We start from the raw sequence: 56,388 nt of genomic DNA, 5'->3' as shown, positions 1-56,388 counted from the left end.
TGCAATTTGGTATGCACTCTTTTTTTAACTTATGAGCATTTTTACCAGCAATTTTCTCAACACAGATTACAGCTTCATGACTTGCTTTATGCGCTAAACATGGGGGACCAGCTACATCACCTATTGCATACACACTTGATTCACTTGTTTCATACCACTCATTCGTTTCAATGAAACCAGAAGGACTCAACTTAATTTTTGTATTTTCTAAACCTATATTTTCAGTGTTTGCTTGAACGCCAACTGCAACAATTACTCTATCAAATTCTTTGTTATCACCACTACTTAGCTGCACTTGAACAGAGTCTTTATTTTTAGTGAAAGTTTTTATACTATTACTCGTATATATTTTTATTCCTTGTTTTGTAAATATCTCTTGTACTAAATTTGAAATGTCTTTATCTTCCAGCGGTAAAATAGTGTCTTTTACTTCTATAATTGTTACATCAACCCCTAAAGTACTATAAAAACTTGCAAATTCTATTCCTATCGCACCAGAACCTATGATTAGTAGCGATTTTGGTAACTTCTTTGGAGTCATAGCGTGCTGCGCATTCCATATTAAATCTCCATCCGCCTCTACTCCAGGTAGATTTCGCGCTCTAACACCTGTTGCTAAAATGATATGATTGGAAGAAATTTCCTCCTCCTTTTTGTCATTAAGAATTTTTACAGTACGATTACCTGCAAGTTTACCAAAGCCTTGATGAACTTTGATGTTATTTTTTTTCATCAAATATGCAACACCGCTTGACAATTTATCAACAACGTTTCTTGAGTATTTCACTATTGATTGTATATCAAAACTTGCATCCTTTACTTTTATGCCAAATTCTTCTGATCTTGTTATTAACCTATAAATTTCAGATGCTCTAAGTAGCGATTTTGTTGGTATACACCCCCAATTTAAGCATATACCACCCAAATTTTCTTCCTTTTCAACAATTGCAGTTTTAAATCCAAACTGCGCCGCTCTAATTGCTGCTATATAACCACCAGGACCGCTGCCTATAACTGTAATATCATACTCATTCATCAGCTTTCTTCGTGTTCAAAAAGATTATATATAACAGATGGAACCCGTATAATCAATGCTCAGGTGCATAGAAGCGGCTTGACAAACCTTCCCACTTTTCTTCTTATATCAATAAGAGTATTTATCCTTATTTTTAATCTCCGCGGGTTTAACAACAAAACTCAGATATTTATTGGCAGATTACATAAAAATTATAGCGGCTGCATGTTTTTTAAATTTTTTCTACTTCAGCCAAAACACGCTTGTTATCACATTATCAATTTACATTATTAAAACTCGCTATATAGGGATTCTTTTGCCTTTTTTTTACTTAGTAAATTTATTAATATCTATAGCTAAAGCTTCAGGCCAGCACTTGATGCTGGAATCCAGAAACCTTTACTACAAATAAGCATATTGAGCACAAAATTATTCTAAAACACAACGTTTTTGGTGAGATTATGGACAAACTTAATCCCAGTATCTGGGCACTAGGATGACAAGAAATAGGTTGCTTGAATAACAACGAAAGGTTATTTGGGTGATAGCCGCACTTCCAGTTTCAGCTACTCGGATGACAAGAAAGAGGGCACTGGCATGCTGAACCATAATGTTCGTACAGCTGTGCAAGAATCAGTGGGTATGACTTGCTAAATTTTTAAATTACGGACAGCACCAAGTAACGCACAAGTACAGCGTCTATACCAGTTACTGTTGTACCTTATTTCTTTCTCCACAATACATTTTACCTGATAAGAATAGAGCTACTATAAGATAAATAAGATTCCATGTTGCTAACGAAACACCAAAAATATAATGAGGTCTGTCACAAGACGGAGAGTAGTTAGGGTTTAATAGATTATTTCTTAGCTCTTCTATGCTAACGTTACCACTTGCTTGCTCTGTACAGCCTAAAACATCATGAAATAAGTGGAGTTCAAGACCTACATGATAAAAAGATATTATTGCACCAATGAGATAGCTGCAAAACATCGCATAGATTAGGATTTTGTTGTCTTTGAACATATACGCAACTACAAGTAGCCCTGTAACATAGTAAACTACTCGCTCGTATATACATAACTTACACGGTATCATATTGAAAAAATACTCTAGCACATATGCAAAAATTAAAGCGACAGCGCTTGATAAGAGAAAAATTATAGAACTGTTATTTACATCTGACATAGTTAATGAATTACTACAATATCTGTGAAGAGTCAACTCTTGTTTGACAACGTTTCATGTAACGATAGAACACTAAGTACTATGTTACTACTTTTACACCTCTATACATATGCTCGCCGTTGTATATTGGTTCAGTAATCAGCCCTTTCATATCAGTTGCAACTCTAGTATCACTATCTATTTTTGCAATTTCTTCTTTGGTATACAATTCATCCTTGTTTTTCGTCCAGCTATTGTCATATTGAACATCAACTTCTCCTCCATTGGTTTTAAACCCAAATGTTTCTTGCATAAGCAATCTTGCTTCTTCCAAACGTCTATTGTAACGTTTGTTAGAATCTTGATAGCTAGATATAAGAAGAAGAACGTCATTAGAAAGAGTGAAATATACTATCTCTTCCATAATTTTGTAAATCTCATGTTCTGATAACTTAAACAAAGGATAATCTTTTTGAAACTTATTCTTTACTTCATTGTAAATTTCCATAATTTTTACTCTACCAGCATCGCTTAGAGCAATGATAGCATTTTCAATACTTGCTATACCATCATAGTCATAACCTTTTCTGTCATTTTCAGCAACCAAAAAGCCATGCACAGCCTGAAACTCACCAACTTTCTTATCTTCTTTAGGTAAGATATCAAAATCAAAATAGATCATAGGAGACTTCAGTGCTAACAACATAAATATACGCATACTGTCTATCTCAACACCAAAAGATAATCTTTTACTTTCTGGAATAGAGTATAGATCTTTGAAATATTGAGATACATTGTATAAAGGACATTTAGATAGTTCTGTTTTCTTATTTGGTTGTAAGTGAAAGCTGAATTCATACTCTCCTAAATCCAGCTCATTAAAATCTATAAGTTCTATATTTTTGTTTGGGTTAAATTTTCTGTTTGATATTTTATTCTCCAACTCTTTGCGTTGCTCAGGAGTAAAACCAGATCCATTTATTACTAATTTCACTACACGCGTATCTTCCCTTTTTGCCCAATTGCTCAATCTTTCCAAATATTTTTCTGGAATCGGGTATCCATATCTTTTTGGAAGCCACTGAAATACTAAAGGTGTATCAACCGTGAAAGTATGTGGAGATCCAGGCCTTAAATCTTGTCCTTTATAATTCATAGCAAAAGTACTAAATAAGTTAATATTTTACTATATAATATTAATTTATCAACTACTTATTTAAGTAATATTATTTACTTATTAATAATATTACTAAGATAAAAAAGTATATTATTAGTAAAACAAGATTATCTACTTTACATAGGGGTTTTTATTCTTTTTCAAAAGCAATCTAACTGGTACACCTTCAACAAAGAAGTTTTTTCTAAGACCATTAGTCAAATAACGTTTATAACTCTCATCAACACTTTCCGGGACGTTGCATACCAAAGAAAAAGCTGGAGGTTTGGTGCCAATTTGAGCAATATACTTCATTTTAATTGCTCTACCTTTTATAAGTGGGTGAGAATGTTTTTCCACGGCATCTATTAGCCAATTATTCAGTTTTGCAGTGCTGATCTTCTTGTTTAAGGATTCACTCACTTCAAGACACTTATCTATCACATCACCACAGCGCATACCTTTCAATGCAGAAATTGTTACAGTTGGCACTTCCAAAAATAACCGAGTCACTTCCTGTTGTTTGACAAATTTTATTAACTTACTTCTGTCATCCTTACCTATTAAATCCCACTTATTTAAAACAATGATAATTCCCTTCCCCCCTTTAATTGCAGCTTCAGCAATTGATAAATCCTGCTGCTCAATGCCAAGCAAGGAATCTAACATTAAAATCACTACATGAGAGCGCTTTATTGACTCTATACTTTTTTCAACAAATCTTGATTCTAAGTTATCAACAACATTTGCCTTTCTGCGGATTCCCGCAGTATCGATGAGAGTGATTAATTTCCCATTATGGTCGTATGAAATATCCACAGAGTCACGCGTGGTACCGGGTTCTGAGCTTACTATTAGTCTATTTTCTGCAAGTAAACTGTTTAAAAAAGTTGATTTTCCAACGTTTGGGCGACCGATGATTGCAATCCTCAGTCTAATGGACTCACTTTCAGGCAGCTCAGTTTTTTTGTTAAAATCTTCAATAACACCAGCTAATACATCATAAAGATCAATCATACCAAGATTATGTTCGGCTGAGATATACACCGGACCTATGAAGTTGAAGAACTGCAAATAATCAACATTTTCCGATTTATGACTTTCGCATTTGTTTGCTATTAGTATTACAGGTTTGTTCGTTTTTCTCTTCAGCCACTTTGCAAACTCTTTGTTCTGCTCGTTTTGCACTTTTGCATCAACAAGAAAAAAAATTACATCTGCGCTTAATAAAGAAAACTCTATTTGTTCAATAACTTGTAGTGAAAAACTGGTTTGGTCATTCCATCCTCCTGTATCTATAACTTTAAACTCTAAATCACTAATTCTTCCAATTCCTTCACGCCTATCTCTCGTTACTCCTGGAATGTCACTAACTACCGCTGCTTTTCTTCTTACTAGCCTATTAAATAGAGTTGACTTGCCTGCATTTGGAAGGCCTATTATGACTATTTTCAGCATAGTTTAAGAGCGTATTTTATACATAGTAAATTATAATCAAAATTTTTTAGTTTAACTATTGACTTGATAGATTATATATCTATCCTAATATTAGGATATTTTATCTTAAGTTTATTATGTAAAATTGGAGGCGCTATGCATAATGCAAATGAAACTTTAATAATGAATTTCGATCAAGTTGCTCAATTAACTCCTAAAATTTATAAATTAGGGATACCTTATAACAACAGGACACGTATATATAACTATATAACTTTAGCTAAAGCATTGGAGAATCTCAATGATCCATCCCGGTCACATGCAAATAAGGAGCTTTTTTTGAGTGAAAATGATGAAGAAACTAAGAAATTTCTGAGTGTAATTCGAAAAGGAATTGCTGAATATACAGGTAATGATTCTGTAGATGTGAGGTTGAGAGGAAAAGAAGATAAATCATTTACTGCATGGGTATCGTTAAAAGAAGGCAGAGGTGAGTTAAAATTTGATAACTCATTTCCTAGTAAAGCCTTAAAGGATAGTAATCCAAAAATTGGAGCTTTTACATTGGTATCTCCAGAAGATAAAAGGTTGGTGCGTGTTTTACAAAGTGATAATGGTGTAAGGCTTTATCAAATACTAAATGAGTCTTGTATAATTAAATTTAACTGGAAAGTGGGTGATAGAGATTGCAGTATTGCTTTAAATATTAGTGGAAATGGTAACGTATTTTGTACTGATTTAAGTGATAATATAAGTCCTGAGGACTTCGAGGAAAACAAAGCTGTAAAAATAAAAATTGGCTATTATGAGAATAAGAAGATGGATAAATATAATGACATGACTCTAGCAAAATTGGTCTCATTAGCTTCAAACTTACAAGGAATTGAAAGAGAAGTTATAACAATTAATCCATCAACAGGTGTAACAAGTGCAAGTGCACAGAATGTTAGTGAGTCTCAGCATTCTCAAAATATTAAATAGAAATTGCTAGCGCATTAATTATCGTACACATACACCGTTGCATGCAGTAACGGTGTATGTGTATAATCAATAGGATTTGTAAGCTCAATAAAGTTTACAACCAATTTGAAAGTTATTTTACTACATGCAAGACTCTGAAATACTAGAAACTCTAAAGATCAAAACATTAGAAGCCGAAAAAGGAGGAGGTCCTGATAGGGTTAATAAGCAACATGAAAAAGGAAAGCTAACCGCTAGAGAAAGGCTGAGTATATTGCTCGATGAAAATTCATTTCAAGAGTATGATAAGTTTGTGAAGCATCACGCAACTGATTTTGGCATGCAAAATGCTGATTTTTTAGGTGATGGAGTTGTAATTGGCCATGGTACTATTTATGGCAGAAAAGTTTTTGTTTATTCTCAGGATTTCACTGTCTTTGGTGGATCACTTGGTGCATTACATGCAAAAAAAATATGCAAAATTATGGATATGGCAATTAATGCCAGGATTCCAATTATCGGACTAAACGACTCTGGTGGAGCTAGAATTCAAGAGGGAGTAAATTCCCTTGCTGGTTACGGAGAAATTTTTCAAAGGAATGTAAATGCATCAGGCGTTATACCACAAATCTCTCTAATCATGGGTCCATGTGCTGGTGGGGCAGTTTATTCTCCAGCACTGACTGATTTTACTTTCATGGTAAAAAATAGCTCATACATGTTTATAACCGGACCAGATGTAGTGAAAAAAGTTACATATGAGAACGTAAGCCACGAAGATCTCGGTGGAGCAAAAATTCATACAAGCAAAACAGGAGTAGCAGATTTTGCGTTCAATAACGATGTTGAAATGCTGCTGAAAATCCGTGAATTCCTTACCTTTTTGCCAGCAAACAATCAAGAGTTGACAAAACCTGTAACAATCTGTGACTTAATTGATGATGTTGATGAATCTTTGAACACTCTAGTCCCTACCAATCCTAACACTCCTTATGATATATATGAACTTATTGAAAAGGTGTGTGATGAAAGGAAATTTTTTGAACTAAAGCCCGATTTTGCTCGTAACATCATAATTGGCTTTGGCAGAATTGGAGGAAATACTATTGGTGTTGTTGCAAATCAACCTATGCACCTTGCAGGATGCTTGGATATTGACTCTTCAAGAAAAGCTGCGAGGTTTGTAAGATTTTGTGACGCGTTTAACATTCCCATCATCACACTTATTGATGTTCCAGGTTTCCTGCCAGGTACAAATCAAGAATACAATAATATAATACAACACGGAGCGAAACTGCTTTACGCTTACGCTGAAGCGACCGTGCCGAAAATTAGCCTTATCACTAGAAAAGCGTATGGTGGTGCATATATTGTTATGAACTCAAAGCATTTAAAAGGTGATATAAATTATGCTTGGCCAACCGCTGAAATAGCTGTAATGGGCCCTGAAAGTGCAGTTGAAATTATATTTAGGCATGAAAAAGACCAGCAAACGTTAATCAAAGAATATAAAGAGAAATTTGCTAATCCATTTTTTGCTGCATCACATGGATATATTGATGATATAATAGTGCCAAGTAAAACAAGGTATCACCTTCACAAAGCACTAGAACTACTTAAAAACAAGAAAGTAGAAAGAATATGGAAGAAGCATGATAATCTTCCTTTGTAACTTTCCTCTCAGTCTTTATTGTAAGGTCTACAGTGCCGTTACACCAAGAATAGCGCTTGGATTACCAATAACGCTAACTTTTGGGTTCTTTTTTCTACAATGTATTCTTACTTTAGCTAAAAATTACTTCCGCATATTTTAAGTCTGATTATAATGACAATTAGAGATACTTTTAGAGCTCAAAAATTTATCTTTGTCTGCAGACTTTTTTTATTAAACTCATAAAAAAATGTAGCGTATCCTCTTCAGCGTATGTGGGTGCATACACACATACTTAATTTCTGTCGTATGTGCACTGCATTTTTTTCTAATCTTTTTTTCATAGGGGGATTTTATGTTCAGAATTCCAGATACTTGACCTTTACTTTAGCTAATAAAAACCAACTGGTACCTGCGGTTTTTATAGCCTCAAAATTTCAATCAAAATTCAACTATCATTCAAAGAAACTTATAGTTATTCTTAGTGTTATTACTATAGTAACAGCGCTATGATGATAAGAATATGGAATCCTTTATAACTTTCTTCTCAGTCTTTATTATAAGGTGTTCAATAATATGGGAAGAGTAAAGTTTTAAAGAGATAATTAAAATTATCCTTATCACCTACTTAGCAATAAATTATATTTGCTTAATCGTAATTACTTACACTTCTTCAATGTCCTGTTTTATTTATGGCAAACATTAAGCTTAAAAATGTACACAGTCTATTGAATTATATTATTTGTTTTTTCCTTATATACATTCAGTATATGCATTCTGCTATTGCTTTAGATAACTCTTCATCACATTTAAAAAACTTACCTGATTTTTTACCTTTTAGAAAACCTTTTGATAATATAGAAAAAATTATTAGAACTGACGATTTTAGAAGTTTTGATCTTGATAAAAGAAATAAGCTTTATACCAATGCTCATAATAGTATCAGTCTTGTAAATATTATTAATAAAATTATCTTAGCTCAAGATAACTTATTCATACTAGAAAGTAAGCCGTATAATATAGTACTTGTTGATAATCCAAATCTTAGTAGAACTACAGGTACTGCAGGAAAGGACTATGTAATTATTGAGGGAAGCTTAAAAAAAAATATCAAAGATTATACTAGAGTGATATCACATGAATTAATTCACAGATATATAGGACATATAATAGAGCAAGACAACGATAAGAAAAATGAAATAAAATATAAGTGGTTTTTTGAAGGATTTACGGAATTTTATGGAGTGAAAACCTTACTTGACACGAAACTTATTGATAAAGATGAGTACTTAAAAATAATTAATATTACTTTAAAAGAGTATTTTAATTCTTTAATAACTAATATTGATTTCGAAAAAATAAATCAAAAGCATTTACTTGATCAAAACATAAGCATGTTGAGTTATAACAAAGGTTTTATTCTTGCAATGATAATTGATGAGAAATTAAATGAGGTTAGTAATGGAAGGTATAACTTATTATACTATAAATAGTATAATAAGTGAAATAACTTCAAAGAAAGTTAATTTTAATGTTGACTTATTTGCAAGTCATTTAAAACACCACTTACCAGAGTCCTTTATAAAAGATATCATAGCCTCTATAAGAGATTCTAGTATACTTCTCAGTTTATTACCTAGTAGATTACTAAATAAAAATTTAACTTTTCAAGATACTGATAAGTATAGTGATATATGCTTTAACTTAACCAGAAGTCTAGAGCTACAAAAAATACGTGGGGTTAAATTAGGTAGTGATTGCCATAATATGGGACTCAAGGATGGTCAAGGACTAAAGTGTTATAGTATTGACTTCAATAGTGGTAATATTAAGTTAAAAGTCCTTGAAAACAAGATACCGAAAGTTATACATTTGAAAGCCAACAAAATAACGAGTAGCACTCCAATATATAAATAGCTCAAATAAATGCTTGACAAAAGCTATAGTAAACCTAGACTTTGCTATTTTAAAGTAAAATAATTATGGTAAACAATAAAGAAAAACAAGTGGATTTATTATTAGAGCGTCTTAGCGCTAATATCGGTCAAGTTAGTAGTAGTGTCATACTTAAAAGAATAGAAAAGCTTTCAAGTAATTTTCATGGTAGAAATAATCACAGTAGCCATTGTCAGTTTGATAGAGATGGTGGAGGACATAGTAATATATGCTGGGCAGATAAGATTACAGAAGACTTAAGTAAAATTAATAGCGGAAAGGGTAAGGAAGTGTCCAGGTAATTTCCACGATAGAAGTAATTACTTTAAGCACAATAGTTACTGTCAATTTGAATGTGAGGTATGTTGGTGAAGGCTGGTGTTATACTTAAAACTATAGAAAGGTGTAATATTAATTGCACCTACTGCTATTATTTTAATAAAGCTGACCAATCGTGGCGCAATCGAAAGCCTCATATATCGATGGAAATGATTGATAAGTTCAATGATCTTATTTCTCAAGGAGAACATGTGTCCCTCATAAATTTGTCGAATATAACATCAGCAATACTAGTTGGGCTAAGTTCTTATCAGATAAATTTTTTAATAACTTTTTGAGTGATATGAAAAATAGGCCTGATGATTGTAAGCAGTGTGGTTATGAAAATATTTGTGGTGGGGGAAGTTATGGTAACAGGTTTAACCCTGCCAACGTAAGTTTTAATAATCCTTCAGTATATTGTGAGGGATTTTTGGCAAAGGATAAGACAGTCTTCTAACAAACTCCTAAGAACCTTTTTCATCTATCGGCTCCTCTTTCATTAGTATATAACCAAATTCCTTTGCTTTTTTAAGCAAATTTTTGACTACTCTCTCTTTGTAAAGTGTTTCATAATAGTTCATTCCTTTCTCTACATATTCTTGTCCATATTTCAACATTTGATAAAAGATACATGCTAATTTCCTTGCTGTCGCAGTTATTGCTTTTGGTGCTCCTAGCCTTTTTTTCAGCCTTCTACTATATGCACCTATTGCACTTTTGCTTCTCAACACACAATGGGCAGCCATTCGAAATGCATTCGCAGCGCGGTTAATAACTTTACGAGTTCCTGTTCCAACAATTTTTCCTCCTGTAATTTTATTAGCAGGGCTTAATCCAAGCCAGGAAGAAAAATGTTTTTCTGTTGGCCATTTATTATGATTTATACCTGTTTCCGAAATGATAGTTTGTACACTTAATACATCAAATCCCGGGACTTTAGTAAAATCTATCCCGGTTATTCGATTTAAATCCTCATCCGCAGCAAAATCTGGACCATTCTTCTGCTTCCGCTTTCGTATTTTATTCAACATCCTGTTCTCATTTGACTTTGCCTCAAATGTTTTATAGTAACTCTCTATACTTTTATCACATTCCGTTATTTGCTCTTGAAAAAAAGTATATGCTGCATATTCTTGTTTTAGTGCAAACAAGTGTTCTTCTCTATAGTCTCCTGTTAATGCTTTTGCTATAGTAGGCTTGTCATTCTTCATGTTTGAATTTCTAAATTCAGCTAGTTTTTGGGGGTCTTTCTCTCCTTCAATTATTGCTTTAATAATTTTCATGCCTGTTAAACCGTTGATATCACTAATAACCTTATGCAATTGAATATTCATTTGAATTAGCGCTTTTTGCATACGTTGAGTATGTTTAGCTGCATTTTCAATTAGATTAGCACGTTGTCTAACGTAACTACGCAATACACACATTTGATTATCCGGTCTAAATGATCCTTGAAGCAGTCCATAGCTGTGCAATTGTTGCAGCCATTGACAATCCTGAACATCAGACTTTCTACCAGGCACATTTTTGACATGTCGCGCATTTACTAGTTTTACCTCAAATTTATATGATTCTAATATTTGAAATAAGGGAATCCAATATACTCCAGTTGACTCCATGGCCACAGTTCTAACCTGACACTTTTTTAACCACTTTGCTAAGTTGTGTAGATCTACTGTAAAGCACCCAAATTTTTGGATACGTTGTTCATCTCTTCCTTCAGGTGCACATACATAATGTACAGTCGAGCCAATATCAATCCCTGATGCGTCAGGGTTTATTATTTTTAATTTACTTTTTGCTTCTGCCATATAAAATTCCTCCTATACTATTATGATAAGAAGCACTTCAGCTTGGGACGGTTAGGTTATACAATCTTCTAAACGAGGTAGTCCAGAAAGAACTCCATCAATGGCTTTACCGTTTCCCCCAAAACCATGCTTTCAAACGGGCATTTATAGCACCATTGATTGTTTCGGTTATAGCTGCAGAAGCGCTTCTTCGTAAAACTATATCCAAAAAACATAAAGTAAAGAGAAAGAGTTTCTTTAAAACATAAAGTAAAGAGAAAGAGTTTCTTTTTGGTTTTATAGATTTCGTCTGTTCAGGCTTTTAATAAATGGATTTTCTAAAGAAAAATTACGGTAGGTATTATTGAATAGTAATACTGAAAAAGCAGCTTAATGGTAGTGTATAAAAGGTATTTACTAGACATTTTTCTATAATCTAATTAGCATCTAGAGGGTTGACTTTATGAATATCGTCCTCTAAACTGCCGTTACCAAGATTCGAACTTGGGACCTCGTCATTACCAATGACGTACTCTACCACCTGAGCTACAACGGCAAGTTCATGTATTATGATAATGAATAACATAAAAAAAAATAAGGAAAAAGAAGAAGAGAGAAAAAGATTGGCAAAAGCTTTAAAGCAAAATATTCTAAAAAGAAAAAAACAGCAACAGAGTAGACAAAGCAGACCCCTTTCAAAATTTGTTTGTGGTGAGGAATTTTTAGGAGAAAGCGCCGCAGAATACCCAAACATATTTGAGGAAGCTTTAACGACAAAATTACCATCAGAAACTTAAGTTTTTAAGGAGGTATCATGCCAGAGCTGCCAGAAGTGGAAGTAATCTCTAACTTCTTATTTGATAAAATCAAAAATAAGAAAATAAGCAATGTGACAGTCAATAATTGTAATTTGCGTGTACCAATAACAAAAAATATTGATGATTTGCTAAAGGGCAAAGTTATAAATGATATCAAGCGTAGAGGTAAATATATAATCTCGAATATAGATGCTAGTATGGATGTAATCATACACCTTGGCATGAGCGGAAAGCTTATATATGCTGAAGACAATCAAGCACAGAACAAACATGATCATGTGATATTCTTATTTTCTGACAACACTTCACTAATCTTTAATGACCCAAGAAGGTTTGGATTAGTGATTGTTTTAAACAGAGAGCAAGAACTAAATTTTTTTAATAACCTAGGAATAGAACCCCTCACAGATGAATTTGACGGAAATTATTTACAGAAGTTGCTAAAGAACAGAAAAGCAAATATCAAATCAGTATTAATGAATAATAAGCTAATAGTTGGCGTAGGTAACATATATGCTTCTGAGAGCTTATTTAGAGCTCGCATATCACCACTTAGGCTAGCACAAGATTTAACATATATAGAGTGCGAAAAACTTGCTATCGAAATAAAAAATACTCTGAGTGATGCAATTGCTGCTGGTGGTTCAACACTGAAAGATTATGCACAACCATCTGGATCTGCTGGATACTTTCAAAATAACTTTTACGTATATGGTAAAGTGCAAAAACCTTGCAGAATCTGCAACAATATCATAACACTTATACGACAAAATGGTCGTAGCACTTATTTTTGCAATGCATGTCAGAATTAAATTTTATTTTTGCATATGACACTCTTACCTGAAAAAGATCCTTTTGATTTGTTTTCAAAGTGGTATCAAGAAGTACTTAATTTTCCGTGTAAAGAGTCAACTGCAATGACGCTAGCAACGTGTAGCAAAGACTGCATTCCATCTGCAAGAGTGGTATTACTAAAGGAATATAGTAAAGAAGGTTTTGTATTCTTTACTAACGTAAACAGTAGAAAAGGAAAAGAATTGACTGAGAACCCCAAAGCTGCACTCGTATTTCATTGGATAGAGTTTTCTAGACAAGTACGAATTGAAGGAGAAGTTAGGCTTCTAAGCGGCAAAAAGGCTGACGAATATTTCTCTTCTCGAGCACGCGATAGTCAAATTAGCGCGTGGTGCTCAAAACAATCAAGAGTTCTGAAAAATTGGCAAGATTTTGAGCAGGCTATAGAATTGAAAGAGAAAGAATTTCACAATACACAAGTTTCTCGTCCTGACTTTTGGGTGGGATTTTGCGTAATCCCAAAGGTAATTGAATTTTGGCAAGAAGGTGAATATAGGAGACACACTAGATTTAGATATACTCTTGTTGAGAAAAGCAATTGGAAAGTGGAACAATTATATCCCTAACGTTAGAGAAAGCTACTCTGCAGATCAAAGATAAGGATTTATTGTCATAACAGGACCTGATCAAGTAACTTTTTATGGTTTAAAAACTTGTTGTATGTAACGTATTGTAATACTTACGCAAAATATTTTAGTGCATTCTCAAATATGAGCATTCCATCACCATATTTTGGCATAGCCACTCCTGAACGTTTACATTTTTCTTTTTCAAGAGGCCAGTTGTCCTGCTGAGTAAAAAATATTCCTCTCTCTGGGTGAGGCATTAAAGCTAGTACTCTTCCACTTTTATCTGATAAAGCTGCCAGGTCGTATATAGATCCGTTTGGATTGTAAGGAAATTGTAAATTTGCATAGTCACCATTTTCATCAACGTAACGCAGTGCAACGGAATTATTTTCAATCAATTGATTCAAAGTATCTTGATCCATAAAAAATTTGCCTTCCCCATGAGCAATAGGGAGATATAGTTCACTCAGGCCCCGTAGCCAAACAGAATTACTCTGCGGATTAACTCTCACTCTAATCCAACGACATTGGTAATTACCTATATCATTAGAGGTTAAAGCTAGATTAGAGAATTCTGGAACTAACTTTACTAATATCTGGCAACCATTACATATCCCTATAATAAGCTTATCCTGAGATAAGAAATTTTGAAATTCGTCTAACAAGTTGTTTTTTATACGCAAAGCAAATGCATTGCCAGCACCAGTGTTATCACCGTAAGAAAAACCTCCTGGAATTGCAAGTATATTACTTGATTTTAGTTCATCTGAATTACTTATAACTTCATTAATGTGAACGATTTTTACTTCAATATTATTAATACCAAGCTTTCTGCTGCATTCCATAAATGCAAATGCAGTTTCTTTTTCACAATTCAAGCCATAACCAGATAAAACAATAATTTTCATGAATCAAAAAACTCAAACTTTCTTTTTACAAAATTTGCTATTAAATTCAAAGCAAATAGCATTAACAATAAAGCTATAATTGCAATGGCAGCAAGCTCAATAAATGCAATTTCAGGACTACTTGACCATATGTATATTTGTACAGGTAAAACAGTTGCCGGATCGAAGAAGGATGTAGGTGTATCAGCAATAAATGCTACCATGCCTATCATAAGTAAAGGGGAAGATTCGCCTAAAATCCTTGCAATTGCAAGCACTGCACCATGTATTATCCTTGGTAACGCAATCGGTAAAGAGTGATCCAATATTACCTTGATGTGAGGTGCACCGAGCGCAAACGCTGCATCTTTTATTGCAATAGGAACGTTTGTAAAGGCATTTTTTGTTGCAATAATAATATTAGGCAGCATCATAAATGAAAGAGTCATCCCGCCAACAAGCGGTGAAGAACGGGGTAGCCCAAATATGCCCAAGTAAAGAGTCAGTCCTACCACACCAAATATTATTGAAGGCACTGCAGCAAGGTTATTCATGCTAATTTCTACAATACTGGTTATTAGCCTATTTCTAGGCATAAATTCATAAAGACAGATACCTGACATAATTCCTATTGGCAATGCCAACGCTAAGCATACTATAATTGTCATTAATGAACCGATAAATGCCCCTAAAATCCCTGCATTCTCAGGTTCACGAGAGTCAGATTTAAGGAATAAAGACTTATTAAAAAATTTTTTCACTCTCCCCTTTTCTTTTAGCCAATCAAGTAATTTAGCATAACGATCATTCAAATGTTTATCTTTATTTATTGAATTAATTATACTTGACGCGGTAAACCAGATCTCATATTCACCACTATTTTTTACTCTCTTACGAAAAAATTTCTCTAGTTCTTTGTAAGAATTACGACTTAAAATTTCGTCACCGTCTTTAAAATCAGTTCCTTCAAACACCTTACGTAAAGAATTGTTGAGTAAGCCAATGGACTTATATCGTAAATCACCAGGATTATTAGTTAAAATAAGATCAGCATTTATTTCAACTGGCAATAAAATTTTCGTTACTGTTAAAGCACTGTAAGAGTTAACTAATATACTCAACAATATACACACAGGACAGCCAAGTGAGATAACTAGTGCCGTGAAAGAACAAAAGCGTAACGCTCTGTTCTTTTTATTTTTTCTTTTTACACGAGCATGTACGCGCTTAGATTGAAGTAACTTAAGAAAGTTTTTCTTTATACTCATTTACTTTTCTTTACATGAGGATTTGAAAAAACTTTCCCCTTTTTCCAGTGCTTGACACTGAGATCTAGCAGGCTTTGCCTGCAAATAATTTTTATATTTTCCATGAAAGCACAAACCAAAAGGAGAATCTGGATCCCAGTGTCAAACACTGGGATGACACCACAGCGGGAGGCAAAGTACAGTTGTGCGTCACACATTGGGATAATAAGAGAGGGTTTTGAGATGATACAATTGACATCACTCCCTATTGTATCTACTTAGATTTTTTTTTAACATAAGTAGTACGTTCTTTGATCCTTGCAGCTTTCCCAAATAGCTTGCACAGATAATATAATTTTGCTCTACGGACCTTTCCCTTTCTCATCACTTGTACTGAAATTAATGCAGGAGAGTAAACAAAAAATTGTGATACTATACTTTCTCCATGACTTACCTTTCTAACTGAAAAAGAAGAGTGTAATCCACGATTTCTTTTTGATATACATACGCCCTCAAATATCTGTATACGCTCACCCGTACTATCAACTACCTTAAAAGTGACCTTCAAATCATCGCCAGGACAAAAAACCGGCATCTCTTTGGCTAATCTTTGTATTTGTTGTTCGTTAAATTTTTCAAGCAAGTTTGTCATTTATCATCTCCATTCAACAATTCAGGTCGACGTTCCTTTGTTCTAACGTATGACTGTTCCCTTCTCCAATCACTTATTTTTCTGTGATTGCCAGACAACAGAACCTCAGGAACTTTGTACCTACTCCACTGCTCAGGCCTAGTATATTGAGGATATTCAAGCATACCACCACTATAACTAAAACTTTCTTCAGCAACGCTATCGAAATTATTTACTACACCTGGAAGAAGCCTAATACATGCATCAAGAACCACCATCGCAGCTGGCTCACCTCCCGAAAGTATATAATCTCCAATACTTAACTCATAAGGAGTATACACATCAATTACTCTTTGGTCAACACCTTCAAATCGACCACACAATATTGTTACATGAGGAATTTCTGTTAACTCCTTTGCAATTCTCTGATTAAATTTTGTACCAGATGGAGTCATATAAATAAATCTAGTATTTTTATGAGCAGAAAGCACATTATCAACTGCATTACCAATCACATCTGGGCGCATAACCATCCCTGCTCCACCTCCATATGGAACATCATCCACAGTTGAATGTTTATCTTTAGCAAAAGAACGAATATTTACTATTTCAAGATTCCATATTTTTTTTTCCAACGCTCTTCCAGCAAGAGAATAGTTCAAAAATCCGGGGAACATTTCTGGAAATATGGTTAATATTGTAACATTGAACGCCATTAAGGTTTATTTTAAGTTATTTGGGGCTATACTCTAAGAACAGTAAATTGATATGATACATAGTTAAATTAAATATGCCACTGAATAAAACTATATACAAAGGTAAAGCCAAAGTCATTATTGAAACTGAAGACTCATCAACTGTTATACAGTACTTTAAAGATGATGTTACAGCATTCAATAAGGAAAAATATGAAATTATTGAGGGCAAAGGAATAATTAATAATCATGTTAGTGCTTTTATCATGGAAAAGCTTGAAGAAGCAGGAATTAGCACGCACTTTATAAAAGCTCTAAACGAAAGAGAACAGCTAGTCAAAAAGCTCAAGATAATACCTCTTGAGGTAGTGGTTAGAAATATTGCAGCTGGCAGCTTTTGCAAACGTTTTAATATCAAAGAAGGTGAGGCACTTACATCTCCTATAATCGAGTTTTTTTACAAAAATGATGACCTAGCCGACCCAATGGTGAATGAAAATCACATACTATATTTTGGTTGGTTATCCCATAAAGAAATGGAAGAAGTTAAAACTACAACTTTAAAGATCAACAAAATCTTAGTCGACCTATTTTCAAATGCAAATATATATTTAGTTGATCTCAAGTTAGAATTTGGCAAATTGATAAACAACAGCACTAAAATCATTTTAGCCGATGAAATCAGCCCTGATAATTGTAGGCTATGGGATAAAAATACTCATAAAAAGCTAGACAAAGATGTTTTCCGTTTAAATCTAGGAAACTTAAAGGAAGCATACTCAGAAGTTGCAAAAAGACTGTCGGTAAAGTTAGACTAACTAAATACTACTCTATCAAGTGGAGGCTGACATGCTTCATCAAGTTTTCCAATAATCTCAATTTTTTCTCCACGCTTTTGGAAATGGCTTTCCACATCCTTCATATTATCGGGATCTACAATCAGTACTATACCTATGCCGCAATTAAATGTTTTTAACATTTCTCTCTTTTCTATTTTGCCTTCTTCTTTCAGCCATAAAAATATATCTGGCCATTTCCAAGAATTAATATTTATGTCTACAAATAAATTTCCTGAGAGAATTCTTGGAATATTGTCTATTAACCCGCCACCTGTTATATGCGCAATGCCTTTTACCTTTGGCATAATAGGCAACAAAGAATCAACATATATCTTTGTTGGCTTCAGTAATATTTCACCCCAAGATTTATTATTCCATGGAGATATATCATTATAATTTATACCTAAGCTTTTAAAAATATGGTGCACCAAAGAAAATCCATTTGAGTGAATTCCATTTGATTCTAAACCAACTACACAGTCACCTGCTTTCATTATACTACAGTTTGGAAGAATTTGCTTTCGATCAACAACACCAACCACAAACCCTGCAAGGTCATAGTGATTGTTACCATACATTCCAGGCATTTCTGCAGTTTCTCCACCAACTAATGCTATTTTAGATTCCTTGCACCCTTCTGCAATGCCCTGGATTACAGACAATAAAACGTTTTTGTTTAAAACGCCTGTTGCAAAGTAATCAAGGAAAAATAAAGGTGTTGCTCCTTGTGCAAGTAAATCATTTACACACATTGCAACTAAGTCTATACCTATAGTATCATGCTTATTCACCTCTTGAGCTATTAATAGTTTTGTGCCTACTCCATCAGTTGAAGAAACAAGTACTGGATGGTCGTATTTCTTACTCAGCGAAGAAAAGTCAAACAATGCGGAAAATGATCCTACTTCACTAATTACTTCTTCTCCTTTAGTCTTTTCAATAATAGGTTTAACTTTTTTTATTAGTTCATTATATAGTTTAAGGTCTATTCCAGATTTAGCATAAGTATTCATAACGCCTTCATAAATCTTATAATTATTAATACTACATTAATGCTTTGACACAAAAAGCGCAACGAAACTTTCTCTTAAATTGACTACTACATGCCTACCAATATAGGGTTAACTTAAATCATTTATACTTTTATCCAATGAATAAAAACATAATGTTAATAACAGAGTGCCTATCAGGACGAATTCTTCATGATTTTGCTAGTTCTATGCAAGGAATAGTGGGTGGATTGGAAGAGCTTGAAGAAAACAATTCTAATATGCTAAAAAAAATAACATCACTACTTGAAGAAAGCTCTAATGATTTAATATATAAATATAAAGTTATGAAGCAAGCGTATTCTCGTTCATCAGATAATAGCAGCTTTGATAAGACTAAATCCAATATAGAAAATTATTTATTAAAAAAAAAAGTAAAGCTTAAGTGGAAGATAAGTGAATGCCCTACAGAAGACTTAATTGAAAGAATAAATAAGATAATCTCCAATATGGTGATAACTATAGTCAGTGCAGTGGCACAAATTGAATTAGTGTCTATTTTGCTGGCTAAAACAGAAGATAAAACACTACTAACTATAAAAGTAGAAAATGAACATAGATCAATAAGCACATCATTAGTAAGCAAGTTAACAAAAAAAAATGATATTCCTTTGGACACAAAAAACATTAGTATCTATATGACTTCTTTACTGTTAGAGCATTATAACACTAAAATCAATTGTATTTGCGAAAGTAATTCGCTGAATATAGGCTTAACTATAACTTGAGATGGCTTCATATTTCATGAAAAGGACTCGATACTATAAATTTGAATCTTGGATAAGGAAAGAAAAAATTTTGTGGAGTAACCTAGACATAAAATCTGTAGTTAATTTGCAGGAAGTGTTAAATAAACCATACGCGTCAAGTTAAGGAAATATCGTGAAATATAGCAACATTTGAGATGGGCATTTTATTTGTTACATTTATTTTTTTAGGGAGTTCTTATCTAGAAGGAGATGATTTTTTCAGAAGAATCTATAAATTAATAACTTTATTACTTAATATATAAAATAGTTTTTTTCGTTTCCTTTCTTCCTTATACCACTTTTCCTTAACTTGACGCGTATGGTTTATTTAACACTCCCTAATTTACCTCACAACTCATTTTAACATATATGAAAATAATGTTTAAAGAATTTTTTCCTGCAGTAATGAATTATTATGAAGCTTGCATTTTCTGTCGCTTACTACTGGGATAGCTTAACAGTTGCAGTGCATGTCTATCAATGATAAAATAAAAATCAGTTTATTTTGATACTATGATTAGGGTACTCTTTGTTGCACTATTATTTTTTTGTGGTGGTTATGCACTTGCAAAACAGGAACCACGACCAATAGCTGGTGATAACCACATAAAGGTAATGAATTATAATCCACAGGCTATACATAAGTACACGGGCTTTTATGGTTATCAATCCAGCATATTGTTTGAGCCAGGGGAGGTAATAGAGAGTCTTTCAATGGGTGATGCAACCGGTTGGCAACTCCTTCCTCAAGGTAATAGATTATTTATTAAGCCTATAGATGATATTGCCGATACTAATGCAACTATAATTACCAATAAAAGAGTTTATTATTTCGAATTTCATGCTGAAGAAGCAAACGGGCTAGATGATCCAAGGTTAGCATATGAAGTAAGGTTTCTTTATCCACTGTTCAACAGTGATGAAATTTATTCAACGAGTAACGGTGATATTCTAGAGCAAGCTAGTTATACCACTATCCCTGATATAAGTGATATTGAGGTTATAAAGAAAGGCTTGAATTTTAACTATTCCATCTCGCACGTTAAAGGCAGTCAATCAATAATACCAATTAAGGTTTTTGATGACGGAAAATTTACATATCTACAATTTAATAAAATAAACTCTGATTTCCCGGCAGTTTTTATGGTTGATTCTGCAGGATATGAGTCCTTGATAAATTTTCGTACAGTTGATGACTACCTGATAATTGAAAGAGTAAGCTCGGTATTTACCTTAAGAAACGGATCAAGTACAGTCTGCCTGTTTAATGAAAACATACCTTTCAAAAAAGGTAAGTGATTAAAGGCTATAGTATTCTTATAGGTGCAAAATTCTTTCTATGGTGCTTCGTAATTCCATGAAGGCCAATAGCGCTGAGGTGTTCTTTTGTTCCATATCCTTTATTTTTATACCAATTATATTGAGGATGTTTATTATGCAATTCTTCCATAAGCCGATCTCTTGTAACTTTTGCAACGATTGAAGCGGCTGCGATTGATATACTTAAGCTATCACCATTCACTATAGATTTTACTTGCCATTTTACTTCAGGTGGTTGATTACCATCAACTAACACATAATCTAGTTCTAAATCTAAATTTACCAGCGCACGTTTCATTGAAAGCTTTGTTGCTTGCAAGATATTGTATGAGTCTATCTCCTCTACACTTGCCATTCCTATACCAAATTTTGCAACAGACGTTATTTTTTCGTATAGAACTTGCCTACACTTAGGGGTTAGCTTTTTTGAGTCGTTTATTCCATCAATAACCGTATCTCTATCAGTAAATATTACAGCTGCAGATATCACTGGACCGGCAAGCGGACCTCTTCCAACTTCATCTACTCCTGCTATAATTCCTGATAATGTATTTTCTAATGTGAAATCTGGATATTTCATAGTTCCTATAATAAGAAAGTTAAAGCAAAAATCGAACAAACGATAGAAATTATCCAAAATTTTATAACTATTGTATTTTCTGACCACCCTTTCTTTTCAAAGTGATGATGTATTGGTGTCATAAGGAAAATTCTTCTTCCTGCTCCATATCTAAATTTTGTATATTTAAAATATGATACCTGAATAATCACAGATAAAGTCTCTATTACAAAGATTATTCCAATAACGGCAAAAAGCATTTCTTTTTTAATTAGAACACTAGTGAGTCCTAAAGCTGCACCGATTGATAGGCTTCCAACATCACCCATAAATATTTTTGCTGGATGTGTGTTAAACCACAAGAAACTTAAAATAGCTCCTATAAATGCAATGCAGAAGAAAGTAATGTTTACATCTGCCTGAGTTATGTATGCAATTAGCCCCAAAAAAGCAAAGGAAGTAATGGCTTGAGTTGCAGCAAGGCCATCCAAACCATCTGTGAGATTCACAGCATTGGCAGAGCCAACAATAACAAATGCAGCAAACGGAAGATATAGATAGCCAAGGTCGATTGCTACTTCTCTAAATAGAGAAATTTTTGTAAAACCTTCAGCAGATTGTAGCTTAAGTATAAACATACAGACCAGAGTAACGACAAACTGAATAAGTATTTTGGTTTTTGCACTTAAACCTCGGTGGTGATTTGTTTTCAATTTTAAATAGTCATCAATAAATCCAAGTAGAGCAAAAAATAGGGTTATAAATACTAAAAATAAAATTTCTTGTGTTAATTGAGTCCAAAACAGGATTGGTAATAAAGCAGAAGTGAGTATTATTATTCCACCCATAGGTGGTATATTCTTTTTTGTTATTAAATGACTTTCTGGTCCATATGATCTGATTGGTTGTCCATCTTTACTTATCTTTTTTAGAAGTTTTATAAAATAGGGAAAGAGAATAAACCCAAAAATAAATGAGATAAAAAACGTCTTTGTAGCTGAGATCACCTGCCTATTCAAAATTAACTAGATATTATACCAAAAGCTTTACCTAATCTCAATTTATACCTTTTTATCAGCTCATTTTATTTGGAGTAAATTTAGTTATTGATTAGTTATAGCAAAGTTTGCATACTGATATTTAGTTAATGGTAAGAGGTAGCATATGTTAGATTATATTAAAAAGCTTTTTTGGGCTACTACAGTACCTGATAATGAGAGTAGAGTTAAAAGTTCTTACACGCATATAGTAGAGAAACCTTCTTTTGGTGATGCAGCTTCAAAGTTGAGTAAGGAAGAAAGGTCAGAAGAGCATCTTGTTCTTCTAAAAGGTAAAGGCAATAGCTCTGTACAACTGTAACAGAAGGATCGTCTAGTATTCAGAATGCAGTATCAGGCAAGAACAAGCGTGAATATATCAAATTAGACAGTGATGAAGAATGGGATAAATTCTTTGAGTTACAGAATGATCCAGACACTAATACTACGAACAAAGAGCCTTTTTCTCCGAAGAAAGGAGAATCTCACTATCATGGCAAAGAGATCATAGGTAAAATTGCTGACCAAATTAAAGCAGAGATATCTGAAGGTATGAAAAATCATACTATAGGGTCCATAATGATAAAAGAAGGCAAAAGGGAAGAGAATATTGTTTACCCCACCGTGAGAGTTGTGCTACATGCCAATAAAGAAGGAGTAGATATAGCTAAACTTCTAGGCGGTAGTATATGTAAAGAGTATGGTGTAAGAACAATTACATTTTGTCATCCTAATCAAGAAAAAAAGAGGGGGGCATGTTGCTATATTAATAATAATAGTGATAATGAGGAAAGAGTTTATGAAATAATTAGTGGGTTATATGAAATGACTTTAAAGTGGTATGTTGATGGAAGAGAATGCAAAGTTAACATTGATGGTAAGAATGGTGTAACTCTCCTTGAAGGCAACGGTATTACTGCAGAGCAGTTGCGTGCAAATAAAGAAGTCAAAATAGGTAAGAGACGTGAGCCAAAATCTTTATATGAAGCGTTAGTAACGCAATTGCAACAAAAGAGCTCTGAATCAGTCAAGGTTTTACAGCAGTCTTCAACAGATGTAACAAATGTGACAACAACACCAACTTCTACTTCTCAGAGATGCTCTTGACTAAATAAATAAGAAAAAGCAAAAATAGTATAACTTGCTTACAAATGTAAGTAACTTGTACTTCTATGATGAATAACACAATATTACCAAGAAATTTCTATGAACGGCCAACTTTAACCGTAGCTGGGGAGCTGCTAGGGAAGATGCTGAAATTTTCTAATTTTAGTGGAATAATAACTGAAGTTGAAGCGTATATAGGAATGGATGACCCAGCTTGTCATGCAGCAAGAGGCTATACTAATCGAACCTCAGTAATGTTTGGTACGCCAGGGTTTTCGTACGTATATTTTATATATGGAATGTACTATTGTCTAAATATTGTAACAGAAGCAGAAGGATTTCCAGCAGCAGTGTTAATACGAGGATTAAAGCTCACTGAACCGCTTGAAGCAAATTTAGGCGGGCCAGGCATACTGTGCAAAAAATTAAACATTACAAAAGAACATAATAAACAAGACCTTACTATAAGTCATGAATTTTGTCTCTATGAATATCACCTCAAACCAGATTATGTGTGCACTCCAAGAATCGGAATTAGTAAAGGCAAGGAGAAATTTTGGCGATTTAAAAGTTGCGTTTTAGCAGAAATGCCTAAAATCACACTCAACAATAAATATAGATCTCCTGCATAAACTAGATAAAAAGGCAAATAGCCTTTTATGTTTACCAACAATAGACTTCTTGGATAACCTAAGGATATTTTTTGATCTTCTATGGGGGAGTTGAACATTCCCTTTTTATAAAACTTTTGCATACTCCTATTTAACTTTAATAGCTCTTTATCTTCCTGAAATCTGGATGTTTTATCAATGCATCTTCTATTCAGCTGTTAGCAAGAACTTTCACTTATTCCATAGCTTTGCGCTATATGGAAATATGTACGGTATTTACACAAATATTCGAGTGCTATTAATAAATATGCATTATTTATTTGGTTTTCCTCCTCTTGCCTTTTTCTTGGCCTCTTCCTCTATTAAAATTTCTATTATTTTTCTAATGTTTTTCCTTTTACTCCTCTTAGTCTTCGAAGCTTCTCTTCATCAAGTTTACTTACCTGCTCAAAATTTATACCTTCCCTAATATTGCTTCTACTACTTGTTTCCTAAGTTATCCAAGAAGTCTATTGTCTGTTCAGATACGAGGTAGCTGCTGCCATTTGAAATATTTTATTCACCTAAAATTACATTCTACCTATTTTAAAAGTAGTTTAAAAAAACTTTATAGACTGCATACAAAAGACCTAACATCTTTAGCAATGCCTTCATAAATCCTTACTAAATCCTCACTTAGCATTGAAGGGTCTCCACAATCAGAAGCACTACATATTTGCGGATCTAGAGGAACTCTGCCCAAGAGTTTGACTCCCAGCTCTTCAGACATTTTTTTTGCACCACCTTTTCCAAATATGTATATTTTTGAAGTATCTTGAACAAAATAGCTCATATTTTCCACAATGCCGATAATTGGCACGCTGAGCTTTGTGAGCATATCATAAATTTTTTGTGCATCGACTAAAGCAAGCTCCTGTGGAGTTGAAACTATTATTGCTCCAGTTAAACTAAAATTCTCCATCAGACTTAAATGTACATCGCCAGTGCCAGGAGGTGTATCAATGATTAAATATTCTATATCAGACCACCTTGTTCCCATTAGCAAATTGTAAAGTGCTTTTGTGATCATAGGTCCACGCCATATTGCTGCCCGGTCCTTATCAATAAAATAGCCAATTGAAATAGTATAGAGACCATGTTTCTCTATAGGCATTGCTTTACCACTCTGTATTTCTGATTTTAATTTCTCAGTGCCCAACATTTTAGGAATCGAAGGACCATATATATCTGCATCAACTAGCGCAACTTTATGTTTTAATTCTGCTAGCGAAAGAGCTAGATTTAGTGCAACTGTCGACTTACCCACACCTCCTTTACCAGAAGCAACGACAATTATATTTTTCACTCCTTTGATATGAAGTTTAGCTTTTTGTTGCCTAGCTTGTTTTTGACCAGTAGCAACTACAGTAACCTTCCCTACTCCCGGTATCGCCTTAACAGCTTGCTCACAATTTTTTCTTAATTCTTCATTTGGCTCAGTAACTTCAAGAGCAAAAGCAACATCTTTACCCTTAATAACAATTGAGGATACTACACCAACATTCTTACCACTTTTCTTCTCTATAACCTTTTTTAGGCTCTCTCTTACGATTTCCTCATTAACCTGTGTAAATTTTTTCCAGAACATATGATGAAATTTTTTCTATCGGTGTATACTAACATAGAATAATTAAACTGCACTGACTTTAAAGCGAGGTTACAAAAATATGCTAAATCATCAAAATTTAACACGAAAACAAAAAGGTTTGTATTTTCAGCTAAAAAGATCCATATGGAATGGAAGGAGCATCAGTAATATCTTGAAAGCAGCTTCAAGAAATGATTTACTAAAAGTTCTTATCACTGGATGTACTACACGATTTCCAACAGATGGAGTACGCACTTTAACACTGCTTAGCCTAGCCATACATGGAGACAATAATGAATGTGTTAATTCTATTTTAGAACAAGCTCAAAACAATGGTATACTACAAGATATTCTTACTACTGCAAATATTATAAACTATCAAAATGGTTTGATGTACACCTTAACATCGCTTGGCTTTGCCATACATCATAATAAGGGGAGGTATATTAATGTTATTTTAACAAAAGCCCAAGAAAATGGTATATTACAAGATATTCTTGCTTCTAGAAATATTGTACAGTATTTAAATATTATAGCGTATACTTTAACGCCATTTAGCTTTGCTATATATAAAGGCAATAACGAATGTATCAATTCTATTTTAATACGAGTTCAAAATAGTGATACACTGCGAAATATCCTTACTTCTAAAGATATTGTGCAGTTTCCAGGCGTGACGTATGTCATTAAACCACTTGCCTTTGCTATATATAAAGGTAATAATGAATGTGTCAATTCTATTTTAATACGAGCTCAAAATAGTACCATGCTACAAGATGCATTTACTGAAGTAAGTACTGTACTGTTTCCATATGGTAGATATACTTTGAATGCTTGTGAGCTAGCTATAGTTGTTAATGAGAACAATGCTAGTATTAGGACCGCATTAGATAATGTATCTATTTCTTCTAGGTATGTTAGAGAAAATAGCAAAGTTAATTAATTTCTTAAGTAACTCTTTCTTGCAAGTACTACTTTTTTATGTATTTGTTCAGGCAATGGCGTTAACTTAAGAGAATAAATTAGCAAGCTCTCCTAAAGGCATGATGGCGTTTAGGCTTATCTACTTTATTGAGGCTATATAATCTTCACGTTAACTTTAGTGCGTATTTTAAAAAGGGCTTGAAAGTTTTTTGGTGCTAATAAGCACCTGATAAAGTTTCTGTCTCATTACACAAATAAAACTGAAAAATTTAAACGATACTCAGCAATTTGATCTGGGTTCCAAGGCTCTTGTGCATCACACATATGAAGTATTGCACATGACCAAGTTTGCACAAAATTCTTGTTTCTAAATTTATCCCAGAAAAATTCTCTAATTCTGCTTCTACTTTGAGTCGTTTATAGCACTCCTCTATGTGACACCTTAATAGATAAGCTTTACTGATATCTTCTTTATTGAAATAAAATAGAAACCAAAGGTCCTATTTTTTACAGTATTTTACTCCTTAACATCTTTCCTTAAGTTGACGCTATTGGGCTTTGTTGCATCGCTATCTACGATGGATAAAAGATAAAAATGTAGAATATCAATAGCTTATTATTCTAGCATTTATAGTAAGGACAGTCAATAAATATCTAAATTTAAGTAAAAGAAGTTTTACTATCATTCACTAATCTAGCTAGAATTCAAGAATTTCAATGCTTTAGCTATTTTAAGTAGAATTAAATTTACTAGTACAAACAATAAATTACTATTCTTAAATTTAATCAGATTGATTGCAAAAAATAAGATTTTCAATAAGCTGCTTGTATAGTTAGCCTTTCATAGATAGTGATGCAACAAAGCCCGCTGGAATCTAGTTCATATTATATATTTATCTGATAAGTTCCATGTATGTGTAATTTATTTAAATTGACTCCTTATCATATAATTAAATACATTATTGAAAATTAAAGGTAAGGTTATGGCAATGGAAATTTCAAATTGGCACGAATTATTGAGTTTAGTTAATGTTGACAAAGATTTAAGCAAAGATAACGTAATTGAAAAAATACAAAATGAGCTGAAAAGATATTCAAAGGAATATGAAGAGTGGGAAAAGTCTGGCTTTGATATAAATTATGTGTTTAAAGATGGTGAAAAAGCGACTCTTTTGCACTTGGTGGCTTCCTTTAACCTAGAAAATATAGCGAAGGCTCTCATGGAAAAAAGGGCAAATGTTAATGAAAAAGATGTAAAAGGAGATACTCCTTTACATAATACTACTTATCTTGATAGTATAAACATAGCAAACGCTCTCATAGAAAAAGGTGCAGATGTTAATGCAATAAATATATGGAGAAGGACTCCTTTACACTATGCTGCTTTATTTCGCAGTATGGCCATAATAGATGCTCTTGTGGAAAGAGGTGTCAATGTTAATGCAGTAGATATGTGGGGAGAGACTCCTTTATACTATCTTAATTGTCAAGCAATTAAGAAAGGGTGGATTGCCGGTGGAGTAACTGCATTATTAGGTACTGCTATATCTATAGCACTTTTTACAGCCGGAGCAATTACAGCTGAGTTAATACCTATAGTGATAGCAGTAGTTGCAATGACAGCAACAGCACTAATAGTTGGCAATGCTATATATAAATTGTCAAAGCCTGATACTCAAGTTGATAAACCAATCTCAGCAAATCGACAGCAAGAAACTGCTAGCGATAGTAGGGTTGCCTAGCGATTCTGCCACAGTGTCAGCTGCTTCAATGATATCCATTTGTTCCTATAATTGTCTTTTCTTGGCTACCTTATTTTGCTATTCTGCTGAACAGAGACAAATTTACTTTCTTACTTCACTCACTAAAATTTTAATATGGCGTTTCTTTCCTGCAGATAATTTTATAAATGGCTGACCTTTAAAGCTTTCAGATTTTATTGTATAGTTAACATCGTTTATAGTATTATCATTAACTTTGCATCCATTGCCTTGTATTAAACGCTTTGCCGCACCTTTTGAAGGTTCAAAACCGGTGTCATACAGCAGGTCTATCAAGGGTATACCATTTGCAATTTGTTCTTTTGTAATAGTGTAACCAGAAAGCAATGAACTGTCTTCATTTTCAAAAGCAGAGATTGCAGCAGATCGTGCAAGTTCGGCTTCTTTGCAACCGTGACATATTTTCGTCACTTCTGTTGCCAAAACCTTTTTTGCTTCGTTTGTTTCTTGATCCTTCAAGGACTCTAGTTTTTTTATTTCATCAATTGATAAGTCGGTGAAAAGTCTCAAAAAACGGCCAACATCTCGATCATCAACATTGCGAAAATATTGCCAGTAGTCATAAGGATTTAGCATACTGCCATCAAGCCATATAGCTCCACTTTCAGTTTTGCCCATCTTTTTTCCTTGTGCATTTAGTAAAAGAGGCGTGGTAAGACCAAACAGCTCAGATAAATTCAACTTTTTGCCAAGTTCAATTCCATTTACTATATTTCCCCATTGGTCTGACCCTCCAATCTGGAGACGACAGCCATACTTTTTATTCAACTCGACAAAATCATAGGCTTGTAATAACATGTAGTTAAACTCGAGAAAGCTTAGATTTTGCTCCCTATCTAGCCTAATTTTCACACTATCAAAGCCTAACATGCGATTTACAGAAAAATGTGCACCTATATCACGCAAAAAATCTATGTATTTTATGTTATCTAGCCAATCTGCGTTATTTACTACCACTGCGCCAGTCTTTCCATCATCGAAAGATATCATTTTCTCGAGAGTTTTCTTTATAACTAGTATATTTTGTTTGATATCTTCTATCGGCAAGAAGCTTCTTGCTTTGTCTTTGCCAGAAGGGTCACCAATTTTTGTTGTACCACCTCCAAGTAGAACTATTGGTTTATAACCAAATTTTTGTAGGTGGCGGAGCATCATAATTTGAATGAGACTACCAATATGCAGACTTGGTGCAGTGCAATCAAACCCAATGTATGCAATTATATAATTATCTTGTGATAATAGCTGGTCTAACCCTTCAATGTTTGTACATTGATATAGGTATCCTCTTTCTTGAATGAAATTTAAAAACTCGGATTTATGTTTCATAATATGTTATTTTGTGTGTAAACGATGTTGTTAACGATGGCGTCATTCCAGTGCTTGACGCTGGAATCCAGTTTATTATGAAATTTCATCAAAAATGTTGTATAGTGTGCTCGTTTATGATTAAGTTTTCTAGATTCCAGTGTCAAGCACTGGAATGACACCACCAACTTCATAAGGGTTGCCTTCAAAATTACAACATTTGAGCAAGTGTATACCAGCTACCTGGATAATCAATTCCATAACTCTTCTATCTTATAATATTCTCTTACTTCTGGCCTGAATAGGTGAACCATTATACCTTGAAAATTCACAATCACCCAGTTACCTTCATCCATACCTTCTACATCTATTTTATCATATTGCTTGAGATTTTTCATCACTTGCTCAGCTAATGCTTTTACATGGCGGCTCGAATCACCGGATGCAATGATCATATATTTTGCAATGACAGTTTTATTCTGTACATCAAAAGTAACTATATCTTGACCTTTGTTTTGATCTATTACATCTACAATTGTATTTTTTATTGATTCTGTATCACCATTCATTATTCTAAATTATATAATTTATCTGTAATGATACACTCAAAATTTCTGAATATGAACTACTTTTGATATGTTTCTAGTGTAACGTTTATAATACATATATTTGTAATATATGATAGTTTTCTGATGGTATGATCATTTACTTAATCGGATTTCCGGGTAGTGGCAAACTTACGATTGCAAAAGAGCTGTGTAATATTATTGATGGGGTGATAGTAGACAATAACCTGTTTAATAATATTATATTTGATATGATTGATTTCAGAAACGCTGAGGTTACAAGTGAAATATGGGAAAAAATTTTTGTGATTAGAGAGAATATGTTAGCAATATTGGAAAAATACCATATAGAATCAAAGCATTATATATTTACAAACGAATTGATAAAAGGTGATTCCTATGATCAAAGAGTATACAACTTAGTGGTGAATTTAAGTAAAAAAATGAATGTGGAGATTCTCCCTGTGGTGTTATATTGTAATAGTGGAGAACTAGTAAAGCGCGTTCAATTAAAGGAAAGAGAGCAGGAGAGAAAAATTACTGATTCAGATTTTGCTATGAGAAGAATTAAAGGAAAGAAACTATTTGTGCCTCAAGGTTCACTTGAAATTGATAACTCAAACCTAAGCACGAAGGAAGTTGCAAAAAAAAATTGTTGAAAGAATGAATGGTAAAAAAGTAGTTGAAACTTCTATGATAGATAATTTAGTAACAGAGAATATTTGTGGTTAGCCAGGAGAAAGAGTATCGCCCTTGTGTTGGCATAATGCTATTTAACAAACAGGGGAATATTTTTATTGGAAAACGCTTTGATAGTGACTCTTATTGGCAGATGCCGCAAGGGGGAGTTGACGATGGTGAAGAGCTAGAGCAGGCAGCGCTACGTGAGCTATTGGAAGAAGTTGGTACTGATAAAGCAGAAATTGTGGCTAAAAATAAAGAGTGGATACACTATAACTTACCTGAGGAAGTTATACCAACATGCTGGAATGGGAGATATTCTGGCCAAAAGCAAAGATGGTTCTTAATGAAATTTTGTGGGGAGGATAAGGATATTAATATTAACTATACTGATCATCCAGAGTTCAAAGAGTGGCGTTGGCAAAATGTGGATGATTTGGTAGCCAGTGCCATACCGTTCAAAAAAGAAGTTTATAAAAAAGTGATAGAAGAGTTTTCTTCTATCATAAAAGGATCTATTTATGATAGTTGATTCTCATTGTCATCTAATTTATTTTTCTGATGATGAAATACCAAAGGTAATTTCAAGAGCAGAGCAAAATGGTGTGAGAATTTTGCATAACATATGTATAAGCATTAATGATATCCCTAAATTATTAAAAATCTCTTCATCCTATGATCAAGTCTACTGCTCCGTTGGTATACATCCGCTTGATACTACTGTGGAAAAAGGTGAGTGTATACGTGTTGGTGAATTAGTTGAATTTACTAAGGGTCAAAAGGTAATTAGTATCGGTGAAACTGGATTAGATTTTTATAAATCTGATAACAAAAGCAATCAAAAAAAAAGTTTTGCATCACACATAGAAGCGGCAAAAGTAACAGGATTACCTTTAGTTATTCATACTAGAAGTGCTGATAGTGAGATGATTGATATGTTAAATTCAGAAATGAAGAAGGACGCTTTTAGTGGAGTAATGCATTGCTTTGCTTCTTCTAAAGAGCTTGCTTATAAGGCTATGGACTTGGGATTATACATTTCATTTTCTGGAATTATTACTTTTAAAAATGCGAACTTACTAAGAGAAATTGCACAAAATGTGCCACGTGAGCGTGTTTTAGTTGAAACTGATGCACCTTATCTATCTCCTGAGCCTTACAGAGGAAGAAAAAATGAACCGGCAATGGTGAAATACGTTGTGAATTGTTTAGCGAAATTATGGAATGAATCGCCAGAAGAAGTAGCAAAAATAACTACAAATAATTTTTTTAGACTGTTTTCGAAGCTTGAGCTCAAAGAAATTCTATAGGGCAATTAATTTAGCTGACAGAGCTCTTTTACTGCACTTACAGATTTATAAAACATCTCTTGTTCACTATCGTTCATTTTAACTTCTAGAACTTTCTCAACTCCATTTTTGCCAATAATAGTAGGAACACCAATGAATAAGTCTTTCACACCATATTCACCATTAAGATAAGCAGCGCATGGTAATATACGCCTTTTATCTTTTAAGTATGATTCTAGCATGCTTATGGCTGAAGATGCAGGAGCATAGTATGCAGATCCAGATTTAAGTAGATCAATTATTTCTTTTCCACCATTACGAGTGCGCTCAACTATTTCATCAACTTTTCCTCGCGTAATCAAACCCATCTCAATGATTTGGGTAAGTGGAATGCCAGCAATTGAAGCATAATTGATTAGTGGTACCATAGTGTCACCATGTCCTCCAAGCACAAAAGCAGATACGTCTTCGACAGAAATATTTAACTCACTTGCAAGAAAATAACGAAAACGAGCAGAGTCAAGCACTCCTGCCATACCAATAATCATATTAGTTGGCAGGCTTGAAGATTTGTATACTACTGAAACCATAGCATCTAAAGGATTGGTAACCACTATTACAAATGCGTTTGGAGAATGTTTTTTAATATTTTCCCCAATCTCTTTCATTACTGCAGCATTAGTTTGCAGAAGGTCATCTCTGCTCATTCCAGGTTTTCTGGCAATGCCAGCAGTTATTATAATTGCGTCAGAGTTTTTTATATCTTCATACCTATTTGTACCAGTAATATTGACATTAGATCGATCAATAGGAGATGATTCTGTAATGTCAAGCGCTTTACCTTGTGGTATTCCATTGCTGACATCAAGCAAAATAACATCTCCTAGCTCTCTTAGTGCAATCATATGGGCAAGAGTCCCACCGATATTTCCTGCACCAATCAAAGATATTTTTTTTCTTTGTGCTGTCATTTTCTACTCCTTTATATTTACTTTTGTGGCTTTACTACCTTCCCAAGGGGATAAGCTGTCAAACATACGAAAATCTTGTGGTAAGTCTATAGTATTATATACAACCTTTTTTGCCTCTATATCGTATCTTACTTCCTCGTAGCCAGTGAGAGGAAAATCTTTTAACATTGGATGACCTTTGAATCCATAATCCGTTAAAATCCTACGTAAATCTGGGTGATCAGAAAACTCTATTCCATACATATCAAATACTTCACGCTCAAACCACGAAGCTGCGTTAAATATCTTTGCTACACTTAGAGGTATATCACCTTCGCATAACTGAAGCTTTATGTGTACTCTGATATTGTGTACAACGCTGAGCAAATTGTATATTAGCTCGAAACGTTTTTCTCTATCTGGGTAATCAACTCCAAAAACGTCAACTAATAATTCAAGCCTACACTTTTCATCATCACGTAGAAAGAGTAAGTGATTTTCAATTTCATTCAAAGCTGAATATATTACAATAGTGCCATCATTTTTCTGAATACATTCACATTTAGTCTTTTTTTGTATGTATTTTGCAGTTTTATCCATGCTATATATTCTTAGTTCGTTTTATTTTATTTTGTAGACATAGCATTCCATATAGTAACGCCTCAGCAGTTGGAGGGCATCCAGGAACATATACATCAACTGGTACAATTCTGTCGCAACCACGGACTACTGAGTAAGAATAATGATAATAGCCACCGCCATTTGCACAACTTCCCATAGAAACGACGTATTTGGGGTCCGCCATTTGATCATAAACTTTACGCAATGCTGCTGCCATTTTATTAGTTAACGTGCCAGCAACAATCATAACATCTGCTTGCCTTGGGCTTGCACGAAAGATTATTCCATATCTATCAAGATCATAACGACTGGATGCAGTGTGCATCATCTCTACTGCGCAACATGCAAGACCAAATGTCATTGGCCACAATGAACCAGACCTTGCCCAGTTCATTATATAATCTATTAAATCGCCAAATTTAGTGATAAGAAAACCTTCTTTTTTGTAACGATTCCAGTCGCCATTAGATAAATTTACTTCCATTCCAACGCACCTTTACACCACTCATAAATAAAGCCTATAGTAAGTATTGCAAGGAATATCATCATAGACCAAAATCCGCAATAGCTTATTTTAGATAAAGAAACGGCCCAAGGGAAAAGAAAAGCAATTTCTAAATCGAATATTATGAACAATATTGCAACTAAGTAAAATTTTATGTCGAAACTTTTTCTGGCTCTTGATAAAGGATTAAAGCCACACTCATATGTAGAAAGCTTTTCACCATCTGGGTTACTGACTGCAAGAAACATAGGTAATACACCTAAAGTAAAGGATACTACAATTGATACACAGATAAAAATTAATATGGTTAAATATTCACTCATTTAAAAAACATATAACACTATGAATTTACATGCTTTCCTAATCTTTTACCACCTAAAATATGTATGTGAAAGTGCGGTATAACTTGCTCTCCATCTTTACCGTGATTAGTAACTAATCTATATCCTGTTTTTTCTAAGTTATATTTATGTGCTATTTCTCTAACAGTTTTAAAAAAACTTACTATTTCCTCTTCGGAAGCTTTCAGAACAAAATCATCATATGAAACGTATTGAGCTTTTGGTATAACTAGAATATGAACTGGTGCATCAGGATACTTATCACGAAAAGCTAGCACATTTTCATTTTTGTGTATTTCCTCATAAGACAACTCACCTCTTAATATCTTAGCAAAGATATTAGTGTCATCATAAGCTGTACTACCCATACTTTATTAAATTCCTGGTCCTCTTCTATTTTGCTTATGATTTGGTGTAGAAGGTGGGCTTATTGCTGCTTCGCTAGAAGCATCTTCAAGACTTGAAACGTCTTTTAGCTGTATATCTTGTCTACGTAAAACAGACCCATAGTCCATTTGGTGTCTTTTTGAAAACGTTTCTATTCTATTTGCCCTTCTTGCAGCAATAACTTCTGGTTGTAAATGATACATATCTCCAGGAATAGTTAGGCTATGATACCTTTCCTCTATTTTAACTTCTTTCATAACACTCTCCATAATTTATTTCCCCCTACCTCTTATGCTTTCGCAACTTTCAAAATCTTGTTTAATAGCTTTTTGCCAATTATTTAGAATTTTCTCTGATGACTTTTCTTTATCCATGGGCCTTACAACTTCCTTTGAATGCTGCTTTTTACTATCGTATCCACTATACAACTTTTCTGCAATATCATACAGCAACTTTCGGTCTGTGTGAACTTTAAACTCTCCACCAGTAATTTTTGCCAAATTTTTGAGATCACAATCAATTTTATTATAAATTCCTTCAAGAGCGTACTTTTTCATTACTTTTTCATCTATACCTGGATTTTTATCTTTTATTTCTTGAATAATCTTTTCAACATCAACTTCAATTACAATTTTGTTTTCTTCTCTAAAAATAGTTATATTTGGCAGATCTTTCCTTATTTTATCTAATTTCTCTGGACTCAAGTAAGGTATATCCCCCGTTAAAGTTCTTGACGCTAAAAAACTCACCTTACCTTTTTCTTGTTTTGTTATTTGTATGCCAAGGTACTTACTAGCTTCTGTGGTTTTTATAGGTGGGTCATATTTCTCTTCTTCTTTAGGTACATCACTCACAGCCTTTTTTAATGAAACTTTAGCATCATGCTTCATTTCATCAATTGAAGCAAACGGTTTCTTTATAGGATAAATAAGTGCTTTAGGCACAAGAAAAAACACGCCTTTTATTCTAGCCAAAATAGACTTTTTATTTAACTCATCTTTTGCCATACATACCTCCAAGTCACTTTCTACAATCAGATAGTAAAATACACCCAATTATAGACGAAAACATTTAAGCTTGTATATTTATTATAAGATGAAATTATAGAGATAGCAATCATTATTTGTACATTACCAAAGTATGTAGTATTTTTGCTGCTTTTCTTGTTCAAATTACCTTTAAAGATAAATTATGTTAAAATGGAACGCAAATAATATTATCGATGCTACTGGTGGAAGAGGGGAGGGTGTTTGTAATTCGGTGTATAGCTCAAATATTTCAACGGATACAAGAAGCATAAAAAAAGGTGATTTATTTATTGCTCTCAAGGGAAAGAAATTTGATGGGCATGATTTTCTACATGAAGCATTTTTAAAAGGAGCTGTTGCTGCGGTAGTAAGCGAAGATAAATATAGAAATTTTCCTCTAATTATTGTGCAAGATACTCTAAAAGCTTTGCATAATATGGCATCATATTGCATTAGAAATATTCTTGTTAATGCTAAAGTTATCACAATTACAGGTAGTGTTGGGAAAACCACTACAAAAGATATGCTTAACACTGTTTTGTTGCATTATGGAGTATCTCATGTAAATGAAGGTAACTTGAATAATAATATAGGATTGCCTTTTACGATTCTAAAAGCGCCAGAAGACTGTCAGTATTTAATCCTTGAAATAGGAATGAGTAGAGCTGGTGAAATAAAAGAGTTATCGGAGATTAGCAATCCGGATATTGCAGTTATTACCAACATTGAACCTGCGCATGTTGAAAATTTTTCATCTCTACTTGATATTGCGCAAGCGAAATTAGAAATTCTACATGGTATGAAAAATAATGGTACTTTGGTTTTGAATAAGGATAATGAACATTATGATTATCTCTTATCAAATGCTAACAGAAATGTAGTAAGCTTTGGTAAGAATGAAAGTGCTACTGTTTGTTTGTTAGACCTAATAAGAGACGATAACGGTCTAAATTTAAAAATCAAACTGAACAGTGGTCAAATTATGAACTGTAATTTACCTGTAAAAGGCGAACATTTTGCATACTCTGCATTAGTTGTTACAGCAGTTTTGCAAAGTCTCGAACTTGATTTATCTAAATTACCACTAGCACTTGAGAATTTTACTGTAACAGAAGGTAGAGGTAATGTTCATCAAGCTAAATACAATGGAAAATTAGTACATTTGATTAACGACTCCTATAATGCTAACCCTACTTCAATGAAGGCTGCAATAAGAACTTTAGGTACATATTCTAATTTAAGAAAAGTGGCACTACTTGGCGATATGTTAGGACTTGGTAATGAAAGCATAGTATTTCATACAGAATTGCTTGACTCTATAGTAGAACAAAATGTGAATAAAGTTCATACAGTTGGTAAATTTATGTTAGAATTGAATAAACTTTTACCGGAGAATATAAAAGGCATGCATTTCGATGATTCTAACCAATTGAAAAGTAATTTAGCTAATATTGTTCAAGGTAATGATGTAATTTTAGTTAAAGGTTCTCATGGAATGAGAATGGACCTTATAGTGCAGGAATTCACAATAGAATATTAAATAAAACTATTGTATTAATTTAAAGTTAAGTTATTGGAAGTTTTAACTGTGATAAAACGTATAGTTATTTTTGGTGGAACGGGATTTATAGGAAAACACATCGTAAGACGCTTGGCAGCGGCGGGGTATTTAATAAGAATATTTACTCGTGATCAGGAAAAAGCTGCTTGTCTGAAGTTATGTGGAAATTTAGGACAAATATCAATAATTGAAGGAGATTTTTTTAATGAAAAATCAATTTTAGAAAGTATGGAGGGGTGTGATGTTGTTATAAATTTAGTAGGAATATTATATGAAAAAAGAAAATACGATTTCTATGACGTTCATGTTGGAGTAGCTGAAAGAATAGCAAAAGCTGCGCAAATAAAAAGTGTATACATGATGATACATTTTTCTGCCATGGGAATAGAAAATAGGAAGCTGTCAAGATACGCCCACAGTAAATTAGAAGGTGAAAAAGCTGTAACTTTAGCATTTCAGGGAGCAATAATAATTAAGCCAAGTCTTGTATTCGGTAAAGAAGATAGTTTCTTCAATAAATTTGCAAGATTAGCAACAATTCTTCCTTTTTTGCCGTTAATCGGTAGTGGAATAACGAAGTTTCAGCCGATATGTGTAACAAACTTAGCTGAAGTGGTATACCGTATTATCAGCTTTAATAAGCAAGATAAAAAAATTTATAATATAGGTGGACCAAAAGTTTACTCTTTTAAAAGCTTATTAAAGTTTATTCTGAATGTGACTAACAGAAAGTGTCTACTGATCAATGTACCTTTTCCAATGGCAAGATTGATAGCCTTTTTCTTAGAAAGTAAAGTTGTTTCTGTGCTGTTAAAACCTATAACCGGAGATGCAAGCCCTATACTTACTCGAGATCAGGTGAAAGTTATGATGAGTAGTTCAATCGAAAAGTCAGATGATCTCGGAACAATGAAAATTAGACCACTAGCAATTGAAAATGTGGTACCAGAATACTTGAAAATTTATAGAAAGCATTGATAGAAGAATGTGCCCGGTAGGATTCGAACCTACGACCCACAGCTTAGAAGGCTGTTGCTCTATCCAACTGAGCTACGGGCACACATCATATATAAAATGCTTCTTAGTACACGTGAAGTCAAGTATTTCTTGTGAATATAATGTTTGTGATAATATCTCAAAACTTTGTCAGTACAGCATGTAACGATAAAACTGAGAAAAAAGAAGCGTGGGTAATAGGAAGTCTAATAGCGCAGTAACACAGAACCCCAGGTCAGGCCTGCACCTATTGAAATCAGCAGTACCAGATTTCCTGATTTTATTTTTGATTCTTGTATTGCATAGTCTAAGGCCAGTGGAATTGATGCTGCTGAGGTGTTTGCATGCTTATCAACGGTATTAATCACTTTCTCTATAGGAAAATCTAATTTCTTTACTACTGCTTCAATAATACGAATGTTTGCTTGATGGGGAATTAACCAGTCAATATCAGTAATCTTCAAACTATTACATTTTAGAGTTTCCTCTACTGAGGCTGTTAATTTCTCTACTGCATGTTTAAACACTTCTCTTCCATTCATAAGTATCTTTCCAGAATCACGAGTAGAGGATATTCCTCCGTTTGTACATAATAAGTCCACATTGCCATCAGAGTGTAGGTTTGTTGATATAATGCTACTGCTACTCATTTCTGATTTCATTATCACTGCACCAGCACCATCACCAAAGAGTACACAAGTTGACCTATCTTCCCAATCAACAATCCTAGACATTATTTCAGCACCAATAACAAGCGCGTATTTAATTCTATCGTTAGACTTTATAAGTGAATCAGCAACTGTAACTGCATATATAAAACCAGAGCATGCCGCCTGTACATCAAAAGCAAATGCGTTTTTACACTTTAATTTACTTTGTATAATCGTTGCACAGCTAGGAAAAGTTTTGTCAGGTGTTGTTGTTGCAACTATGATCAAACCAATTTCATCTATTGAAATTTTCGCTTTTTCTATAGCATTTTTTGCTGCATTAACAGCTAGATCTGACGTTAATTCTTCTTCATCTGCTATATGTCTTTGAACTATTCCTGTTCTTTGCCTTATCCATTCATCGTTTGTTTCAACTATCGATGCAATTTCGTTATTACTCAAAATTTTTTTTGGTAGGTAAGAACCAGTGCTTAATATGAAACTTTTATTCAATATGACTTACCCCGTTAATTATCTTCTGGTTTAAATTTTCACTGATTGCATTTACTGCAAATTTTATAGCGTGAGCAAAAGAAATAGCATCAGAATTTCCGTGGCTCTTTATAATGATACCATTTAGCCCTAAAAACATAGCTCCACTTCTAATTTTAGGATTAAAACGTTCTAATGCTTTATTTAGCTTGGGTTTCAACAATATGCCGACAAGCATTTTTGTCATCCATGAATTAAATACTTCCTGTTTTATTAGACTGATAAAAGTACCAGCAGTTGCCTCAGCTGTCTTGAGCATTACATTACCAACAAAACCATCAGCAACAATTACGTCTATATTACCATCTAAAAATTCACTTGCCTCTATATATCCTTTGAAGTTAATACTTGGAGCATTTTTGAGTAACTCAAAAGCTCCTCTTACTGAGTCAGTACCTTTCACTTCTTCTGTACCAATGTTTAGCAAAGCGACTTCAGGATTTTCAACTTTTAATGCTATTTTTGCAAATATACTCCCCATTAATGCAAATTGAAATAATGAGTCAGTATTACAGTCAACATTTGCACCAAGATCAAGCAATGCAAAGCTTTTTGTCTTAGTTGGACAGACAGATGCAATAGCAGGACGATAGATATTGGGTAATGTTCCTAAAATAAATCTGGAGATAGCCATCAATGCTCCAGTGTTGCCTGAAGACACCATCCCAAAAGCTTTACCTTTTTTCACTGCTTCAACAGCTGCCTTCATACTTGAATCTTTGCGATGTCTAAGTGCAAAAGAGGGTTTATCATTTGGGAGAACATTATCAGAGCAATGGGTAAATTCGGAGTTATCGCTTACTTTTTTGTATTTTGAAAGCAAAGGAGATATTTCTTTCTGATCTCCATAAATATGAAAAAAAACTTCAACACCTGGGTCAACAAGATTATCCAAGAAAAAACTAGCACCCTGAATTACGGAGAGAGGTGCAAAATCCCCTCCCATAGCATCAAGTGCGATAACTATGTTGTTGTTGACCGTGGGTAACATATCATGAGTTACTCCGCCTTTTGTTTAATGAAAACACGTTTTCCTTTGTAACTATTGTCAACTGCTATGTTGTGAGGCAACATGAATTCTCCAGTTGTTGCACATACCACAATATTCTTAGGCTTAATAGCATGATGAGAACGATGCATATTACGCCTTGACTTTGACTTTTTTCTCTTTGGAACTGCCAAAACTTACTCCAATTCAACTATATAACACAATTTATTAGTAGCATGTTTTTTACAAGAAGTAAATAGCGAAATAAGTAAGGTTTTCTTATACAATTCAGTCTTATAAACTTAAACTCAAGCATTTTGATCAAAGTATATTGAACTTAAGACATATCTTGACTATACTCTGGCGAAGTTAATAAAAATTTTAATAAAATCAGTAAAACTAATTTTAGCTAAGATAAATGTAAAGTGAGTTCCTTTAATATAGACAGCGTTAGAATAATCGGTAGATGCTTTATGAACTTTCTGTTGAGGATTGGTAACGCATTTGTATTTTTTATTCAATCTCTATACCACTGCTTTATTCCTCCATATTATTTTAGCAATGTGGCAAGACAAATTATAGAGATAGGCTTTTTCTCTTTGCCAATTGTTGGGCTCACTGGAGTTTTTATAGGAGTAGTGATAGTTTTACAGAGTAGCTTAAGTGGTATATTGATTAATCAAGAACAAGTAGTACCTAAACTTGTTACGATCACTATCATTAAAGAGTTAGGGCCAGTTTTGATCAGCTTAATAATGGTAGGAAAGGTTGGGTCCTCAATTGCAGCAGAAATTGGCACGATGCGCATCACTGAACAAATAGATGCACTTACAACTTTGGACATCAATCCTTTCAAATATTTAATTGTACCAAGAATTCTAGCGTCAGTTATAGTATTTCCAATACTTACAGTATGTGCAGATCTAATAGGAATATTTGGAGGCTATGTCACCGCAGTCTTTGAATTTAACCACAATTTAAATATATACATAAAATATACAGCTCAATTCTTTAATATGTACGATTTTATTGTTGGGCTAATGAAAGCGACTGCTTTTGGCGCCATAATTTCTGTTTCAAGTTGTTATTACGGTTACCATTGTAGGGAAGGTGCACGAGGAGTAGGTATTGCAACAACATCAACTGTTGTTATATCCTCTATATTGATAATTTTAGCAAATTACTTGATTACTTTAATACATGCATAGCCCCATAATATCAATATTGAATCTAAGCTTATCCTTTGATGATAGAACGATATTAAACAACATAACTTTCAATATATCGAAAGGAGAATCATTAGTCATACTTGGCGGCTCAGGAAGTGGTAAATCTGTATTAACAAAAATAATTATTGGATTACTGACACCAGACTCAGGGTCTATTAAAATAAATAGTAAAAGCAAAAATAAATTTGGAGTCTTATTTCAAAATTCCGCTTTGTTTGACTACGTTACAGTGTGGGAAAATATATCTTTTAATTATAAAAAACGCTTTAATATCAACATAAAGGAGGCAAAACGCCTAGCAATCGAGAAGTTAAATGACGTTGGACTGGAAGCAAACATAGCAGACATGTTTCCAGTAGAACTATCAGGTGGAATGAAGAAAAGAGTGGCACTTGCAAGAGCAATTGCACACAACCCAGAAATTATTGTATTGGATGAGCCAACTTCAGGATTAGACCCAATCATGTCAGATGTAGTAAACGAGATAATAATAAAATTATCTCAAGATCTTCGTCCTACAATTATCACGATTACACATGATATTCATAGTGCATTTAAAATAGCTGACAAAATAGCAGTATTATATGAAGGGGAGATCATTTTTCACGGAATTGTTCAGGAAATACAAAATACTAATAACGAATATATAAAAAAGTTCATTTATTGTATATAGCTACAGGTTTACAAACGATATTGTGGATGCTGTAACTAGCCTAACTTGAGATATCGATAACCTTCGGTCTGTTACTAGTGTAGTGCTACGGTGGTATAGTGTGTTAGCTATAAAACAGCGCATTAAATATAGATAAAGTAACTTGTATCAATTTTTATTATCATGCCAATTCCAACTGAAGAAATTTATTGAATTTATTACTTCACGCTAAAATAATATACTTTACTATTCAACAGCAATTACAACTGATGATTTTATTTCATTCCACTACCTGCTGACTTACTTTCTGCTTAGCATATCCATCAAATCAGATTCTTTAAGTTTACTATGGTCAATTTTACTGAACTTATTCACCATAGAGCTCATTTGATTATACTGCTTAATTAGAAGATTAACGTCAGTTACACTTGTTCCGGACCCCTTAGAAATTCTAAGTCTTCTTTTGCCATTTAAAATATCTGGATTTTGCCTTTCTTTTTCGGTCATTGAGTTTATGATGGCTATATATTTTTTCACTTTATTGTCATCTGGCACACTGCTACTTAGCTTTTTTGTGAATGAACTAGGGATGAATTTCATTATGTTGCTAATGCCATCCATTTTACTCAGAGTTTTTAACATTCCCACTAGGTCGTTTAGGTCGAATTTACCCTTTTTTACTTTCTTTTGTAACTTATCAATTTCTTCCTGACCAACAATCTCAGCAGCTTTTTCAACCAATGATACAACATCACCCATGCTAAGTATCCTTTTTGCAATTCTATCGGGATAAAAATCATCGAGGTCACTTAATTTTTCACCACAAGCAATAAATTTAATTGGACAATTGGCGATCATTTTCATAGAAAGAGCAGCACCACCACGTGCATCACCATCAACACGGGTGAGAATAATGCCGGTTACACCTATTACCTCATTGAATGATTTGGCAATATTGACCGTATCCTGGCCTATCATTGCGTCGGCTACTAAAATAACTTCTGTAGGTGAAGCTATTTCCTTTACGACTTTCAACTCATTCATCATATTATTGTCAATATGAAGCCTGCCTGCGGTGTCTAGTATTAATACATCATAATTATCGTTCTTTGCTGCTGCTAGTGCCCTTTTTGTAATTGCAATAGGCCCTTCATTTCTTACTATAGATAAAGTTTGTACGTCTATTTGTTTACCCAGCACCTCAAGTTGTTTCTGGGCAGCAGGCCTATAAATGTCTAAAGAGGCAAGCATCACTTTTTTCTTTTGCTTTTTTAGTTTTAAAGCAAGCTTTCCTGAGGTAGTTGTTTTACCTGCACCTTGTAAGCCCACCATCATAATCACAGCAGGGGGTTTAGTTGCTAGGTTTAAGTCGCTTTTCTCTGATCCGAGAACTGCAACTAAATTATCCTGCACAATTTTGATTATCATTTGCGCTGGGGAAACACTTTTTATGACTTTTCCCCCGATCACTTTATCTTTAATGTCATTGATGAATTTTTTCGCAACTTCAAGTGAAACGTCAGCTTCAATTAAAGCTATACGTATTTCACGCATGGCAAGATTAAAATCATCTTCAGAAATGATTGACTTTCCTCTCAGTTTACTAAATACGGAATTTAAACTTTCGGTTAACGATTTAAACATAATAGCATTAGTAGAATACTCATTAAAAAGAGAGAAGAAACTGAAACAAAACTCACTGAGTTATAACTCAACACTTCTTTAAGTTTGGTAATATTATTAAAGTATAAACTAGTAAGTGAATTAGTCAAGTTTTGCAGTACATTGGCAGACATTTCTCTCACTTTAAGGACCAGTTGATTGAACAGCAAGACAATATAGGGTATGAAAGCTCTAAAAGTCCAATCAACATCCATTTTAAAATTTACTCTCGGGTAAAATAACTTGCGTAAAGGAATAAACAATAAAGTGGTACATAGTAATAAATTAAATTGCGACAAAATATTTTTTGTGTTGTACACAAAATCGAAAATCGAAGGTTTATTGTAAATAGGTAAGTAAGGATTGCCAGCGATTACGCATATAAATGCTAAAATAATCATAGTCATTTTGCCTCCCCTCTCTGCTAAAGGTTTTGACTTACTTTTTGCAATAAATAAGTAATAAAGAAACTTTAGCCCCACGCTTAAATGAAGCAGCAAATTTAGAAGCTTATATAAATTTTTATACCCTTTTAAGGCAACAGTGTTCATTTCAATTTCAGCTGTGATATATGATTTACTGATAAATCCAACGGTTCCAGGAAATGCAGCCATTGTAAGTATTGCGATTATAGCACACATGCCTTCCACTGACATCAGTTTACCCACTCCATTAAAACTAATTGTTTTTGTTTGTAAAATAATCGAATTACTGACCACAAACAATAATGATTGATAAACAAGAGAGAAGATTATATGCAGTATCAAAATTGGTATTGCTTTTTCCGAAGGACTGAGCAAACTTCCTGCAATAATCAGCAAGCCCATTTGTCCTACAACGTTATAGCATAAAAATCTTCGAATATTTTGCTCAAGAGAAGCAAATATAATGCTGTAAATTGCAGTGATGGCGCCTACAAGCGCTAATATTTCAGTACAATCTTGCCATAGGTTATAAGTGTGTAAAAGCATCACTAAAAAAGAGACTTTAGTGGTAAATAAAGAGAGATATGTGGTGCCATGTAGCGATGCAGCAGGATATGCATCAACAATCCAAAACGAAAAAGGAAAACAAGCGCAGTTTATCAATAAACCCAAAATCATCAGGTTAGTGCTTTGAAGTGCCAATCCTGCTATTAATATAACTCCAACGAAAAAGTGTACACAAGCGTACCTTATTGTAGGTCCACTATCTCTACAGCCAGCTGCGATAGTAAAAAATGCACTGACAGTCATTAATTCACAGAATATTATAACCAATATCATATGTTCAGATAAAACTGCATAAAGTGAACTAATAGTGTAAGCAGCAAAAGATAGCATCTCTGAAAAAGTCAAATTTTGTGCTGGTAGAACAGCTAAAAATGCAACTGATAAAAAAGATATTAGTACGATACGAAAAGATAAATCAAAATTTAGAACTGGATGAGAGCAATTCAGTGTAGTACCTAAATTTTCAGGTAATATTAGGACTATCACTATTAATGTAGTCAATAGAAGTAGCAATAAAAATTTATAAAGTTGCACAATGATGTAAAATAGTATGGTTTATGCTACCTCAACATACAAATAAAATCAATTTGCATATTAACCACTAGTTAAGCTAATTACCATATAATTATATCAGGGTTTAGAAGGTTATAGAGAAACCGGTCAGATTAGGTTTTTAATCTAATCTGACCGATAGCTTTAATAGTGAGGTAAGCTTTAATATAGCACTCCTAATTCACTGTGCTACACTCGTGCATAATTTATTTTTAATTTGTGCACGAGCGTTAGTAAATTATTTACTTTTTGAAATAAAGTTTGGCATCACTTTAATATCTAGAACTTCATTAAGTCTGTCAGTTGAGAGTTATTTACTCGCTTTCTCTTCAGTATTTGCATAAATATAATGGAGCTGCCAGTTTTTAATGCACTCATTCGACTTTTATGCTCTTCGCAATATCTGATTCTATTAAAGAATTCTTCGTTAATTTAGTTTTTTATGTTTTTTGGATAATGATATAGATAGGTTCCGCTAACACGTAGTGGAATATTAAATTGTTTATCTATAGATCCCTGTATCAAGCACTGTAATGACGGCATTCGAGTAGAGATAATGGAACCAAGAGAGCTCTGAGTAGCTGTATAATGAAAATTAGATTATATAAAAACCTCTGACAACACATTCTGTGTTGTATCATTGTCCATAACTGTGTAATCAATATTATATTTATCGAATTCATTGCGCATCCTAGTTAAATGTCCTTTATCATGATCCAAAAGAACACTTACGTAGCTCAAGCTATCATTAAAAAGATCATTATAAATTACTGGAAATTGAACTGTGTAGGATGTTGTACACTCATCTTGACCGTTATTATCTTTACAAAGGGACATTTTTCCTGTTTTGCCAGTATCATCTTTAGTAGAAATAAGAAATTTCATACCTACGTCTTCGTTTTTTGCTATAAACTCCTTACACTTTCTACTTTTTGCAGAACATGGTCCTATAGCTATAGAGTAGCTTTCTTTTGGAAGTGTGAATATTAACTGATGTGTCATAATACTACCTTAATAAAAATCATTATTGTAGTATAGATTTATTAATAAATAATATACATTATGGTATAATTAGTACAAAATAGGTTTAACCAATCTCAGTAGGACTGCCAGTTGGACCCATAAGAATTACTTGTTCACCTTTTTTAAAACATTTACATAAATTAGTGGAACCGCCAGTTTCAAGCACAATAGTGGAAATAAATCCTTTTTTTTTGTCTACTTCAGTGCCGGTTACTGCTATACCTTCCATAGCAAGGTTTGTATTATTGGCTTTTCTGCTATTGGTTTCAAAATTTTGCAACCTAAAGAACTGTCCAGGTTTAAAATTCTTTGCCGCAAGTGGTGCTTTGATCACTATTTCCACAACTTTGTTTGTTAAATATTGAACTTTTATAACCTTTGCAGTGAATTGCTCTTTGATTTTATTGAAAAATTCTTTGTTAGCTAGGTGTTCTGATATTATTCCAGCGCGTGACGCTTTAGTGTGCAAATTCTGCAATTTGTAGGTAATTCGCATAGCAGGTGGTGTCGTGCAAATAGCTGACACTGGAATGACATCTTTTTTGGTGAAAGTTACTCTTATATTACAACATTCATACAATTGTGCATATGACTCCGAGATTCTAGCCGGAGTGACATAAATGAAGCTATTAACTCTATTCAAAAGCTGAGAAATGATAGGGTAACCATTCTTAGCGCTTGCCATAGCTTTCACGACGCTGCCGCTATACGAAGGATGAAGATCACCAAAAAAGCTAATTGTTTTATTGCCTTGCTTATATACTAATATTCTGTCTTTATTCTGCATCTTAGGAGAAAAGATAGGATCTATTTCTTTTCCCGATGAATTCAAATGAGTAAAATATCTGTTACTTAATTTAAAATGCTTTTTATCTTCTGTTGCAATAACTGTATTTGGCTCAGTACCTGCTGCTATAAAAATAGAACGTGCTTTTATATGCTTGATTTCATCAGATTTTGTGTCTATTAGTTTTATTGATTCAGCGTGGTTATATTTATCTGTTACAACTTCAATCGGCTCTAAGTTTTCAATAAAGTAAATCCCTTCTGATAGTGCATTTTGCACCTCTTCGCTATTTAATCGATAACTTGGTGAATCTTTTAGCTCTTTTCTATATACAATTTTCACTCCCCCTAGACTTTGCATTAGTTCCAATATTTTTGCTTCTCTATTCTCTTTTTTTGCTGATTCTTGCTCTTTTCGGATCAATTGTGCATGCGATATCAGCTCATTTGCAAGTTCATATTCCTCTTCTTTCCAATCTTTTTCGACATATTTCTTTCCATACTTATCAACCAATATTTCATAACGAAGAAGAAATTTTTCTACTTGAATCGGATAGTAAGCTAAAACTTCAGTAGCAGTATCAATTGCAGTGAGTCCTGCACCTATGACAACTATCGGCATACGAACTTGCAGATTTGCTATAGAATCAAATTTAAGAGCGCCAGTCAGTTGTAACGACATAAGAAAGTCAGATGCCATGCGCACTCCACGGGCTAGTATGTTTTTTATTTTGATCATTCGTGGCTTACCAGAGCCAAGTGCCAAGGCAATGTGATCAAAACCCAAGTTAAATGCGTCATCAACAGTTATCGTGCTGCCAAAACGAATGCCTCCATAAAGTGCAAAATTCTCACGTCTTTCCAGCAGTAATCTAATAATCTTTAAGTAATTTTTATCCCACCTAGAAGTAATGCCGTATTCTGACACTCCACCAAACCCATCTGCCGTGCGTTCACTCAATTTTTCGTGTTCAAAATCTTTAATTAGCTGTAAATTATCGATCAAAGGTTCAATCTTTAGTCCATCAATGGCGATAACGTTATGCCCATCGTTTAATAAATGATGAGCTAAATTAAAACCCGCAGGACCAAGGCCTACAACTAGAACGTTTTTTCCAGTGTTTCCTTTTGGCAATGGACGCTGAAAATTTAAAGGATTCCAACGGCTAAGCAGAGAATATATTTCAAATCCATACGGTAAACTAAGCACATCATCTAGAATCCTTGTTTCAATTGCTGGCACATTTACGGGTTCTTGTTTTTGATATATGCACGAATTCATGCAGTCATTGCATATTCTGTGTCCAGTAGCCGCACATAATGGGTTATCTATCATCACAATTGCAAGACTTGCTATGCTGTATCCTTCGCTTTTTACCAGATTCATTTCTGATATTTTCTGCTCTAGTGGGCAGCCGTGCAGCTCAACTCTAAGTGGAGACTTTTTGAAAGTGTTGTCATCATTGATTAGCCCCTTTGAGCAGTTGTCCTTACTTTGCTTATGACAAAATATGCAGTAGTGAGCATTATCTAGTGCTTTATTCAAACTCACCTTTTTGCTTGTTAGATCAAAACCATATCTTCTTTTCACCTCATTTGAATACAGAACCTCAACCTCGTCTACTTCTTTTTTCAAGAATGATACGAGATTTTCGTAATCAATTTTCTTATGTATGCTAAATAGTATACTCTGTTTATTTTTCACTCTCCAAACTGCATATTGAGCCGCAAGTTCTATTTCTTCTTTGTGATCCTCTTTATTTTCAAGCCAACTCATTACCTGCTCAGAAAAGTTTTTTTCTGTTGTCGGTAAAGTAATGAAATTATTTAATTTGTTAGTGACATAATCAATATTTGCTACATCAGTGTATTTCTTCAATGCATAACGCTGAACAAATAATCTTTTGCATCTGTATATTACAGCAAAGTCATTGTGTTTTTTCTTTAGTTCTTCTACTTCTTTTTCAATATTGAAAAATTTTGCAATAAATTCATCAAGTAAATGTGAGAGATCCATTATTAACTGGCTATTACAACCATCTTTCATCCAAGCTGGAATCCATCCTTCTTGTTTTGTGGATCCCAGTGTTAAGCACTGGGATGAACACTGGGATGACATCGAAGAAGAAGCTGCTTTTTCTCTTGCTTCAACTAATGAATAAAACAAGCTTTCATCGCACGATTTTATGTACTCCAAAAACGCCTTATCTAACTTTATTAATTCACTACGAGTGTATAAGTTTGAAAATGAGATTTTGAAATTCAGTTGCATCTTTATACTATACAGTGTACATACTGTTTCTTATAGATGGAGATTTTATTTATCTTGCAGTTTTGCTAAGATTGTTGCTCCTGCAACCTCTTCTTTTCCAACAGATGCAACACACTTAAATTTGTATACACCTAAACGCAAGCCTTCAAAGTTAGATTGAAGAATTAAGGTATCTCCTGGAGTGACTGGCTTTCTGAATTTTGCGTTTTCAATGGACATAAAGTATACAACTTTATTTTCTACTGTTTTTTTACCGAGAACACATATAGCAGATGCCTGAGCTAAAGACTCAATTATCAAAACTCCTGGCATTATCGGATGGCTAGGAAAATGACCAATAAAAAATTGCTCGTTGAAAGTCACGTTTTTAATTGCTTTTATACTCATACCAGGATCGCATTCTATAACCCTATCTACTAAGAGAAAAGGATAAGAATGTGGTAGTATTTTTATAATATCATTGATATTACATTGCATAAGTCTATTCAATGTTTTGCAAAGCAAATTCGGGTATTTCCTTGTTTACATTTTTTAATACTACATCCGATAAATCTACTTCATCCATAGAGTATAAAACTTGATTCTTTTTTGAAATAAATAGTACCAAATCTATGTTGTTTTTTTCTGCTGTTTTTTTAGCAACTTCTTTTATCTTGTTAAAGACACTTTCTACTGCTTCTCTATAATTTTCTTCTAAATGTGACATTTTCTTAGCGTAATTATCCCTAACACTTACAGTATGCTTACTAAATTGTTCTGTCTTTTCTTTTTTTGCTTCTTCTGACAAAAGGTCAAATTCTTCTTTCGATGGCTTAAATTTTTCTAACTCATTTTCAAATTCCTTCTGTAATCTAGAATTCTGCTCCTTTATTTGTTGTTGTATATTTTGCAGAGCCAGAGATTCATTGATAACCTTATCACTATCAATAATGGCAGCCTTTGTATTAAGCGTGCTCTGAGGTTGATACCCTACAAACTTATACCCCACAAATAAGGAAATAATTAAGGCAATAACTGATGTAAATAACTGTATATATTTCATTTAAATCCCCGCTTCAATAGAAATTTTAACGTTTGTCGATGGTATTATGTCATAAGCTTCCTTTACTAAAGGAAACCCAAAATCTAATCTAATTCTACCAAAAGGAGAAGGCATTGAAAAGCCAAAACCTGGTGATACTCTTATAAGCTTACTATCGTAATATTTCCCACTATATCCCTTCTTTTCATCTAAACCAAAAAGTGTTGCATAGTCAACAAATAGTGAGCCTTTGATACCAGCATAGTCGTATAATTTAGATAGTGGAAAATCTACTTGCTGTGTTAAATTAAAATAAGTTTTGCCTCCCAATGAGCTTTTATTTTTGTCTTCTGCTCTTGGTCCAATGCCGGAAAGGTCAAATCCTCTAATCTCATTGCCACCTTTAAAGAAGTGCTGGCCAATGTTGAGCTCTTTATTAGTATAGGAAAAAATATGACCTGCTGCTACTTTAAAGCGCAATGTTATATCATCATCAATTTTGCTTAATATAGGGTGTGTATAAAAAGATAAGAATTCAGATTTTAGGAAATTTACATTTCCCCATAATCCTGAAATATCCTGACTTAAACGCAATAAATATCCCTCTTTAGGAGTATAGAGGTTATCCAGTTTATTGTACGCTAACGTGTATCCCACTGATGAAACCTGATACTCACCTTCTTGATCTCTTATTATCTCAGAGATATCCTCATCTTTTCCACCCTTATTGTCCATGTGTATGTGATTATACTTATAAGAATATTGAAAGGAATTGGTTAGATTTTCTGAGATTTTATATGATACTTTTGCTATTCCTCCCCAGTTGCAGGTATCGAAAGTAGTGTTTGGTTTGTCTTGTTTTTCATAAAAAATACTCATGCCTAGTGAAGTATCAGAATCGTTAAAATTATTTTCAACAGCGTCTATACTAGTAGAAAGAACATATTGACTTTTTTCAAGAGCAAAAGATACCTCTTTACCACTACCAAATAAATTACGATCTGTGAAATCGGTTTTAACAAATACTCCACCAGGAAGAGACATGCCACCTGTTAAAGATAACGAGGCAGTTCTTTTTTCTTTGACATTTAAATCAAGATTTACTGCATTTTCATCCACTATATAACTATTTATTTTTACTGTTTCAAAAAAATCGCTATATATAAGTTTTCTACGTGATTTTTGAATCTCAGATGTGTTATATGCGTCGCCTTCTGCCATGCTAAGTTTTCTTCTAATTACTTTATCTAAAGTGCGGTCATTGCCATCAATGGTAATTTGGTTTATATAAATCTTTTTACCTGGTAGCACTTTGTAAGTTACATCCACAATATTGTTATGTTGTGTATATTCTGGATTAACTTTTGCAAATATATATCCTTTTTCGTTTAAATGTTTACTGATTTTTTCTGCTGTATTGTTAATTTTAACTCTATTAAATATTTGATTATTTTCCTCTTTGATAAATTCTAATATTTCTTCCCTTAAACTTAAATCCTGAATCTCAGTTTCAATATCAACTTCATTATTTCCAAATAAGTATTGCTGCTTTTCATCAATCAAAAAAGTTAACTCTATTTGGTTGTTATTATCAACCTCAACAATTGGTTGGATATTATTTTGAATATATCCCTTAGATGAATAGAAGCGATCAAGCAGTTCTGTGTTAATCAGTAGATATTGAGGTGAATAATGAGTTCCTCTTTTAAAAATGGCTCTAAATAACTTACTAAATATATCATTGCTATGCCTTTTGATAACTTGCTCTAGCTCATTTGCTGAAAAGTTTTTATTACCTATGAATCGTAAACCCTTAATTTTAGACGTTCTTCCTTCTTTTATCTTAAAAATTAGGTTTATCCTATTGCTACCAAGCTTATCTAGCTCATATGCAATTTTAACACCAATTTTACCACTGTTCCTATAAAGAGTAGCTATATTTATTAAATCGTTTTGTAATTTTGTTTCAGTGAAAATAGTTAGTGATTTTGACTGGATAACGTTATTTAGCAACTCTTTACTGTTAAATAACTTATTGCCTTTCAATATTACTTTGTTAATCAATGGATTCTCATGAATTTTTACTACTAAGTTTTTTTCATCATCGATATAGGCGTTAATACTAGTAAATAACTTTGTTTTGTATAAATCTTTTATAACTGAATCTACATCATCATCATTTATATGACTACCTGGTTCTAATTTTGTATAAAACCTTATTGTTTGATCACTTACTCGCTCATTGCCAATATACTTAATATTTTTTATCTGTACTTTTTCTTTATTTTCTAGAGCAACAAGTAGAGTGGGAAAAGAAATAAATATTATTAGTATGTGAAATAACTTTTTCATATGTATCTTAAAAAAGATGCCTAATATCATTTGTGATTGCAACTGCCATCAACAAAAACAGTATGGTAGCACCAAAAGTGACTGCATATTTTTGATATTTCAAACTCAAATCTCTACGTATAACTGCTTCTATAATATAATGAAATAAATGCCCACCATCTAGTAGTGGTATTGGCAGCAAGTTAATTGCAGCTAAATTAGCTGAAATAATTGCCATAAAATATAGAACCATAATAAGTCCCTTTTTAGCTGATTGCCCTGAATATTTTGCAATTTTTATTGGCCCACCTATTTCATTTATACTCCTTTTACCAAAAACAATTTGAAAGAGTGCTTTGATTGTTAAACACATAGTGTGGTAGGTTTCATTCACTGATAGGCTAGCAGCTCCAAGAAAAGATGACTGTTTTAATCCTATCATATTAATTGAGGTAATTCCTATAGTTTTTCTTTCTATTATGTTACCAAAGACATCTCTATCCTCAACTATAAACGGAGTTAGAATAGTTCTGTACTCTTCGTTATTTCTGCTATACTTAATTTCTATTCTTGTTTCAGGGTTGGACATTATCACGCGTGAAATATCTTCAAAGTATTTTATTTTGTACTCATTGATCTGTGTAATAGTGTCACCTGGTAATAGGCCAGCTTGCTTTGCTGCACTTTCTTCAATTACATTACCAATTACTGGTGGAGTACGATAATAACCTGCCACGCTGAAAAATATTGTGAAAGCTATAACGGTAAATATCATGTTTGCAAAAGGCCCTGCAAAAACTATTGCTGCTTTTTGATATCGAGGTTTTGTATGGAATGAGTATAATTTTTCTTCTTCAGTTAATTTTTGTTGATCAACAGGAACGCTTGCTGCATTAGTATCCCCTAACATTTTAACGTAGCCACCCAATGGAAAGGCACTTAATTTCCATCTAGTTCCAGACTTGTCGTTAAAACCAAAAATTTCAGGACCAAAGCCTATAGAAAAAGATTCAACTTTAACCTTGCATGCTTTAGCGACAATATAATGCCCACATTCATGCACGAATACTATGATAGAAATTATTAAAGAAAACGATAAAAAATAATATATTCCAGCGCTAAGTTGATGAGAAATTAATTCCACCTATGTTTTAAATCTTAATCAAACGTTGAGTATATTAAAATGCGCCTTGCTTGACAAGTATTTAGTTTAGTCTTTAAATTAAAAAAAAGTTTAATGACAATGATAGATATCTCCTTATTAAGAAGAAAACTGATGTATAGGAGTTGGCATAGGGGTTGTAAAGAAACTGATATACTTTTAGGGCATTTTGCATTGAAATATCTTGATAAATTTTCCTTAAGTGAACTAATTGAATACGAAAAAATAGTTGATCTTGATGATTGCGAATTATATTGTTACATAACTCGTAAGAAACTTCTCCCCCCTGATTTGAGTAGTGAGGTAGTTGATTTGATTGCTTGCTTTAATCACTTATGCACCCAATAATCTTGTTTACCCTATCTAATACTTCAGCATATTCTACTCTTTTTTCCTCCCTATACTTTTTGCATTCTTGATTTATTTCGTCTAATCGCTTTGTTAATTCTAAAATTTTGTCTTCGAGAGTCAATGCTGCAAGTAAGAAATTTAATGCATCTGAGCCCTTACCTCCAGTTCTTTGAGATATGGAGCTAACTAGCTTGTTGAAGCTATTAGCAAGTTGTAATAAATGGTCCTTCTTTTTACTTTCGCAAGATATTTTATATGTGTTATTATGTATAACTATTTCTACTACTTGCATATGATGCTGTATTGTACAACTTTCAAATCTACAATATAGATTTTCATTCATTTATCAAGAGGGATAACTTTTTACTGCTACGAAAATAAGTTTTAAAGTATTGATGTTTTGCAACCTTCTGTGACGTCAAATTACTTGCTTCTTTCAAGTTATAGCTTCTAATTGAAAAAGAACCAAACCCCCTGATTTCAACTCTATTATGATATTTCAACGTGTTTGAAAACACTTGAAAAAAAATATCAACTATGGCTGCTATAATGACCTTATCTAACAAAAGGTGTTTTTTTGCCACTCTTGCTGTTATATCAGATTTCGTTGCCATTTATATGAAGCACAAGAAGTTATTTGGCAGATAATATGATATTATATTTTTCAACACCTACTACTTCCACTTGTATTTTTTCTGATATAGAAAACTTTTTATTTTCTGGTAAATGCTCTTGATCTACTAAAAGGGTTACATTGTTCTCAATTTCAACGATTAGACCATTTTCCTCTCTCTTATTTACAGTAACCTGCATTTTATCCCCTACTTTAACTTTCTCTATCAGTTCTTCAAGAGGATCATACTCTATTTGCTTTAATCCAAGATAAATTCTTGTTCGATCTACGTTAGCCCTTATCACTTTTGCTTCTATTTCATCACCTACATTATACTTTTTTATTTCATCTGAATTGTTTTTGGACCAACTTAGATTTTGCATATAAATTGTTCCTTCTACATCCTCAGATATCTCAGAATCATCAAAAGTCACAGATATTTGTGAACCATTGTTGCTTTTAACTTTACCAGAAACAATAGAACCAAGAGGATATTTATCAATAAATACTTGCCAAGGATTCTCTACGCACCTTTTTGTGCTTAAACTCATCTTATTTTTAATAATGTCAATACCGAGAATTTTT

At 33.3% G+C, this 56,388-nt stretch carries 62 protein-coding genes, 2 tRNA genes and 1 pseudogene (2 of these 65 running past the window's edge); 25 read left to right on the top strand and 40 right to left on the bottom strand.

Translation table 11 applies throughout. The features are described from left to right. The 4 genes from lpdA to der form a co-directional block, all read right to left on the bottom strand. Positions 1-1,036, bottom strand: partial view of a dihydrolipoyl dehydrogenase gene (gene lpdA, locus AAGD63_RS05055; protein ID WP_341813247.1) — the 5' portion only. The gene continues 350 nt to the left of window position 1, outside the view; the window shows 1,036 of its 1,386 coding nt (coding positions 1-1,036); its start codon is at positions 1,034-1,036; its stop codon lies off the left edge, out of view. Positions 1,037-1,723: 687 nt separating this feature from the next. Further along, complete coding sequence (locus AAGD63_RS05050; protein WP_341813246.1) at positions 1,724-2,203, bottom strand: disulfide bond formation protein B; 480 nt, start codon at positions 2,201-2,203, stop codon at positions 1,724-1,726. Positions 2,204-2,282: 79 nt separating this feature from the next. Further along, a complete protein-coding gene (locus AAGD63_RS05045) occupies positions 2,283-3,338 on the bottom strand; it encodes a hypothetical protein (RefSeq protein ID WP_341813245.1) in 1,056 nt (351 codons plus the stop codon). Positions 3,339-3,470: 132 nt separating this feature from the next. Next, on the bottom strand, positions 3,471-4,796 hold the full coding sequence (gene der / locus AAGD63_RS05040) for a ribosome biogenesis GTPase Der (protein ID WP_341813244.1): 1,326 nt from the start codon (positions 4,794-4,796) through the stop codon (positions 3,471-3,473). Between the two features lie 135 nt (positions 4,797-4,931). Between der and AAGD63_RS05035 the strand changes: the two genes are divergently transcribed. The 6 genes from AAGD63_RS05035 to AAGD63_RS05010 all read left to right on the top strand — a co-directional run bounded on the left by AAGD63_RS05035 (position 4,932) and on the right by AAGD63_RS05010 (position 10,099). Further along, the gene (locus AAGD63_RS05035) at positions 4,932-5,756 is read left to right on the top strand and encodes a hypothetical protein (RefSeq protein WP_341813243.1); all 825 of its coding nucleotides are present in this window, start codon (positions 4,932-4,934) and stop codon (positions 5,754-5,756) included. A 124-nt stretch (positions 5,757-5,880) separates the two neighbouring features. Beyond that, on the top strand, positions 5,881-7,407 hold the full coding sequence (locus AAGD63_RS05030) for an acyl-CoA carboxylase subunit beta (RefSeq protein ID WP_341813242.1): 1,527 nt from the start codon (positions 5,881-5,883) through the stop codon (positions 7,405-7,407). A 671-nt stretch (positions 7,408-8,078) separates the two neighbouring features. Then, complete coding sequence (locus AAGD63_RS05025; RefSeq protein WP_341813241.1) at positions 8,079-8,879, top strand: hypothetical protein; 801 nt, start codon at positions 8,079-8,081, stop codon at positions 8,877-8,879. Then, a complete protein-coding gene (locus tag AAGD63_RS05020; RefSeq protein WP_341813240.1) occupies positions 8,848-9,303 on the top strand; it encodes a hypothetical protein in 456 nt (151 codons plus the stop codon). Before AAGD63_RS05025 ends, AAGD63_RS05020 begins: the two co-directional genes overlap by 32 nt. Positions 9,304-9,368: 65 nt before the next feature. Beyond that, positions 9,369-9,623 carry a hypothetical protein gene (locus AAGD63_RS05015; RefSeq protein ID WP_341813239.1) on the top strand — a complete coding sequence of 85 codons (255 nt, stop codon included), beginning with the start codon at positions 9,369-9,371 and terminating at the stop codon, positions 9,621-9,623. Positions 9,624-9,943: 320 nt separating this feature from the next. After that, on the top strand, positions 9,944-10,099 hold the full coding sequence (locus AAGD63_RS05010; RefSeq protein WP_341813238.1) for a hypothetical protein: 156 nt from the start codon (positions 9,944-9,946) through the stop codon (positions 10,097-10,099). A gap of 7 nt (positions 10,100-10,106) precedes the next feature. Here AAGD63_RS05010 and AAGD63_RS05005 read toward each other — a convergent pair whose 3' ends face one another. Both AAGD63_RS05005 and AAGD63_RS05000 read right to left on the bottom strand, forming a co-directional pair. Beyond that, the gene (locus AAGD63_RS05005) at positions 10,107-11,453 is read right to left on the bottom strand and encodes an IS110 family transposase (protein ID WP_341813147.1); all 1,347 of its coding nucleotides are present in this window, start codon (positions 11,451-11,453) and stop codon (positions 10,107-10,109) included. A 462-nt stretch (positions 11,454-11,915) separates the two neighbouring features. Beyond that, positions 11,916-11,988, bottom strand: a tRNA-Thr gene (locus AAGD63_RS05000). Between the two features lie 19 nt (positions 11,989-12,007). Between AAGD63_RS05000 and AAGD63_RS04995 the strand changes: the two genes are divergently transcribed. Genes AAGD63_RS04995 through pdxH form a run of 3 tightly spaced genes read left to right on the top strand, consistent with a single transcriptional unit; the run spans position 12,008 to position 13,671 of the window. After that, positions 12,008-12,229: a hypothetical protein gene (locus AAGD63_RS04995; protein ID WP_264330807.1), complete on the top strand. Its 222-nt coding sequence runs from the start codon at positions 12,008-12,010 to the stop codon at positions 12,227-12,229. A 17-nt stretch (positions 12,230-12,246) separates the two neighbouring features. Beyond that, complete coding sequence (gene mutM, locus AAGD63_RS04990) at positions 12,247-13,062, top strand: bifunctional DNA-formamidopyrimidine glycosylase/DNA-(apurinic or apyrimidinic site) lyase (protein ID WP_341813237.1); 816 nt, start codon at positions 12,247-12,249, stop codon at positions 13,060-13,062. Between the two features lie 15 nt (positions 13,063-13,077). Further along, positions 13,078-13,671, top strand: coding sequence for a pyridoxamine 5'-phosphate oxidase (gene pdxH / locus AAGD63_RS04985; RefSeq protein ID WP_341813236.1), 594 nt, complete (start codon positions 13,078-13,080; stop codon positions 13,669-13,671). Positions 13,672-13,784: 113 nt separating this feature from the next. Here pdxH and AAGD63_RS04980 read toward each other — a convergent pair whose 3' ends face one another. The 4 genes from AAGD63_RS04980 to trmD all read right to left on the bottom strand — a co-directional run bounded on the left by AAGD63_RS04980 (position 13,785) and on the right by trmD (position 17,155). Beyond that, the gene (locus tag AAGD63_RS04980; RefSeq protein ID WP_341813235.1) at positions 13,785-14,582 is read right to left on the bottom strand and encodes a phosphoribosylformylglycinamidine synthase subunit PurQ; all 798 of its coding nucleotides are present in this window, start codon (positions 14,580-14,582) and stop codon (positions 13,785-13,787) included. Further along, complete coding sequence (locus AAGD63_RS04975) at positions 14,579-15,829, bottom strand: PstA family ABC transporter permease (protein ID WP_264330701.1); 1,251 nt, start codon at positions 15,827-15,829, stop codon at positions 14,579-14,581. Before AAGD63_RS04975 ends, AAGD63_RS04980 begins: the two co-directional genes overlap by 4 nt. A 253-nt stretch (positions 15,830-16,082) precedes the next feature. Continuing rightward, a complete protein-coding gene (gene rplS / locus AAGD63_RS04970; protein ID WP_006014069.1) occupies positions 16,083-16,460 on the bottom strand; it encodes a 50S ribosomal protein L19 in 378 nt (125 codons plus the stop codon). Next, positions 16,457-17,155, bottom strand: coding sequence for a tRNA (guanosine(37)-N1)-methyltransferase TrmD (trmD, locus tag AAGD63_RS04965; protein WP_063630865.1), 699 nt, complete (start codon positions 17,153-17,155; stop codon positions 16,457-16,459). Before trmD ends, rplS begins: the two co-directional genes overlap by 4 nt. A 74-nt stretch (positions 17,156-17,229) precedes the next feature. On the opposite strand from trmD, the gene purC reads away from it, so the two are divergent. Further along, positions 17,230-17,952: a phosphoribosylaminoimidazolesuccinocarboxamide synthase gene (purC, locus tag AAGD63_RS04960; RefSeq protein ID WP_341813234.1), complete on the top strand. Its 723-nt coding sequence runs from the start codon at positions 17,230-17,232 to the stop codon at positions 17,950-17,952. On the opposite strand, the gene purM is transcribed toward purC, so the two are convergent. Next, the gene (gene purM / locus AAGD63_RS04955) at positions 17,949-18,986 is read right to left on the bottom strand and encodes a phosphoribosylformylglycinamidine cyclo-ligase (RefSeq protein WP_341813233.1); all 1,038 of its coding nucleotides are present in this window, start codon (positions 18,984-18,986) and stop codon (positions 17,949-17,951) included. The two genes, purC and purM, sit on opposite strands and share 4 nt — an antisense overlap. Positions 18,987-19,123: 137 nt before the next feature. Between purM and AAGD63_RS04950 the strand changes: the two genes are divergently transcribed. Together AAGD63_RS04950 and virB9 are read left to right on the top strand one after the other, a co-directional pair. Beyond that, entirely contained in the window at positions 19,124-19,750 is a 627-nt protein-coding gene (locus AAGD63_RS04950; protein WP_341813232.1) for a histidine phosphotransferase family protein, read from the top strand. A 534-nt stretch (positions 19,751-20,284) separates the two neighbouring features. Next, positions 20,285-21,070 (top strand): P-type conjugative transfer protein VirB9, encoded by a 786-nt coding sequence (gene virB9 / locus AAGD63_RS04945; RefSeq protein WP_006014058.1) that lies wholly within the window; start codon positions 20,285-20,287, stop codon positions 21,068-21,070. A 7-nt stretch (positions 21,071-21,077) separates the two neighbouring features. Here the strand turns inward: virB9 and AAGD63_RS04940 are convergent, their stop codons facing one another. Continuing rightward, complete coding sequence (locus AAGD63_RS04940; RefSeq protein WP_006014056.1) at positions 21,078-21,671, bottom strand: ribonuclease HII; 594 nt, start codon at positions 21,669-21,671, stop codon at positions 21,078-21,080. 5 nt (positions 21,672-21,676) lie between these two features. Further along, on the bottom strand, positions 21,677-22,657 hold the full coding sequence (mraY, locus tag AAGD63_RS04935; RefSeq protein ID WP_006014054.1) for a phospho-N-acetylmuramoyl-pentapeptide-transferase: 981 nt from the start codon (positions 22,655-22,657) through the stop codon (positions 21,677-21,679). A gap of 157 nt (positions 22,658-22,814) precedes the next feature. Between mraY and AAGD63_RS04930 the strand changes: the two genes are divergently transcribed. The 3 genes from AAGD63_RS04930 (at position 22,815) to AAGD63_RS04920 (ending at position 24,426) form a co-directional block, all read left to right on the top strand. Next, a complete protein-coding gene (locus AAGD63_RS04930) occupies positions 22,815-23,009 on the top strand; it encodes a hypothetical protein (protein ID WP_341813231.1) in 195 nt (64 codons plus the stop codon). A 230-nt stretch (positions 23,010-23,239) separates the two neighbouring features. Further along, positions 23,240-23,794: a hypothetical protein gene (locus AAGD63_RS04925; RefSeq protein WP_341813230.1), complete on the top strand. Its 555-nt coding sequence runs from the start codon at positions 23,240-23,242 to the stop codon at positions 23,792-23,794. 68 nt (positions 23,795-23,862) lie between these two features. Further along, the gene (locus AAGD63_RS04920; protein ID WP_264331007.1) at positions 23,863-24,426 is read left to right on the top strand and encodes a DNA-3-methyladenine glycosylase; all 564 of its coding nucleotides are present in this window, start codon (positions 23,863-23,865) and stop codon (positions 24,424-24,426) included. A gap of 197 nt (positions 24,427-24,623) precedes the next feature. On the opposite strand, the gene AAGD63_RS06165 is transcribed toward AAGD63_RS04920, so the two are convergent. Continuing rightward, complete coding sequence (locus AAGD63_RS06165; protein WP_410542031.1) at positions 24,624-24,689, bottom strand: hypothetical protein; 66 nt, start codon at positions 24,687-24,689, stop codon at positions 24,624-24,626. A 323-nt stretch (positions 24,690-25,012) separates the two neighbouring features. Beyond that, entirely contained in the window at positions 25,013-26,032 is a 1,020-nt protein-coding gene (locus AAGD63_RS04910; RefSeq protein WP_341813229.1) for an Mrp/NBP35 family ATP-binding protein, read from the bottom strand. A gap of 79 nt (positions 26,033-26,111) precedes the next feature. Here AAGD63_RS04910 and AAGD63_RS04905 point away from each other — a divergent pair, with 79 nt between their 5' ends. After that, positions 26,112-26,975 (top strand): hypothetical protein, encoded by an 864-nt coding sequence (locus AAGD63_RS04905; protein WP_006014093.1) that lies wholly within the window; start codon positions 26,112-26,114, stop codon positions 26,973-26,975. A gap of 79 nt (positions 26,976-27,054) precedes the next feature. Here AAGD63_RS04905 and AAGD63_RS04900 read toward each other — a convergent pair. After that, positions 27,055-27,435 (bottom strand): annotated as a pseudogene (locus tag AAGD63_RS04900) (IS4 family transposase); the annotation flags it as partial. A 510-nt stretch (positions 27,436-27,945) separates the two neighbouring features. Here AAGD63_RS04900 and AAGD63_RS04895 point away from each other — a divergent pair. Further along, complete coding sequence (locus AAGD63_RS04895; RefSeq protein ID WP_341813801.1) at positions 27,946-28,698, top strand: ankyrin repeat domain-containing protein; 753 nt, start codon at positions 27,946-27,948, stop codon at positions 28,696-28,698. A gap of 102 nt (positions 28,699-28,800) precedes the next feature. On the opposite strand, the gene tyrS is transcribed toward AAGD63_RS04895, so the two are convergent. Both tyrS and rsfS read right to left on the bottom strand, forming a co-directional pair. Continuing rightward, positions 28,801-30,063 (bottom strand): tyrosine--tRNA ligase, encoded by a 1,263-nt coding sequence (gene tyrS / locus AAGD63_RS04890; protein ID WP_341813228.1) that lies wholly within the window; start codon positions 30,061-30,063, stop codon positions 28,801-28,803. Positions 30,064-30,293: 230 nt separating this feature from the next. Beyond that, the gene (rsfS, locus tag AAGD63_RS04885; RefSeq protein WP_064085463.1) at positions 30,294-30,611 is read right to left on the bottom strand and encodes a ribosome silencing factor; all 318 of its coding nucleotides are present in this window, start codon (positions 30,609-30,611) and stop codon (positions 30,294-30,296) included. A gap of 128 nt (positions 30,612-30,739) precedes the next feature. Between rsfS and AAGD63_RS04880 the strand changes: the two genes are divergently transcribed. The 3 genes from AAGD63_RS04880 to AAGD63_RS04870 all read left to right on the top strand — a co-directional run bounded on the left by AAGD63_RS04880 (position 30,740) and on the right by AAGD63_RS04870 (position 32,599). After that, complete coding sequence (locus tag AAGD63_RS04880; protein WP_341813227.1) at positions 30,740-31,267, top strand: hypothetical protein; 528 nt, start codon at positions 30,740-30,742, stop codon at positions 31,265-31,267. Positions 31,268-31,332: 65 nt separating this feature from the next. Further along, positions 31,333-31,821 carry an RNA pyrophosphohydrolase gene (locus tag AAGD63_RS04875; protein WP_264330814.1) on the top strand — a complete coding sequence of 163 codons (489 nt, stop codon included), beginning with the start codon at positions 31,333-31,335 and terminating at the stop codon, positions 31,819-31,821. After that, positions 31,811-32,599: a TatD family hydrolase gene (locus AAGD63_RS04870; protein WP_341813226.1), complete on the top strand. Its 789-nt coding sequence runs from the start codon at positions 31,811-31,813 to the stop codon at positions 32,597-32,599. The genes AAGD63_RS04875 and AAGD63_RS04870 overlap by 11 nt, the downstream gene beginning before the upstream one ends. A 5-nt stretch (positions 32,600-32,604) precedes the next feature. On the opposite strand, the gene mdh is transcribed toward AAGD63_RS04870, so the two are convergent. From mdh to AAGD63_RS04835, 7 genes are read right to left on the bottom strand one after another with little or no spacing between them, the layout of a single operon-like run. Next, positions 32,605-33,549: a malate dehydrogenase gene (gene mdh / locus AAGD63_RS04865; RefSeq protein ID WP_341813225.1), complete on the bottom strand. Its 945-nt coding sequence runs from the start codon at positions 33,547-33,549 to the stop codon at positions 32,605-32,607. A 3-nt stretch (positions 33,550-33,552) separates the two neighbouring features. Further along, complete coding sequence (locus AAGD63_RS04860; RefSeq protein WP_341813224.1) at positions 33,553-34,128, bottom strand: NADH-quinone oxidoreductase subunit C; 576 nt, start codon at positions 34,126-34,128, stop codon at positions 33,553-33,555. Position 34,129: 1 nt separating this feature from the next. Next, on the bottom strand, positions 34,130-34,633 hold the full coding sequence (locus tag AAGD63_RS04855; protein ID WP_264330817.1) for a NuoB/complex I 20 kDa subunit family protein: 504 nt from the start codon (positions 34,631-34,633) through the stop codon (positions 34,130-34,132). Then, positions 34,624-34,977, bottom strand: coding sequence for an NADH-quinone oxidoreductase subunit A (locus AAGD63_RS04850; RefSeq protein WP_006014410.1), 354 nt, complete (start codon positions 34,975-34,977; stop codon positions 34,624-34,626). Before AAGD63_RS04850 ends, AAGD63_RS04855 begins: the two co-directional genes overlap by 10 nt. A gap of 17 nt (positions 34,978-34,994) precedes the next feature. Further along, positions 34,995-35,363, bottom strand: coding sequence for an HIT domain-containing protein (locus AAGD63_RS04845; protein WP_006014413.1), 369 nt, complete (start codon positions 35,361-35,363; stop codon positions 34,995-34,997). A 6-nt stretch (positions 35,364-35,369) separates the two neighbouring features. Continuing rightward, a complete protein-coding gene (locus AAGD63_RS04840) occupies positions 35,370-35,651 on the bottom strand; it encodes a hypothetical protein (RefSeq protein WP_341813223.1) in 282 nt (93 codons plus the stop codon). Positions 35,652-35,654: 3 nt separating this feature from the next. After that, positions 35,655-36,389 carry a hypothetical protein gene (locus tag AAGD63_RS04835; RefSeq protein ID WP_341813222.1) on the bottom strand — a complete coding sequence of 245 codons (735 nt, stop codon included), beginning with the start codon at positions 36,387-36,389 and terminating at the stop codon, positions 35,655-35,657. Positions 36,390-36,573: 184 nt separating this feature from the next. Here AAGD63_RS04835 and AAGD63_RS04830 point away from each other — a divergent pair, with 184 nt between their 5' ends. After that, positions 36,574-37,950: a UDP-N-acetylmuramoyl-tripeptide--D-alanyl-D-alanine ligase gene (locus AAGD63_RS04830; RefSeq protein WP_341813221.1), complete on the top strand. Its 1,377-nt coding sequence runs from the start codon at positions 36,574-36,576 to the stop codon at positions 37,948-37,950. Positions 37,951-37,998: 48 nt separating this feature from the next. Then, a complete protein-coding gene (locus AAGD63_RS04825) occupies positions 37,999-38,949 on the top strand; it encodes a complex I NDUFA9 subunit family protein (protein WP_341813220.1) in 951 nt (316 codons plus the stop codon). Between the two features lie 8 nt (positions 38,950-38,957). Here the strand turns inward: AAGD63_RS04825 and AAGD63_RS04820 are convergent. The 4 genes from AAGD63_RS04820 to rpmF form a co-directional block, all read right to left on the bottom strand. Further along, positions 38,958-39,031, bottom strand: a tRNA-Arg gene (locus AAGD63_RS04820). Between the two features lie 142 nt (positions 39,032-39,173). Continuing rightward, positions 39,174-40,130, bottom strand: coding sequence for a beta-ketoacyl-ACP synthase III (locus tag AAGD63_RS04815; RefSeq protein WP_264330822.1), 957 nt, complete (start codon positions 40,128-40,130; stop codon positions 39,174-39,176). Further along, positions 40,123-41,160, bottom strand: a complete 1,038-nt coding sequence (plsX, locus tag AAGD63_RS04810) for a phosphate acyltransferase PlsX (RefSeq protein WP_006014431.1) — start codon at positions 41,158-41,160, stop codon at positions 40,123-40,125. The genes AAGD63_RS04815 and plsX overlap by 8 nt, the downstream gene beginning before the upstream one ends. Before the next feature lie 8 nt (positions 41,161-41,168). Then, positions 41,169-41,351: a 50S ribosomal protein L32 gene (gene rpmF / locus AAGD63_RS04805; RefSeq protein ID WP_006014434.1), complete on the bottom strand. Its 183-nt coding sequence runs from the start codon at positions 41,349-41,351 to the stop codon at positions 41,169-41,171. Between the two features lie 231 nt (positions 41,352-41,582). On the opposite strand from rpmF, the gene AAGD63_RS04800 reads away from it, so the two are divergent. Both AAGD63_RS04800 and AAGD63_RS04795 read left to right on the top strand, forming a co-directional pair. Further along, the gene (locus AAGD63_RS04800) at positions 41,583-42,365 is read left to right on the top strand and encodes an ABC transporter permease (RefSeq protein WP_341813219.1); all 783 of its coding nucleotides are present in this window, start codon (positions 41,583-41,585) and stop codon (positions 42,363-42,365) included. Further along, the gene (locus AAGD63_RS04795; RefSeq protein WP_341813218.1) at positions 42,358-43,059 is read left to right on the top strand and encodes an ABC transporter ATP-binding protein; all 702 of its coding nucleotides are present in this window, start codon (positions 42,358-42,360) and stop codon (positions 43,057-43,059) included. Before AAGD63_RS04800 ends, AAGD63_RS04795 begins: the two co-directional genes overlap by 8 nt. A gap of 279 nt (positions 43,060-43,338) precedes the next feature. Here AAGD63_RS04795 and ffh read toward each other — a convergent pair whose 3' ends face one another. From ffh to rseP, 8 genes are all read right to left on the bottom strand, one after another. Further along, the gene (gene ffh, locus AAGD63_RS04790) at positions 43,339-44,682 is read right to left on the bottom strand and encodes a signal recognition particle protein (protein ID WP_341813217.1); all 1,344 of its coding nucleotides are present in this window, start codon (positions 44,680-44,682) and stop codon (positions 43,339-43,341) included. Then, on the bottom strand, positions 44,667-46,226 hold the full coding sequence (locus AAGD63_RS04785; RefSeq protein ID WP_341813216.1) for a proton-conducting transporter membrane subunit: 1,560 nt from the start codon (positions 46,224-46,226) through the stop codon (positions 44,667-44,669). Before AAGD63_RS04785 ends, ffh begins: the two co-directional genes overlap by 16 nt. 618 nt (positions 46,227-46,844) lie before the next feature. Beyond that, a complete protein-coding gene (locus tag AAGD63_RS04780; RefSeq protein ID WP_264330826.1) occupies positions 46,845-47,246 on the bottom strand; it encodes a hypothetical protein in 402 nt (133 codons plus the stop codon). Positions 47,247-47,331: 85 nt separating this feature from the next. Beyond that, complete coding sequence (locus tag AAGD63_RS04775; RefSeq protein ID WP_341813215.1) at positions 47,332-50,325, bottom strand: FAD-dependent oxidoreductase; 2,994 nt, start codon at positions 50,323-50,325, stop codon at positions 47,332-47,334. Between the two features lie 45 nt (positions 50,326-50,370). Next, entirely contained in the window at positions 50,371-50,802 is a 432-nt protein-coding gene (gene fabZ / locus AAGD63_RS04770) for a 3-hydroxyacyl-ACP dehydratase FabZ (protein WP_341813214.1), read from the bottom strand. Between the two features lie 4 nt (positions 50,803-50,806). Further along, a complete protein-coding gene (locus tag AAGD63_RS04765) occupies positions 50,807-51,367 on the bottom strand; it encodes an OmpH family outer membrane protein (protein ID WP_052264996.1) in 561 nt (186 codons plus the stop codon). After that, on the bottom strand, positions 51,368-53,698 hold the full coding sequence (bamA, locus tag AAGD63_RS04760; RefSeq protein WP_341813213.1) for an outer membrane protein assembly factor BamA: 2,331 nt from the start codon (positions 53,696-53,698) through the stop codon (positions 51,368-51,370). It abuts the gene before it with no gap. A gap of 7 nt (positions 53,699-53,705) precedes the next feature. After that, the gene (rseP, locus tag AAGD63_RS04755; RefSeq protein ID WP_341813212.1) at positions 53,706-54,821 is read right to left on the bottom strand and encodes an RIP metalloprotease RseP; all 1,116 of its coding nucleotides are present in this window, start codon (positions 54,819-54,821) and stop codon (positions 53,706-53,708) included. 99 nt (positions 54,822-54,920) lie between these two features. Between rseP and AAGD63_RS04750 the strand changes: the two genes are divergently transcribed. Beyond that, positions 54,921-55,187 carry a succinate dehydrogenase assembly factor 2 gene (locus AAGD63_RS04750; RefSeq protein WP_010404229.1) on the top strand — a complete coding sequence of 89 codons (267 nt, stop codon included), beginning with the start codon at positions 54,921-54,923 and terminating at the stop codon, positions 55,185-55,187. Here the strand turns inward: AAGD63_RS04750 and AAGD63_RS04745 are convergent. The 3 genes in view from AAGD63_RS04745 to AAGD63_RS04735 are tightly spaced (at most 43 nt apart) and all read right to left on the bottom strand, a layout consistent with a single transcriptional unit that may run on beyond the window. Further along, positions 55,165-55,482, bottom strand: coding sequence for a cell division protein ZapA (locus AAGD63_RS04745; protein WP_010404232.1), 318 nt, complete (start codon positions 55,480-55,482; stop codon positions 55,165-55,167). The two genes, AAGD63_RS04750 and AAGD63_RS04745, sit on opposite strands and share 23 nt — an antisense overlap. Before the next feature lie 43 nt (positions 55,483-55,525). Then, a complete protein-coding gene (locus AAGD63_RS04740; RefSeq protein WP_006014469.1) occupies positions 55,526-55,804 on the bottom strand; it encodes an HU family DNA-binding protein in 279 nt (92 codons plus the stop codon). 19 nt (positions 55,805-55,823) lie between these two features. Continuing rightward, positions 55,824-56,388, bottom strand: partial view of a 30S ribosomal protein S1 gene (locus tag AAGD63_RS04735; RefSeq protein WP_341813211.1) — the final stretch only. Its footprint extends 1,088 nt past the window's final position; 565 of the gene's 1,653 nt are visible here — the last part of the coding sequence; the start codon falls outside the window, past its right edge; it ends in the stop codon at positions 55,824-55,826.

Source organism: Wolbachia endosymbiont (group B) of Germaria angustata, assembly GCF_964026725.1.
In the GTDB taxonomy this organism is placed as follows: Bacteria; Pseudomonadota; Alphaproteobacteria; order Rickettsiales; family Anaplasmataceae; genus Wolbachia; species Wolbachia pipientis_C.
The sequence above is the reverse complement of the archived record's forward strand: the minus strand, read 5'-3'. Positions and strand labels throughout refer to the sequence as shown.

What these genes read in the sequence shown, in the direction of transcription:
- AAGD63_RS05025 (WP_341813241.1), top strand. Translation starts at nt 8,079, where the DNA reads ATGGCAAACATTAAGCTTAAAAATGTACACAGTCTATTGAATTATATT.
- AAGD63_RS05020 (WP_341813240.1), top strand. Translation starts at nt 8,848, where the DNA reads ATGGAAGGTATAACTTATTATACTATAAATAGTATAATAAGTGAAATA.
- rsfS (WP_064085463.1), bottom strand. Translation starts at nt 30,611, where the DNA reads ATGAATGGTGATACAGAATCAATAAAAAATACAATTGTAGATGTAATA.
- pdxH (WP_341813236.1), top strand. Translation starts at nt 13,078, where the DNA reads ATGACACTCTTACCTGAAAAAGATCCTTTTGATTTGTTTTCAAAGTGG.
- AAGD63_RS05005 (WP_341813147.1), bottom strand. Translation starts at nt 11,453, where the DNA reads ATGGCAGAAGCAAAAAGTAAATTAAAAATAATAAACCCTGACGCATCA.
- AAGD63_RS04870 (WP_341813226.1), top strand. Translation starts at nt 31,811, where the DNA reads ATGATAGTTGATTCTCATTGTCATCTAATTTATTTTTCTGATGATGAA.
- AAGD63_RS04895 (WP_341813801.1), top strand. Translation starts at nt 27,946, where the DNA reads ATGGAAATTTCAAATTGGCACGAATTATTGAGTTTAGTTAATGTTGAC.
- AAGD63_RS04930 (WP_341813231.1), top strand. Translation starts at nt 22,815, where the DNA reads ATGTTAGATTATATTAAAAAGCTTTTTTGGGCTACTACAGTACCTGAT.
- purC (WP_341813234.1), top strand. Translation starts at nt 17,230, where the DNA reads ATGCCACTGAATAAAACTATATACAAAGGTAAAGCCAAAGTCATTATT.
- AAGD63_RS04835 (WP_341813222.1), bottom strand. Translation starts at nt 36,389, where the DNA reads ATGGCAAAAGATGAGTTAAATAAAAAGTCTATTTTGGCTAGAATAAAA.
- AAGD63_RS04925 (WP_341813230.1), top strand. Translation starts at nt 23,240, where the DNA reads ATGAAAAATCATACTATAGGGTCCATAATGATAAAAGAAGGCAAAAGG.
- AAGD63_RS04745 (WP_010404232.1), bottom strand. Translation starts at nt 55,482, where the DNA reads ATGCAAGTAGTAGAAATAGTTATACATAATAACACATATAAAATATCT.
- AAGD63_RS04780 (WP_264330826.1), bottom strand. Translation starts at nt 47,246, where the DNA reads ATGACACATCAGTTAATATTCACACTTCCAAAAGAAAGCTACTCTATA.
- tyrS (WP_341813228.1), bottom strand. Translation starts at nt 30,063, where the DNA reads ATGAAACATAAATCCGAGTTTTTAAATTTCATTCAAGAAAGAGGATAC.
- AAGD63_RS04830 (WP_341813221.1), top strand. Translation starts at nt 36,574, where the DNA reads ATGTTAAAATGGAACGCAAATAATATTATCGATGCTACTGGTGGAAGA.
- purM (WP_341813233.1), bottom strand. Translation starts at nt 18,986, where the DNA reads ATGAATACTTATGCTAAATCTGGAATAGACCTTAAACTATATAATGAA.
- AAGD63_RS04905 (WP_006014093.1), top strand. Translation starts at nt 26,112, where the DNA reads ATGCTAAATCATCAAAATTTAACACGAAAACAAAAAGGTTTGTATTTT.
- AAGD63_RS05010 (WP_341813238.1), top strand. Translation starts at nt 9,944, where the DNA reads ATGAAAAATAGGCCTGATGATTGTAAGCAGTGTGGTTATGAAAATATT.
- AAGD63_RS04795 (WP_341813218.1), top strand. Translation starts at nt 42,358, where the DNA reads ATGCATAGCCCCATAATATCAATATTGAATCTAAGCTTATCCTTTGAT.
- AAGD63_RS04775 (WP_341813215.1), bottom strand. Translation starts at nt 50,325, where the DNA reads ATGCAACTGAATTTCAAAATCTCATTTTCAAACTTATACACTCGTAGT.
- AAGD63_RS05015 (WP_341813239.1), top strand. Translation starts at nt 9,369, where the DNA reads ATGGTAAACAATAAAGAAAAACAAGTGGATTTATTATTAGAGCGTCTT.
- der (WP_341813244.1), bottom strand. Translation starts at nt 4,796, where the DNA reads ATGCTGAAAATAGTCATAATAGGCCTTCCAAATGCAGGCAAGTCAACT.
- plsX (WP_006014431.1), bottom strand. Translation starts at nt 41,160, where the DNA reads ATGTTACCCACGGTCAACAACAACATAGTTATCGCACTTGATGCTATG.
- AAGD63_RS05045 (WP_341813245.1), bottom strand. Translation starts at nt 3,338, where the DNA reads ATGAATTATAAAGGACAAGATTTAAGGCCTGGATCTCCACATACTTTC.
- AAGD63_RS04980 (WP_341813235.1), bottom strand. Translation starts at nt 14,582, where the DNA reads ATGAAAATTATTGTTTTATCTGGTTATGGCTTGAATTGTGAAAAAGAA.
- AAGD63_RS04920 (WP_264331007.1), top strand. Translation starts at nt 23,863, where the DNA reads ATGAATAACACAATATTACCAAGAAATTTCTATGAACGGCCAACTTTA.
- virB9 (WP_006014058.1), top strand. Translation starts at nt 20,285, where the DNA reads ATGATTAGGGTACTCTTTGTTGCACTATTATTTTTTTGTGGTGGTTAT.
- AAGD63_RS04845 (WP_006014413.1), bottom strand. Translation starts at nt 35,363, where the DNA reads ATGGGTAGTACAGCTTATGATGACACTAATATCTTTGCTAAGATATTA.
- AAGD63_RS04860 (WP_341813224.1), bottom strand. Translation starts at nt 34,128, where the DNA reads ATGGATAAAACTGCAAAATACATACAAAAAAAGACTAAATGTGAATGT.
- AAGD63_RS04750 (WP_010404229.1), top strand. Translation starts at nt 54,921, where the DNA reads ATGATAGATATCTCCTTATTAAGAAGAAAACTGATGTATAGGAGTTGG.
- AAGD63_RS04940 (WP_006014056.1), bottom strand. Translation starts at nt 21,671, where the DNA reads ATGAAATATCCAGATTTCACATTAGAAAATACATTATCAGGAATTATA.
- AAGD63_RS04740 (WP_006014469.1), bottom strand. Translation starts at nt 55,804, where the DNA reads ATGGCAACGAAATCTGATATAACAGCAAGAGTGGCAAAAAAACACCTT.
- AAGD63_RS04765 (WP_052264996.1), bottom strand. Translation starts at nt 51,367, where the DNA reads ATGAAATATATACAGTTATTTACATCAGTTATTGCCTTAATTATTTCC.
- bamA (WP_341813213.1), bottom strand. Translation starts at nt 53,698, where the DNA reads ATGAAAAAGTTATTTCACATACTAATAATATTTATTTCTTTTCCCACT.
- mdh (WP_341813225.1), bottom strand. Translation starts at nt 33,549, where the DNA reads ATGACAGCACAAAGAAAAAAAATATCTTTGATTGGTGCAGGAAATATC.
- rplS (WP_006014069.1), bottom strand. Translation starts at nt 16,460, where the DNA reads ATGACAAACTTGCTTGAAAAATTTAACGAACAACAAATACAAAGATTA.
- fabZ (WP_341813214.1), bottom strand. Translation starts at nt 50,802, where the DNA reads ATGCAATGTAATATCAATGATATTATAAAAATACTACCACATTCTTAT.
- AAGD63_RS05050 (WP_341813246.1), bottom strand. Translation starts at nt 2,203, where the DNA reads ATGTCAGATGTAAATAACAGTTCTATAATTTTTCTCTTATCAAGCGCT.
- AAGD63_RS04950 (WP_341813232.1), top strand. Translation starts at nt 19,124, where the DNA reads ATGAATAAAAACATAATGTTAATAACAGAGTGCCTATCAGGACGAATT.
- AAGD63_RS04855 (WP_264330817.1), bottom strand. Translation starts at nt 34,633, where the DNA reads ATGGAAGTAAATTTATCTAATGGCGACTGGAATCGTTACAAAAAAGAA.
- AAGD63_RS04850 (WP_006014410.1), bottom strand. Translation starts at nt 34,977, where the DNA reads ATGAGTGAATATTTAACCATATTAATTTTTATCTGTGTATCAATTGTA.
- AAGD63_RS04995 (WP_264330807.1), top strand. Translation starts at nt 12,008, where the DNA reads ATGAATAACATAAAAAAAAATAAGGAAAAAGAAGAAGAGAGAAAAAGA.
- AAGD63_RS04910 (WP_341813229.1), bottom strand. Translation starts at nt 26,032, where the DNA reads ATGTTCTGGAAAAAATTTACACAGGTTAATGAGGAAATCGTAAGAGAG.
- mutM (WP_341813237.1), top strand. Translation starts at nt 12,247, where the DNA reads ATGCCAGAGCTGCCAGAAGTGGAAGTAATCTCTAACTTCTTATTTGAT.
- AAGD63_RS05035 (WP_341813243.1), top strand. Translation starts at nt 4,932, where the DNA reads ATGCATAATGCAAATGAAACTTTAATAATGAATTTCGATCAAGTTGCT.
- AAGD63_RS04975 (WP_264330701.1), bottom strand. Translation starts at nt 15,829, where the DNA reads ATGAGTATAAAGAAAAACTTTCTTAAGTTACTTCAATCTAAGCGCGTA.
- AAGD63_RS05030 (WP_341813242.1), top strand. Translation starts at nt 5,881, where the DNA reads ATGCAAGACTCTGAAATACTAGAAACTCTAAAGATCAAAACATTAGAA.
- trmD (WP_063630865.1), bottom strand. Translation starts at nt 17,155, where the DNA reads ATGGCGTTCAATGTTACAATATTAACCATATTTCCAGAAATGTTCCCC.
- ffh (WP_341813217.1), bottom strand. Translation starts at nt 44,682, where the DNA reads ATGTTTAAATCGTTAACCGAAAGTTTAAATTCCGTATTTAGTAAACTG.
- AAGD63_RS04880 (WP_341813227.1), top strand. Translation starts at nt 30,740, where the DNA reads ATGATCATTTACTTAATCGGATTTCCGGGTAGTGGCAAACTTACGATT.
- AAGD63_RS04840 (WP_341813223.1), bottom strand. Translation starts at nt 35,651, where the DNA reads ATGGAGAGTGTTATGAAAGAAGTTAAAATAGAGGAAAGGTATCATAGC.